The organism is Nonomuraea sp. K271 (assembly GCF_009908215.1).
Classification (GTDB): domain Bacteria; phylum Actinomycetota; class Actinomycetes; order Streptosporangiales; family Streptosporangiaceae; genus Nonomuraea; species Nonomuraea longispora.
Genome location: NZ_JAAAHR010000062.1, coordinates 1 through 46722, shown reverse-complemented (window position 1 = coordinate 46722; position 46722 = coordinate 1). Strand labels below are relative to the sequence as shown.

Below are 46722 nucleotides of genomic sequence, written 5' to 3'. Positions count from 1 at the left end.
GGTCGGGCGGGCGTTCCAGCGTTCCTTCGAGGTGGAGCTGTCGTGGCGGCCGCCGCCCGACGTGCTGGTCATCTCGGGCGGCCACAACGACCGGCGCTGGCGGACCGGCCGCGTCGAAAGGGCCGCCGAGCGGCTGCTGGACGTCGTGCGCGGCCACTGGCCGGACACCACGATCGTCATGGTCGGCCCCATCTGGCTGGACACCGCCCCGGCGAAGGCGTACGCGGTGCGCGACGCCTTGGCGCAGGTGGCCAGGCGCAACAACGTGACCTTCCTCGACCCCATGGCCACGCGCTGGCCGCCGGAGGCGGTGCTGCCCGACGGCGTGCATCCCACGGCCGCCGGGCACAAGCGCATCGCCGCCTGGCTGGCGGCGCAGTTGGTCTGACTACCAGGGGCCGTACGGGCCGCCGCCGCGCCCCCCGCCCATGCCCTTGACGGCCGGCTTCACGTCGACGATGTAGACGGTGGCCGCGATCACCGCCGCGATCGAGAAGATGCCGATGCCGATGCCGATGAACTGGGTGTCACCGACGATCAGGAACGCGTTGAAGTAGCTCCATGCGCTTCCGGCGGAGAACAGCGTGGCCAGCACGAGGATCAGCAGCCAGAGGTTCTTCTTCAGCTTGCCCGCCGAGACGAACGCGTCCGTCGGGACACGTAGCGCGTGCACCAGCGCGTAGACCGACATGCCGACAATGACGGCGGCGATCACCAGGAACAGGAGGTTGAACACACCGTTGATCAGATTCATAGTCGTTGGCTCCGCCTATACGCCGCGAGGAAATCGGCTTCAGCCTAATAGGCGCCCCTGGCGCGCGGGCACCCGGAAGCGGAAAGGCCCGCCTCTGATGGGGTCATCGCCGTGCGGCCGGCCGGAGGAGCGGCATGACGATGTCGTCGATGATCTCAGTCACCGTCTCGGCCGGCAGCGGCCCGCGTGACATCAGGTATTCATTGCGTAGCAGGTCGATGGGCAGCCTGAGGATGCGTGCGGCCGGCAGGCCGGGTTCGATCTGGCCCCGGTCGGCCGCGCGCCGCAGGATGACCCGGGTGACGTCGTGCACACCCTCTCCCATCACATAGGTCCGCACCTCGTCGAACAGGGCGGCATCGTTCCGGCTGTCGGTGATGAGGCCACTGATGAGATCGCCGGGCAGCAGGTCGAACACCTGCCGGATCCGCCCCAGCAGAGCGGCCAGATCATCACGTACGTCACCGGTGTCCGGCACGTCGGCCGTGGCGGCGAAGCGTTTCAGCGCTGCGAGGAAGAGCTCCGGTTGGTTCTTCCAGCGCCGGTACAGGACGTGCTTGCTGGTGCCCGCCCGTCTGGCGATGTTGTTCATGGTGGCCTTGGCGTATCCGGCCTCGCGCAGTTCGTCCCAGGCCGCCTCGACGATGGCCTCTTCCAGCGTGGATCCCCTGCGCCGTCTTGTCTGATCCATTGTCCCGCCTTGCTGGGAACCGTGAGTTCCTTATACTACTCGGACATGTAAGGACCCAACGGTTCCTTATCGTCTTGAGAGAGAGTGGACATGGACACGGATGCCTACACCACCATGCGCTTCGAGCGGACAGGCCAAATCCTGACAGTCTTCTTCCGCGACCCGGCCGAGGCGAACACCTCAGACCTCGCCATCCACGAGGAAGTCGGCCGCCTCTTCCACGACCTGCGTGAGGAGCGCGAAGCAAGGGCGATCGTCCTGACCGGCTCTGGGCCGGCCTTCTTCACCGGGCTGAAAGACCCGGTCGGCTCACTGCTGTGGCAACGCGAGCAGGGACTGCCGGTGATCGACGCCGGCCGGCAGGTGGCCAGGCGGATCGTCTGGGATCTGCTCGACGTCGAGATTCCACTTGTCGCCGCGCTCAACGGCGACGCGACCGGCCTCGGGGCGACGATCGCGCTGTTCTGCGACGCGATCTTCATGGCGGACACGGCGACCGTCGCGGACCCGCATGTGCGGATCGGCGTCGTCGCAGGCGACGGTGGCGCGGCCATCTGGCCGATGGTCATGGGACCCGCCCTGGCCAAGCGCTACCTGCTCACCGGCGATCCCGTCACCGCGTCAGAGGCCGCCCACCTGGGCCTCGTCACGCACGTGTGCCCCGTCGGCGAGGTGCTGCCCGCGGCGACCGCGTTCGCCCGGCGCCTGGCCGCAGGCGCTCCCCTGGCTGTGCGCTACACCAAGATGGCCGTCAACCGGCTGCTCAAGGACACCATGGCCGGGGCGATCGAGCAGGGCCTCGCCCACGAGTTGCTGACGTTCACGAGCGAAGACATGGTCGAGGCGCTCACCGCCGCACGCGACGGCCGGACGCCGGCCTTCCAGGGCAGGTAGCCGGGCGGTCGTCCTCTCAGGGCTAGAGGTGAGCGAGCGGGCGCGCGATCTCCCTTTTCCGGCACCCGGTCGGCGATGTGAATCCGCTCGTACAGGTGCCACGCACGAGCGGGGGCGCCGCCGATGTGATCGGTGGCGCCCCCATCGTTCTGGCCGCCCGTGTAGGGCGTGCCTTACGGCTGGGTCAGGACCCGGCCTTGGTGGTGCGGGTCTTCCTGGCCGGCCGGACGGGCTCGGCGGTGGCGGGCTCGGCGGCCTCCGACACCTCTTCGAGCTCCAGCGCGGCCTCGCCGGACGTCTTGCTGACGACCTTGCGGCCACGCGCGGCGAAGTCGTCGTAGACCTCGGTGGCCTTGTGGGTCAACTGGTCGGCGTAGCCGCGGGCCTTCTCGGGAAGCTCCCTGGCCAGGCCCTCGGCCTTGCCCGCGACCTCGCGGGCCCTGACGGGAAGCTCCTGCGTGAACTCGCGGGCCTTGACCGGGAGCTCCTGGGTGAACTCGAAGCGGCGCGACTGCAGCTTCTGCAGCTGCTCGGGCAGCTCGCGCAGCTTCTCGACGGCGTAGTCGCCGACACCCGCGACGGCGTAGAACGGCTTGGACTCGGTCAGCTTCTTGACCTCGGTGGTGAGCGGCATGGGTTAACCTTCCTTGGTTTCCTGGGTGACGTTGCCGTTGCCGGAGGGCGCCGCGTAGGGCTCAAGTGCGGCGAGAAACTCCTCGGGCAGCGGTTCGTCGTCCGTTTCGGGGCCGCGCTGGGGATGAGCATGCTGGGAGGTCTGCTCGTCCCCGGCGGGCGCCTCCTTGCGGAACGACTCGTAGATATCGATCAGCACTTGGCGTTGCCGTTCGGAGAGAAGCGGGTCGGCCCTGATCGCGGTGATCACGTCGCTCGGCGGCTCGCGGTCCTCGATGAGGCCCGCCTGCACGTAGAGCGCCTGCGAGGAGATGCGCAGACCTTTGGCGATCTGGTTGAGGATCTCCGCGCTCGGCTTGCGCAATCCACGCTCGATCTGGCTGAGATAGGGGTTCGAGACCCCCGCCGCCTCAGCCAGTTGGCGAAGCGAGATCTTCGCCTGCTGCCGCTGGTCGCGGATGTACTCGCCGATCGAGCCGACCTTGGGTAGTGCCATGCCTGTATTCTGCCTCGCGCTGCTTGCAATTGCAAACGCTGTGATTAACTCCAGCAAGCACTAGAGCGGGATGACCCACAGGAACGGCGTGGCGGTGAGCAGGCTCACGGAGAGCGCGATGAATCCGTAGCGGGCCGGTGCTGCCAGCTCGGGACCCGGTTTGATCAGGCGGTCGACCCGCGCCATGACGTGCTGGGCGTGCACGCCCAGCATGCCCTGAGGCGTCGGCATGGCGCCCGCCGTGCCGAACCTGAGCAGCGCCGTCGCCAGCCTGCGCGGCGAGCAGTAGCGGCGGGCCCGGTCGTCGGCGGCCATCTCGATGAGCAGCTCCACCTGTGACTGGGCGTCGGCCACCACCTTCGACCAGGGCAGCGCCCTGCGCAGCGCGGCGAACGGCAGCAGCACCAGGTCGTGCCGCTCGCGTACGTGCGCCGACTCGTGCGCCAGCACGGCGGCCAGCTCGTCCTCGGACAGCAGCTTGAGCGCGCCCTCGCTGACCACGACCTGCGAGCGCAGCCCCGGCACGCAGTAGGCGGCGGCGCCGGGATGGTCGAGCACCCGCACACCGGGCACGCCGGGATCGTCACGCGAGATCAGCGCCAGCACCATGCGGTGGCGGTGGCGGGCCCGCAGCGCCTGCACGCCCGCCATGATGAGCACGACCACCAGCACCGCCAGCGCGGTGAGGCCCGCGATCAGGGCGAGCACGTGCAGCGGGTCCCACGCCTCGGGCGGTGTCTCGCCCCGCCCGAACGCGATCAGCCCCTGCAGCACTCCTGTGGCGTAGGGCTGGACGGCGAAGGCGAGCATCGCGCCGGTCGTGGCCAGCCCCCAGGCGAGGCCGAGGGACTGCCAGACGATGACGGCCAGCCGGGGGGCGCGGGAGGTCCACCGGGCCGTGGTGAAACGCCAGGAGCCGAGAGCGCACGCCGTGGCGAGCGCCGCCAGCACCGCTGCCGTGATCACTCTTCCTCCAGCTCCGTGAGGACTCTTCGCAGGATCTCCGCCTCCGTGCCCGACACAGCCTGGGCGAAACGGGTCAGGGCGGCCGATCGGTCACCCGTCATGTCCAAGGCTTCCAGCATAAGCTCAGCGATGTACGCGTCGCGGCTTTCCGCCGGCTGATATCTCCACGCGCGGCCGTCACGGGTGCGCTCCAGGAACCCTTTGCGGGTGAGCCGGTCGAGCACCGTCATCACCGTCGTGGGGGCGAGGTCGCGGTCGGCAATGAGCCTGCCGACCTCGCGGGCGGTCAGCGCACTGCTCTGCGCCCAGAGGATGTCCATGATGCTGCGCTCAAGCTCGCCAAGACCCTTCACGCCTTTCAGGGTAGCTCTACAACCTGTCGAGCTGGCATTCGGGGCGTGTGACCTTGCTGACGCGCCGTGCCGGGCGGGGGTTCGTCAGCCGCGGGGGGCGTACATGATGACCGCCACGCCCAGCAGGCAGATCAGCGCGCCGGCGACGTCCCAGCGGTCGGGCCTGAACCCGTCGACGACCATGCCCCAGGCCAGCGAGCCCGCGACGAAGACCCCGCCGTAGGCGGCGAGCACCCTGCCGAAGTCGGCGCTCGGCTGCAGCGTGGCGACGAAGCCGTACAGGCCGAGCGCGACGATGCCCGCGCCGATCCAGACGGCACCGCGGTGCTCGCGCACCCCTTGCCAGATCAGCCACGCGCCGCCGATCTCGGCGAGCGCGGCCAGCACGAACAGCAGCACGGACTTGGCGACGGTCATAACCGCCGAGGTTAGCCAGCCCGGCGGCGGCCATCCTCGGCAGGATGGAGATCACGCTGGTTCTCGGCGACGCCACGGCAAGGGCCTGCCGACCGGGCAGACGGTCGCCACGGGGGCGGGCCGGTTGCCGGCCCGGTGGGTGATCCACACCCTGGAGGCGGTGCGGCAGCCGGAGACGTCTGTGGTGAACGTTTGTGCTGTTCGACGACCGGGCCTGCGCCGCGTTCGCGTCCCGCTCCGAACGCCCTAGCGGGGATCGACCGCCGTCCACGGCAGCGTCAGCTCGCCGAGCCGCCACCTCGCGGGCCCGCCCAGCGGCGGACTCAGGGGCACCGGCCACGACGCGGCCAGGACGCGCACGGCGGCCAGCCACCGCTGCCGCCGTCCGTGTGCCCCGTAGGGGGCGCTCACCGCCCACGCGTGGTCGAAGTCCCGCAGGAACGCATGGATGCGCTCACCCGGCACGTTGCGGTGGATAAGGGTCTTGGGCAGCCGGTCGGCCAGGTCGGACGGTCGCTCGAAGGCGTCGAACCGGGCGGAGAAGGTGATGGTGACCGGCCCCTCCCCGGACACGCCGGCCCAGACCGCCCGCCGCCCGTTCTCCGACGAGGTGCCCTCCACGAGCACGCCGTCGGGGGCGAGGCCGCCTCGGAGCACGTCCCAGTAGCGCCAGGCCTCGCCCTCCTCGTACTGCCTGAGCACGTTGAACGCCCGCACCAGCGTCGGCGGGCGGGCCACGGGCAGCTCGAAGCCGCCCAGCCGGAACGTCAGCCCCTTCCGCTCGTACGGCCTCGCCCCCGCCACCCGGGCCGGGTCGATCTCGATGCCCACCACCTCGACTCCCGGCGCCACCTGGCGTAACCGGGTGAACAGCTCGAGCGTCGTGGTGTGGGAGGCGCCGTAGCCGAGGTCCACCACCAGGGGGCGGACCGCGGCCCGCAGCCGCCCGCCGTGCACGGCCGCGAGCCAGCGGTCGGATCGCCGCAGCCGGTTGTGCCCGGTCGTCCCCCTCGTGATCGCCCCGACCGGCCTGCGGGCGGGGGACCTGCCCATCAGGCGGCCGCCACGCGGGCGGGCTCAGTCACTGACGCGGTGGATCCTGTGCTGCGCGGCCTGGGCGCGGGGGCGGATGACCAAGCGGTCGATGTTCACGTGGGCGGGGCGCGTCACGGCCCAGGCGATCGCCTCGGCCACGTCGTCGGAGGTCAGCGGGCCGGGCACGCCTTCGTACACGCGGGCGGCGGCCTCCTCGTCGCCGCGGAACCTGGTGACCGCGAAGCCCTCGCTGCGCACCATGCCTGGCGCGATCTCGACGATCCGCACCGGCTGCCCGAGGAGTTCGAGACGGAGCGTCTCGACCATCGACGTCTGGGCGTGCTTGGCCGCGCAGTAGCCGCCACCCCCCTCGTACGACACCAGCCCCGCCGTCGAGGTCAGCATGACCAGCACGCCGTCCCCCGACCCGATCAGCCGGGGCAGCAGCGCCTGGGTCATGCGCAGGGAGCCGAGCACGTTGGTGTCGTACATCCGCTGCCAGTCGTCGAGCCGGGCCTCGGCCACCGGTTCGAGGCCGAGCGCGCCGCCGGCGTTGTTGACCAGCACGTCGCAGCGGTCGAGCGCGCCCGCCAGCGCGTCGACCGACTCCTCGGAGGTCACGTCGAGCGTCACCGGCGTGATCGAGGGGACCTCGGCGGCAAGCTTGTCGAGCCGGTCGCGGCGCCTGGCGCCCGCCACCACGTCGTATCCCTCGCCGGCGAGCCGGCGCGCGGTCGCCTCCCCTATTCCGCTGCTGGCGCCCGTCACCACGGCTGTTCTCCGCATGCCCTCATCCTGCCAGCACCGCTGATCCGCGCCCGTGGGCAGGCCCGCCGGAGTTGTACCCCGACTGTGACTATCTGTCGGGAATGTCGCAAAAATTTGGAAGGTTGTCATTGGTTCGGAGGTGGTGTCGAGTGAGGCGACGACGGGTCCACCGGGTCGCGACCATCAGCATGCACACGTCCCCCCTGGACCAGCCCGGCACGGGCGACGCCGGCGGCATGAACGTGTACATCGTCGAATCCGCCAGACGGCTGGCCCAGGCAGGCGTGGAGGTGGAGATCTTCACCCGCGCCACCGCCCGCGACCTGCCCCCCGTCGCCGAGCTCGCTCCCGGCGTCCTCGTCCGCCACCTCACCGCAGGGCCGTACGAGGAGATGGACAGGAGCGACCTGCCCGGCCAGCTCTGCGCGTTCCTGTCGGAGGTGCTGCGCACCGAGGCCATGTACGAGCCCGGCCGCTACGACGTCATCCACTCCCACTACTGGCTGTCCGGCCAGGTCGGCTGGCTGGCCAAGGAACGCTGGGGCGTGCCCCTCGTGCACACCATGCACACCATGGCCAAGGTCAAGAACCTGCTGCTCGCCCGGGACGACAGGCCGGAACCCCAGGCCCGCGTCGTGGGCGAGGAACAGGTCGTCGAGATCGCCGACCGCCTGGTGGCCAACACCGCCGACGAGGCGCGCGAGCTCGTCGACCTGTACGGCGCCCCCGAGCAGCGCGTCGCCGTCGTCAACCCCGGCGTCAACCTCACCGTCTTCAGCCCCGGCTCCCAGGGCGCGGCCCGCCGCCGCCTGGGGCTGCCGCAGGACGCGCACGTGCTGCTGTTCGTCGGCAGGATCCAGCCGCTCAAGGCGCCCGACGTCCTGCTGCGCGCCGCATCCCGGATGCTCATCGACGACCCGTCGCTGCGTGAGCGCCTGGTGGTCGCCTGTGTCGGAGGCCCTTCGGGCAACGGCCTGGCCCGGCCGTCCATCCTCACCGAGCTGGCGGCCGAGCTGGGCATCGCCGACGTCGTACGCCTCGTGCCGCCGGTCGCGCAGGAGGAGCTGGCCGACTGGTACCGGGCCGCGTCCGTGACCGTGGTGCCCTCCTACAGCGAGTCGTTCGGCCTCGTCGCCCTGGAGTCCCAGGCGTGCGGCACCCCCGTGGCCGCCGCGGCCGTGGGCGGGCTGCGTACCGCCGTGCGCCACGACGTGTCCGGCGTGCTCGTCGACGGCCACGATCCGGCCGTCTGGGCGGGGGCGCTGCGCCGCCTCGTCACCGGGTCCCGCCGCCGCGACGAGCTCTCCCGGGGCGCCCGCGCGCACGCCGCCGCCTTCGGCTGGCAGGCCACCGCCTCGCGGCTCATGGAGGTGTACGCGGCCGCCGTCGCCAACCTGCACAAGACGCCCGTGGCCGTGAACCTCTAGCACCCGTACATTGTTCTGGCCCGCCTATGCTGGGCTGCATGCGCGATGTCGTCGAAGCCGCGCTCAAGGCCGCGGACGTCTCCTACGAGGAGCCCCGGCCAGGAGCGTTCCTGGTCAGACTGCCCGGGCAGCACAAGCTCGCCACCATGACCTGGCTGATCGTCGGAGAGACGGTCCTGCACGTCGAGGCGTTCTTCTGCCGCCGGCCCGACGAGAACCACGCCGAGTTCTACCGCTGGCTGCTCGGCAAGAACGGCACGATGTACGGCGTGCACTTCTCCCTCGACCCCGTCGGCGACGTCTATCTCGTCGGGCGCGTTCCCCTGGCCGCCGTGGACGAGGACGAGATCGACCGGCTGCTCGGCTGCGTGCTGACGTATGCCGACGACTGGTTCGACCGGGCCCTTGAGCTGGGCTTCGCCTCGTCGATCAGACGCGAGTGGCAGTGGCGGGCCAAGCGCGGCGAGTCGCTGGCCAACCTGCAGGCGTTCGCCCGCTTCGCCGACCCGGCCAGGGCGGAGCGCCCCTAGGATTGGGCGTATGGCGACTTTGGTGCTGCTACGGCACGGCGAGAGTGACTGGAACGCGAAGGGCCTGTTCACCGGCTGGGTGGACGTGAGCCTGTCGGCCAAGGGCGAGGACGAGGCACGCCGGGGCGGCAAGCTGCTCCAGGAAGCCGGGCTCCGGCCTGACGTCGTCCACACCAGTCTGCTGACCCGAGCCATCCAGACGGCCCAGCTGGCGTTGGGGGCGGCCGACCTGCTCTGGCTCCCCGCCAAGCGCAGCTGGCGGCTCAACGAACGCCACTACGGCGCCCTGCAGGGCAAGAACAAGGCACAGACCAGGGAGGAGTTCGGCGAGGAGCAGTTCATGCTCTGGCGCCGCTCCTACGACACGCCCCCGCCGCCGATCGCCGACGACGACGAGTTCTCCCAGGCCGGCGACCCGCGCTACGCCCTGCTGCCCTCGGAACTCATGCCCCGCACCGAGTGCCTGAAGGACGTCGTCGAGCGCATGCTGCCCTACTGGTACGACGAAATCGTCCCCGACCTCGCCGCCGGCCGCACCGTCCTGGTGGCGGCCCACGGCAACTCCCTGCGGGCCCTGGTCAAGCACCTCGACGGCATCGGCGACGAGGAGATCGCCGGCCTCAACATCCCGACGGGCATCCCGCTGGTCTACGACCTCGACGCCGACTACAACCCGGCGGTGCGCGGCGGGCGCTACCTCGACGCCGAGGCGGCCAAGGCGGCCATCGAGGCCGTCGCCAACCAGGGCCGCTGACCAGCGACGAGGCGTCGGGCCGGGCCGGTGGTCAGGGGCGCGACCCCGTCACGAGGTAGACGACGTCCGCCGCCACCCTGACGGCGTGATCGGCGTACCGCTCGTAATAGCGCCCGATCAACGTGATGTCGATCGCCGGCTCGACGCCGTGCGGCCAGTCCTTGGCCAGGATGTTCCTGAACAACCGCCGGTGCAGCCGGTCCATCGCGTCGTCGTCCTGCTCCAGCTCCAGCGCCGAGTCGACGTCCCTGGACGCCACGCAGCTGCCGGCCTTGGTGACGAGGTTCTCGGCGATCTGCCCCATCTCGACGATGGTCGAGCGGGTCTCCGCCGGGATCGCCGAGTCGGGGTGGCGAAGGCGGGCGACCTTGGCGACGTGGACGGCGAGGTCGCCCATCCGCTCCAGGTCGGTGCCCATGCGCAGCGCCGTGATGACCATCCGCAGGTCCACCGCGACCGGCTGCTGCCTGGCCATCAGCTCGAAGATCGACGCCTCGATGTCGGCGAACGTCGAGTTCACTTCCTCGTCACGGGAGATCACGCTCTCGGCGAGCGCGAGGTCGGCGTCGAGGAGCGCCGTGGTGGCACGGGAGATGGCTGAGCGGACGAGCCTGGTCATTTCGACCAGCTTGTCGGTCAACGAATCGAGTTCTTCGTGGTACGCGTCGCGCATGCCGCTCACCGTACGGGGGCGACGATGAACGAACTCCAACGCTCAGATGAACTTTCCAGGAAAGCCACGTTCATCCCCTGATGAGGGGGTCTGTCCTGCGGGAAAGGCCGCCTACCATCGAAGTCATGAGTGAGATGGCCATGAGCTTCGCGGCCCTGGCCGGGTTCGTCGTGGGCGCCCTGGCGGTCCTGTTCTACCGCAACCAGATCGAGGCCCCGAGCCGCACGGCCGCGAACGACGGCGTGGAGACGGGGGCGGCGCTGCCGCAGGGGGTGGCCTCCGTGCTCGCCGTCCTGCCGTCGTCCGCCGTGGTGCTCGACGCGCACGACCGCGTGCTGCGCGCCAGCTCGGCGGCGCGGGCGTTCGGACTGGTCAAGGGGGAGCGGCTGATGGCCGCCGAACTGCTCGCGCTGGCCAGGCAGGTGCGCCGCGACGGCGAGATCCGCGAGAGCGAGATCGACGTCGCCGGGCACAAGTTCGGCCAGGAGACCACGAGCTTCGCCGTCCGCGTGGCGCCGCTGGGCTCGCACGGGCAGGTGCTCGTGCTGGCCGAGGACCAGACCGAGCGGCGCAGGGTCGAGGCCGTGCGCCGCGACTTCGTCGCCAACGTCAGCCACGAGCTGAAGACCCCGGTGGGAGCGCTGAGCCTGCTCGCCGAGACCATCCAGGACGCGGCGGACGACCCCGAGGCGGTCACCCGCTTCGCCGGTCGCATGCAGCTGGAGACCGCCCGGCTCAACTACCTCGTCCAGGACCTGATCACGCTCAGCAGGATCCAGGGCGCCGAACCCATCCCGACCCCCGGCCAGGTCTCCATCGACGAGGCCGTCAACGACGCCGTCGACCACTGCAACACCAGGGCCGCCGCCAAGGACATCACGCTCGTCACCGGCGGCACCGAGGGCCTGCGCATCTGGGGCGACGACGAGCTGCTCGTCACCGCGCTGCGCAACCTGATCGACAACGCCGTCGCCTACAGCCCCGAGCACACTCGGGTCGTCGTGAGCGTGCGGCCCGCGGGCGACTCCGTCGAGATCAGCGTGAGCGACCAGGGCATCGGCATCCCCGAGGAGGCCCTGGAACGCATCTTCGAACGTTTCTTCCGCGTCGACGCGGCCAGGTCACGGGCGACCGGCGGCACCGGCCTCGGCCTCGCCATCGTCAAGCACGTCGCCGCCGCCCACGCGGGAGAGGTGTCCGTCTGGAGCAAGGAAGGGTCCGGCTCCACCTTCACGCTCCGCCTGCCCGCGTTCGGCGGCACGGCGGTGGCAGTACCACCCTCGATTCCCCTGGAGGCCGCCAAATGACCCGAGTGCTCGTCGTGGAGGACGAGGAGTCCTTCTCCGACGCCCTGTCCTACATGCTCCGCAAGGAGGGCTTCGAGGTGTCGGTCGCGGTGACCGGGCCCGAGGCGCTCGACACCTTCGACCGCAACGGCGCCGACCTGGTCCTGCTCGACCTGATGTTGCCGGGGCTGCCCGGCACGGAGGTGTGCCGCTCGCTGCGCCAGCGCTCCAAGGTGCCGGTCATCATGCTGACCGCCAAGGACAGCGAGATCGACAAGGTCGTCGGCCTTGAGCTGGGCGCCGACGACTACGTCACCAAGCCGTTCTCCTCACGCGAGCTGGTGGCCCGCATCCGCGCGGTTCTGCGCCGCCAGGGAGACGTCGTCGAGGAGTTGGAGACGGCCGTGCTCGCCGTCGGCCCCGTACGCATGGATGTCGACCGGCACGTCGTCGCCGTCCGCGGTGAGCAGGTGCAGCTGCCGCTCAAGGAGTTCGAGCTGCTGGAGGTGCTGCTGCGCAACGCCGGGCGCGTGCTGACCAGGGGCCAGCTCATCGACCGGGTCTGGGGCGCCGACTACGTCGGCGACACCAAGACCCTCGACGTCCACGTCAAGCGCCTACGCGCCAAGATCGAGTCCGACCCGTCCAACCCGCGCTGCATCCTGACCGTGCGCGGCCTGGGCTACAAGTTCGACGCCGTCGAAGGCTGACAACCCCTGTTCCGGTACGGCCGCCGTATCGGAACAGGGGTTCTCTGCTGCTCAGTGGGCTTCTTCCGTCGCCTCTTCGCCGGTCGCGGAGGGCGTCGGGGAGGGCGTGGGCGCCGGGGTGGCGTTGGGAGCCGGCGGATAGTCCTTGTATTCGCGGCTGCGCGTCACCACAGGCACGTGCAGCGACACGACGCCGGCGTTGGCGAACTGAAGGTCCAGCTTGATGCTCTCGCCGCCTCTAAGGCTCTTGGGGATCGACTCGAGCATGATCTGCGGGGTGGGCTTGCCGGTGTTGACGAGCCGGCCGACGGGCAGCTGGATCGGCGCGGTGATCTTGACCTCGCCCATGTTGCTCGCGGTGATCTTCTGCAGGGTGTCGGGCGTGCCCGATTTGTTGAGGATGTTGAGGTAGACGGGGGCGGAGCCGCGCCAGGCGAGCTGCGCCCCAGGGTCGGGGCCGAGGATGAACGCCTGCGGGATGTGAATGCCGCGTGTGCCGTATGCACCCTTTTCGATCAACACTTGCGCTTCGTTGGGGGCGTACGGCTGGTTGGTGGTGGCGTCGAATCCTGCCCCGCAGCCCGCGAGCACGGGGGCTGCCAAGAACGCGGCGGCTACGACAATCCAGCGACTGCTGGTCACGGGCGGGTTCTCCTTGGTCTTGCGCATGCGTGTGTGAGGCTCACCCGCATGTCTCGCGCATGCTCATGAGCCGCGCCCACCTTATCGACCCGAATGCATGGTCATATCCGCACCCCCGCAGGTCATTCGCTATGTCCGCAAATGCGATTCATACAGTTGAGCACTTGTCAAGCCCCAATATGCGGCTTTGACCTGCAGTTATGAGGATTTCACTGTTCCGGGAGGCTGTGGATGCGTGGTACCCTGGAGTACAGCGGAAGGGGTACTTGTCACATGACTTTCCAGGTCGGCGACACTGTCGTCTACCCCCACCATGGGGCTGCTCGGATCGAAGCAATCACGACGCGATCCATCAAGGGTGAGGAAAAGACCTACCTGGTGCTCAAGGTCGACAAGGGCGACCTTACCGTCCAGGTGCCAGCAGAAAACGCAGAACTCGTCGGTGTGCGCGATGTTGTCGGCCAGGAAGGCCTTGAGCGAGTTTTCGACGTCCTTCGGATGCCGCACACGGAAGAGCCGACCAACTGGTCTCGTCGCTACAAGGCCAATCTGGAGAAGCTCGCCTCCGGCGACGTGAACAAGGTTGCCGAGGTGGTTCGGGACCTGTGGCGGAGGGACCGTGAGCGCGGTCTGTCCGCGGGCGAGAAGCGCATGCTCGCCAAAGCGCGCCAGATCCTGGTCAGCGAGTTGGCCCTGGCCGAGAAGACCAATGAGGACAAGGCTGAGGCCCTTCTCGACGAGGTTCTCAACTCCTGAGCACGAATCTTCCACGGGTGGGCGTCGGAGTCGACGTCCACCCGTTCGCTTCAGGGCGCGAGCTCAACCTCGCCGGTCTGCACTGGCCGGGCGAGACCGGGCTCGACGGCCACTCCGACGGTGACGCCGCCGCGCACGCGGCCTGCGACGCGCTGCTGTCCGCCGCCGGTCTCGGCGATCTCGGCCGGCTGTTCGGCACCTCCGACCCGCGCTGGGCCGGGGCGTCGGGCGCCGCGCTGCTCGAAGAGACCGCGCGGCAGGTGCGCGCCGCCGGCTACGAGATCGGCAACGTCGCCATCCAGGTGATCGGCAACCGGCCGAAGCTCGCGCCGCGCCGCGTCGAGGCCGAGATGGCTCTCGGCGCAGCCGTTGGCGCACCGGTGAGCGTGAGCGCCACCACCACAGACGGGCTGGGGCTGACCGGCCGCGGCGAGGGCATCGCCGCGTTCGCCACCGCGCTGGTGGTCAACCTTTCCTGAGCGCCGGGCGTCTTACGCAGGGACGCGTGAGGGTGTCCCGGCGGGTCGTCGCCAAGCCCGCCGAAGTCCGAAGGCGGCGGTTCGTCACTGGCGCGGTACGGACCGCCGCCTTCTTTTTTGGGTAGTTTGCCTGTTCAACGGGTAGGTCTGCTCGGAGACATGTGAACGTCTCGGGGGGAGCTACACATGATCGGCGCGATAGTTTCGGCAGTAGTCATCGGCGCCATAATCGGGGCGCTCGGCCGGCTGCTGGTGCCCGGCAAGCAGAAGATGTCCATCGGCCTGACCCTCATCGTCGGCATCGTGGCCGCTCTGATCGGCACGCTGATCGCGCAGGCGTTCGGCTGGGCCGACACGAGGGGCATCGACTGGATCGAGCACATTCTCCAACTCGTGCTGGCGGTCGTGGGCGTCCTCCTCGTGACGCGCATGGGCGCCGGGCGCACCGGCCGTACCGGAAGAACCTAGCCTGACCTGCCCGTTCGTCATATCTGCGCATAATCGCGGTAGATCGGGTAGCGAGCACCCCGTGGGAGTGAACCGCTCACCCTCACGGGGAGGTTTGTGTCATGACAATCCAGTCCATCCTCGGCGCCATCGTGATCGGTGCCGTGATTGGCGTAGTCGGCCGCTTGCTGCTTCCCGGCAAGCAGGCCATCGGCTGGATCCTCACCATCGTCGTCGGCATCGTGGCGGCTCTCCTGGGCACCCTGCTCGCGCAGGTGCTCGGTGTCGAGACCACGTCTGGCATCGACTGGATCGAACTGGTGATGCAGGTCGTGCTCGCCGTCGTCGGCGTCGGCCTCGTCGCGGGGCTACGCCGCGGCTCGAAGGTCTAGGCGGATTCACGTGGGCCCGCCCGGGAGAGCTCCCGGGCGGGCCTCCTGTTCGTGAATCTTGGTGAGTCAGCCCTCCGGCGGGGTCGGGGTGCTGCGCAGCCGCTCCGCCGGCGCCGGGGTCTCCTCGTGGACCGCCGGGTGCGGGGCGGTGTCCTCCATGTCGCCCTCCGGCCTGGCTTCGTGCTGGTCGGCGGCCTCGGGGCCGTGGGCGGGGTCGGGGCCGTCGTCGACGATGACGGGATGCGGCTGCGTGTCGGCGTCCTTGCCGGGGTCCTCGCCGGCGTCCTTGCCGGTGGAGCGGGGGTGGACGAGGACGTCCTCCGGCTTGACCCGATCGCCCCACCGGACGGGCCGTGTCGAGGGCTCCGGCCGGGGATCTAAGTCAACGGGGTGGAGCTCCTTCTCCTCTTCCTCCTGCACGGGCCACTCCGACACCCGCGCCGAGACCGGCGCCGTCTCCGGCTCGGGTTGCGGCTCGGGTTGCGGCTTCGGCTCCGGCTCGGGTTCCGGAGCGGGCTCGGGAGCGGCGGCGGGGACCGGCGCGGTCGTCTCCGTGGCGGGCGACGGCCGGCCGAACGGCACGAGGTCCTGCTCCTGGGCTGGCCCGGTGCCGGCGTCGCCTCCAGGCCCGCGCCGGGCGTGCACGTGCTTGATCAGCAACAGCCAGAGCCACAGGGCCAGCGCCAGCATGACCCAGGGCGCCAGGGCCACGCCGATGGCCGTCTGCCGTACGTCGAAGGTGAAGCGCACCGCCGCGGCCACGTTCACCGCGGCGGCCGCCACGATGAGCAGGACCAGCACGAACGCCGCCTGCACGCGTACGAGCAGCTTGGCCGAGCGCAGCAGCAGCACGCTGATCAGCGCGACCGCCAGGAGCGCGTCGAAGGCCGCCGGATAGAGGTAGGCGAGGTCGTCGGCGGCCTGTCCGGTGACGGCCAGCGCGCGCAGGTCGTCGAAGGAGAGCGCGCACGCGGCCCCGGTGAGGGCGGCGACGGCGAGCCCGGCGAGGGCGATGCCCAGGCGGCGGAGCGCAGAAGGGGGAGTCACGTCCATGGCGGTTGTGAGCCTACAGAAGAATGGAAGGTCAGACCGATCTAGGAGGACACATGGCTGTGCTGTCGGAAGATGCCCGCAAGCTCCTGGAAGCGCCAAATTTCGCGACGGTCACCTGTATCAATCCGGACGGCGGACCCCATTCGAGCGTGGTCTGGATCCGTACGGATGGTGACGACGTGCTCTTCTCGACCGCGAAGGGACGCGTCAAGCCGCGCAACTTCGAGCGCGACCCGAGGGCGAGCCTGCTCGTCATCGACCCGGACAACCCCTACCGCTACGTCGAGGTGCGCGGGCTGGTGACCATGACGCCCGACCCCGAGGGCGCGCTCATCGAGGAGTTGTCGCAGAAGTACCGCGGCCAGCCCTGGGAGGACAAACCGGGCACCGAGCGACTCGTCGTGAGGATTTCTCCGGACAAGGTTACGTTGCGCGGCTGATTCGACGCTCGGTAGGTAGCCCGGAGGCGTTAGCCTTTCTTTCGTGAGCCTGCACATCTACGACACCAGCGCACGCGCCATCCGCGAATTCGTTCCGGTCGAAGCCGGCCGGGCGTCGATTTACCTGTGTGGGGCGACCGTGCAGGCTCCCCCGCATATCGGGCATATCCGCTCGGGTGTGAACTTCGACGTGCTGCGCCGCTGGCTCGCGCGTTCCGGATACGACGTGATGTTCTGCCGCAACGTCACCGACATCGACGACAAGATCATCAAGGTGTCCGCCGAGGAGGGCGTGCCCTGGTTCGTCGTGGCCGAGCGCAACCAGCGGGCCTTCGCCTGGGCGTACGACACGCTGGGCTGCCTTCCGCCGACCGTCGAGCCCCGCGCCACCGGGCACATCCCCGAGATGATCACGCTCATGGAGCGGCTGATCGAGCGCGGGCACGCCTACGCCTCCCGCGGCGACGTCTACTTCGACGTGCAGTCCTACGCCGACCGCTACGGCTCGCTCTCCAACCAGAAGCTGGAGAACATGCGGCCCGCGGCCGACACCGACGACGAGTCGTGCAAGCGCGACTCCCGCGACTTCGCCCTGTGGAAGGGTGAGAAGCCCGGCGAGCCGACCTGGCCGACCCCGTGGGGGCCCGGCCGCCCCGGCTGGCACCTGGAGTGCTCGGCCATGGCGACGAAATACCTCGGGCCGACGTTCGACATCCACGGGGGCGGGCTCGACCTGATCTTCCCGCACCACGAGAACGAGATCGCCCAGTCGCAGGCGGCGGGTGACGGGTTCGCCCGCCACTGGATGCACAACGGCATGGTCAAGATCGGCGCGGAGAAGATGAGCAAGTCGCTCGGCAACTCCCTGCTGATCCCCGAGATGGTGCAGAAAGTCCGGCCCGTGGAGCTGCGCTACTACCTCGCCGCCCCGCACTACCGTTCCTCGATCGACTACTCCGAGGAGGCGCTGCAGGAGGCCGCCGCGGCCTACCAGCGCATCGAGGGCTTCGTCACGCGCGCCGCCGAGGTCATCCACGACGTCGACGCCGACGCGCCGCTCCCGCAGGCGTTCGCCGACGCGCTCGACGACGACCTGGGCACCCCGCAGGCGCTGGCGGTCGTGCACGAGGTGGTGCGCGAGGGCAACGTGGCGCTGTCGCGGGGCGACAAGGAGGCGGTGGCCCGGCTGCTCGCCGAGACCCAGAACATGCTCGACGTGCTCGGCCTCGACCCGCGCTCGCCGCAGTGGCGGGGCGCGGGGTCCGACCTGTCGCCGGTGGTCGACGCGCTGGTGGCGGTGGCGCTGGAGCAGCGTAAGGCCGCTCGGGAGCGCAAGGACTACGCGGCGGCCGACGCGATCAGAGACCGGCTGAGCGCCGCGGGCATCACGGTGGAGGACACCCCGCACGGGCCGCGCTGGGAGCTGAGCCGCTAAGAGCGCGCTCAGGCGACCCTGGGCGTGGCGCGCATGCCGACGTAGACGCAGGGGGTGCCGTCGGCCAGCGTGGCGAACACCACGGGGAGATGATCCTCGCCGAAAGTGGCGCCCGAGGCGGCGAACACCATCGGCGACACCGGCGTCAGGTCCGACTCCAGCGGATCGGAGAAGCCCTCCATGCCGTCGACGAACTCGTAGCGGATGCGCCCGCCGCGCTCGTCCCCCGTGATGGTCGTGACGACGCCGGGGCGCCTGTAGGTGCCCGTCCACGGCGCCAGGTCCACCGCGGGCGGGTTCGCCGGCGGGGCGAACGGCGGCGGCATCCGCACATCCGGGAGCTCGGCCAGCAGTTCGCCGAACAGGTCGGCGTACAACCGGCTGAAGGCGCCGCCGTTGGCCAGCAGCGCGACCGCCAGGCCCGCGTGCGGGACGACTCGCAGGTACGCGCGCTGGGTGACGGCGCTGCCGTCGTGCCCGTACCCGAAGACCCCGTTCCAGTCGTGCAGCGCCCACCCGAGGCCCCAGCCGTCGGCCGACATCGACCACTTGTCCGGACTGCCCGCATGGCGGTGCTGCATGGCCGCGACCGCCTCGGCCGACAACACGCGCGTGCCGTCCGCGGCGAGGCCGCCGTCGAGGTGCATCCGAGCGAAACGGACGACGTCACCGGCGGAGACGATGACCCTGCCGTACGGGCCCGCCGAGCGCGGCAGCAGGTCCCAGACCGGCGCGGGGCCGTCCGTGTGACCCATCGCGACGCGGAACCGCAGCGCCTCCTCCGGCAGCGTCATCGAGTGCTCAAGCCCGAGCGGGACGAACAGCCGCTCCTTCAGCGCCCGGTCCCAGGTCTGCCCGGTGAGCACCTCGACGACGCGGCCCAGCACGACGTATCCGGAGCTGCCGTACGACAGCGCCGTGCCCGGCGGGCAGTCCAGCGGGACTTTCCTCAGCGCCTCGACGTACCTGGCCAGGCAGTCGTCACCCCGGCCGGAATCGTAGGTGAAGTCGTTGGTCATGCCGCCGGTGTGGGACAGCAGCAGCCGGATCGTGATCGCCCTGGTGGCCTCGGGGTCGGGGGTGCCGAACTCCGGCAGCACGTCCACCACCGGCGTGTCCAGCTCCAGGTCGCCGGAGTCGACCAGGGACATCACCAGCGTGGCGGTGTAGGGCTTGGCCAGCGAGCCGGACAGGAACACGGAGCCGGTGGTCACCTCCACCCCGGTGCCTTCGTGCAGCACGCCGGAGGCCAGCTCGTGGACGCGGCCGCCGGTCATGACCGCCAGCGACGCGCCGGGCACGCCGGGCCGCCCGCAACTCGTCGAGCCGGGTCTGCCAGCTCTCGACGTCGAAGGACATGGGTTGTTCCCCTCTTGCTCTGAGACGCCGTACGGTGTTCGGCGATTCCGCACACCGTACGTGTGTCCGTACGATGTGCGCACGCCGTACACTGTGCGGACGAAACCTTCGGAGAGGAGACACATGCCGGCCGACGAGCAGCAGGTCCCATCGGTGTGGGCCCGGCCGCGCCCGCAGCGGCGCGACCACCCGGCGCTGAGCCGGCAGCAGATCGTCTCCGCGGCCCTCCAACTCCTCGACGCCGAGGGCATCGACGCCCTGAGCATGCGCAAGCTCGGCACCCGCCTGAACGCCGGGGCCACCTCGATGTACACGCACGTGGCCAACAAGGACGAGCTGCTGGAACTCGTCGTCGACGAGGTCTACGGCGAAGTCGAGGTTCCCGCAACCGGCGATCCGGACGGCTGGCGTACGGCCATCACCGGCTGCGCCCACAGCCTCCGCGCGACCATCCTGCGCCACCCCTGGATCGTGTCCGTGCTGGGCGAGACCGGCCTGGCCTACATGGGGCCCAACGTCACGCGGCTGATGGAAAAGATGCTGGCCGTGTTCGAGGAGGGCGGATTCGGCCTGCAGGAGGCCGACCAGGCGATGAACACCGTGGTGGCGTACGTCGTCGGCATCTCCACCAGCGAGGCCGCCACCCTGACAGCCCTGGCCCGCAGCGGGCAGAGCGAGCAGGAATGGACCGAACGCCTGCTGCCCGCCGTCGAGGAGGCCGCACGCGACCATCCACGGCTGCGCCGGCTCTACGCGGGGCAGCGGGGACGGCGGGTGCGCGAGGACCGCGACGACGGCTTTCGCCTCGGGCTGGAATGCGTCCTGGAGGGGGTGACGGCCAGGCTCACGTCGACCGGCTGAACCCCCGGCACTGTGGGCTGCGAGTCGCCCGGCTTTCCGCGTGGGCGCTGTTGCCCGTTAGCTTCGCGTGGGCGCGGTTGCCTGGGCCGAGCTGCCCCGCGCCCCGAGTACCCTTGATGCCATGGCAGCAGGCGGCAGGGGCTCGGGCAGGCCCGCGAAGAAGAAGGGCCCGTCCAAAGGCGCCGGAGGGCAGCGCCGCCGGTCGCTCGAGGGCAGGGGCGCGACCCCGCCCGCGGAGATGCGGCACTGGTACAAAGACAAGGCCCGCGCCCAGCGCGTCGCCCGCGAGGAGCGAGGAGACGGCCGCCGCGCCGCTCCCACCAAGGGCAGGCGCTCGGAAGACGCACCCGAATACATCGGGGGCCGCAACCCGGTGCTGGAGGCCCTCCAGGCCGACGTGCCCGCCAACGCCCTCTACGTGGCGCAGCGCATCGACAACGACGACCGCGTACGCGACTCCATCAAGATCGCCGCAGAACGCGGCGTCGCCCTGCTCGAAGTCACCCGCGACAAGCTCGACCGCCTGACGGAAGGCGCCGTCCACCAGGGCGTCGCCCTCCAGATCCCCGCCTACGACTACGCGCACCCGTCCGAGCTGGTGGACATCGCGCACGACGCCGCCGAATCCCCGCTGATCGTCGCCCTCGACTCGGTCACCGACCCGCGCAACCTCGGCGCCATCGCCCGCTCCGCCACCGCCTTCGGCGCCCACGGCCTGCTCATCCCCTCACGCCGCTCGGCCGGCGTCACAGGAGGCGCCTGGAAGACGTCGGCGGGAACACTCGCCACCCTGCGCGTCGCCCGCGCCGCCAACCTGACGGCCGCCCTGCGCGACTACCGCGACGCGGGCCTGTTCGTGGTCGGCCTCGACGGCGCCGGCGACACCGACATCGGCGACGCTCACCTCCTGACCGAGCCGCTCGTGGTGGTCGTCGGCTCCGAGGGCAAGGGGCTCTCTCGGCTGGTACGCGAGCAGTGCGACGTGGTGACCCGCATCCCGATGCACGCATCCACGGAGTCACTCAACGCGGGGGTGGCGGCCGGGGTGGCGCTGTACGAAGTCGCTCGTCACAGGCGTCGCCAGCGTCTACACTGATAGGCCGCGCCGACGTAGCTCAATCGGCAGAGCATCTGTCTTGTAAACAGAAGGTCAGGGGTTCGATTCCCCTCGTCGGCTCTGCAAGATGAGGCCCCTGAACTGGTGTTTCCGGTTCAGGGGCTTCGCGTTTGTCAGGACAGTATCGTGATCTGCTAACAGGAGGCCACCGCCTGGGCGAAGATGTCGGCGGCTGTGGTGGCCTGCTCGACCGGTGAGACCTGCTCAGGTCGAAGTGTGGGTGGCGTCTTAGCCGCTTCAGAACTGGGTCGTCGCATCGACGTGGGCCTGGCGTTGGATGTCTTGTTCCGTCATGCCGGAGACGTTGGTCAGGTTCGCGCCGCGCAGGTTGGCGTTGGTCAGGTTCGCGTCGCCCAGATGGGCGTCGTCCAGACCGGCGCTGGTCAGGTCCGCGTCGGTCAGGTCGGCTTCGCGCATGGTCGCGCCGGAGAGGTTCGCCGCGGTCAGGTCCGCGTTGGCCAGGATCGCCTTACTCAGGTCCGCGCGGGCCAGCCTCGCGCCGGTCAGCTTGGCACCGGGTGCGCGGATCTCCATCAGATCGATGGTGTCGACGTCCAGGTGAACATTCCGGCGGCCGACTGTGGTCAGTGCGGCCTGGATGTCGGTGGCCGGTCTCGCGGGAGGCTTCGCCGTACGTGCGGGGTCGTGTTCGCGGATGAACGCCGCCAGCACGTCGTAGACGTTCTGATGGTCGCGGGCCGAATCCCTGGCGACCCGTTCGAGGGCGTAGATGCCGCCGAGCCGTACATCGAGTTTGCCGGCGCCCAGTTGGTCGACGGCCTTCGTGTACCGGTCGGTGAACTGCCCCTGGCGTGTGGTGTCGAGGGTCTGCGCGGTGTACCACAGGCCCTGTGCGGTGAACACGACGCCGCCGATCACGACCAGCCCGGTCGCGGCCTGGATGAGGGTGTGCCTGGCGGCGTTGACCGCTTCGACACGCTCATGGGCGGTCATCGCGCGCCGCTCGGCAGGGGTGAGGTCGGCGCGCTCACCGGCCAGGCGGCGGGCCGCGGGACCGAGCAGGAAGGCGATGGCCAGGCTGGACGCTCCGGCCAGGGCGACGCCGGCGAGCGTCCATCGGGCCCAGCCGGGGAGGGGCAGTAGCACGGTCCCTCCGGCGGTGGCCGCGATCAGAGCCAGGACCGGGGAGAGCCAGAGCAACCGGCGCCCCGATGGAGGGGCTTGTGGCGCCTCGGTCTCTGCCGGTGGTGGGGCCTGCTCAGATTCGGCGGCACGTGCCGCGGCGCGCGTTTCGCGGCGGGCTCTGGCGGCTACGGCCGCGGCGATGATCTCACGGGCCGGCACCTGGGGGCGCTGCGCTTCATGCCTCAATGCAGCGCTTCGCCGCGTCCGATGAGCCGCACTCGGGACGATAGTCGATCACGATTTCCCTCGAGGCGCGCTGAGCGACCAGAGGTGGTCCCCGTCGGCGTGCCTGCTGTTCACCATGGATACCGGCGCCGATCACCGAAAGCTGTACGCTGACGGCCCCCATCGGGGCGCGTCTGCGGCGGCAAGCGTGACAAGCCCTGCTCCGACCACCGCATCGTCGACGCCACCGCCACGGTCTCGACCGGAAAGTGACACGGCCGCCGCCCTGACCATCCCCTCGAAGGGCCGGAAAGGCGGGCGGGTCGTCAGGCGTTGGATCATCATGGTGCGGGAGGAGGCCCCGTGCGAATGATGATCGTGTGCCTGTCCCTGGCGCTGCTGCCGGCCTCCTGCGGCTGGGCACAACGGGCCTCGCCCGGTGCACTCGCCGGCGGGTTCGAGGCGCGTGCGCGGGACGTGGCGGAACGCTGGCAGGGTTCGGCCGACGACAGGGCCTGGCGCCAGGGGTTCGTCGCGCTGGAAGTGCTCAACCCGCGAGGGTGGAACCACGTGGGCCGCGTCCCGGCCTGGGTGAACAGGAGCTCGCACAACGGCGCCTGGCGGCTGGCCGCCGAACTGCCCACCGATCCTCCGGCCGACGCCGAGGTGCGGTGGCCGGACGGCGCGGTCTCGCAGGTGCCGCTCATCGCGGCGGCGAGCGCGTACGAGGAGTTCAGCGAACCGGCCGGCCTCGTCGAGGAGCAGTGCCCGGCCAAGGGATGCCGTCCGCTCCGGGTGACCGGTGTGAAGCTGGGCAGGGTGCCGCTGGAGACCAGTCGCGGCACGGTCCGCGTCCCTGCCTGGATGTTCACCGTCGAGGGGGTCGAGCAGAAGAAGGTCCATGTGGCGGTCGATCCCTCGGCCGTCTCCGCCCGTCCCGAGCGGGTGGAGGGAAGCACCGAAGAGGTGATGGCGTACGACCGCGTCGCGGACAAGCCGCACGAGCTGCGGCTGCGCTACGGGTACGGTGCCTGCGACAACGTTCACGGGGTGCGCGTTCACGAAACGGACCAGGTGGTGGTGGTCGGCGTGGACAAGAAGAACACCGACCCCGGCAGGCCTTGCCCGGCGATACTCGAGTCGGTGGTGACCACGGTCGCGCTGGCCCGGCCGCTGGGTGAGCGTCTCGTGCTCGACTCCGGTACGGGGGTGCCGGTGCCGCGGGGACTGGACGGGCGCTGAACCAGAGGTTTCGCTCTGCCCTTTTCGGTTTGTGAATGAGCAGGCCCTGATCGGCTGTGTCGCCGTCAGGGGCCTGCTGTTCTCCGGTTCCCCAACCGTGTCGCGCTAAGAATGCTCATTCAGGCGGACAGGGACGCCGCCGGTTGTCTCAGAGGATCGTGATGGTGTCGACGTGCGGCGGCCTGTTCGGGAAATTCATGATGGTCCAGCGCTTGATGCGGACCTTGGCGCCGTTGTAATCGAGGTATTCGATGTCGTTGTTTCCGGTGGAGATCTGGTCGGCCCACAGGCGGACGGACAGCGTCCCCTTGTTCGCGTAGCAGCGCACGCGGGTGGCCGGCCAGGCTCCGTCATGCCCCGTGAATTTCAGCAGGTCCGTACGGTTGCCGCAGTCCACGATGTTGATGGCGTGTGCGGCGCCGGCCGGCAGGCTCGCTGCGAAGACGGCGGCCAACGCGGCCACCATGAGCGAGTTGCGCAGTGTTTTGGTTCCAGGCATCCCTATGTCTCCTGGGGTTGTGGATTATGCCCCCGACGTGCGGGCTCTATCCGGGACAGCCGATTGTTTATTCATGCCTTGCCGATTGTCAATAAAGCTGTTGATTCGGTCTTTCGGGACCGTGTGTACAAGATGTCTTTCCCGATGCGCGGTTCCGGCTGTTTTCCGGTGTATTCGAGCGGCGCGCAAGGCCTGTCAGAGGGCGAAGGCTCGCTCGACGGTGCCCGAGTCCAGTTCGACGAGGTGCGCGTCGGGAAAACGGAGGTTCGTCCAGAAGCCGCCGGGGTCCTTCAGGCCCAGCCGCGCCTTCGCCCATACGGTCATCGCCATGCCGTGGGTCGCCATCACGAGCGGGCGGCCGCCGGCGCGTACGAGCTGCTCGGTGATTCCCGCGTCGAAGCGCTCGGCGACGTCGGCTCGCGGCTCCCAGTCCGGGTGATCCGCGCCCTCGACGTAGGCGCGTCGCAGCTCCCGATAGTCGCCTTCCCACGGCTCCACCCGGGTGACCTCGTTGAATCGCCGGTCACGCGTGATCGTGTCGTAGCCGCCCAAGGTCTGCCACGCCTTCCGTTCCTCACTGGAGACCAGCCGGGCGTCCCCGGGCAGCCGGGCGACCAGCCGGCGGGCCGCCTGCCATCCCTCGGCGCTGAGCGTCCACTCGTGCGCAGGCACGGCCGGGCCGTGGGCGGGCATGGCATGGCGGACCAGAAGCAACATGGAGGGAACCTATCGAGCTCGTCGGCGACTCAGGCGAATTCGATCTCGCGCAGACCGGCTATCTGGGGTCGTTCCAGGCGGAGGAGAAGGACGTGCACGTCACCATCGTCGGCGGTCTGCACCGAGCCCACTCCGGAAGCGTGGCTCTCGTGGTCAAGGCCGGATCCAGGATCCGCAGTGTGGCCGACGTCAAGGGCAGGAAGATCGGGGTCCCGACCCTCCGGGGGCTGCCGGCGCTTCTCGGCGTGGCCATGCTGAAGCGGGGCGGGCTGGAGCCTGAAGACGTCGTCTTCGTCGAGGGCCCCTACCACTACGGGGTCAAGAACCTGGACGCCGGGATCGCGTCGGCCTTCCTGGCCGAGCCCTACCTGACCGAGGGCGTGCGGCAGGGACGTGTGGGTGCTGGAAACCGGCGCGGGAGTTCCAGGGGCTGCCCACAGCAGGCTGGATGGCCGCCGACGACTGGATCAAGGACAACCCCCATACGCCTGCGTGCCTTCCAGCGTGCGCTGGCCGGGGCACACCGCCTGATCGCGGCGGGTCCCGGGCAGGCGACGCCGGTGCTTCCCTCGTACGCCAAGGTGGTGCCGAGCGACCTCGACGGGGTCGAGCTCGGGTCGTATTCCCGCCGACCTCGACGTGCCGGCCTGCAGCCGCTGGCCGATCTGGCGCGGCGCCACTCCGTGCTCCCGAGGCCTCTCGACGTGCGGAACACCGTCATCAAGTAGGCGATCGGCGGTCAGTCCGTCCGAGGCCACAGGTCGTACGGGTCGCGCCCCGGGCGGAACCCGTTGGCCTGTGCCAGGCCCGCCGCGTCCCTGAATCCGCGGGCGACGGCCGCGGGTTCGTGGGCGTCGCTGCCGAACGTGACGGCCTCCCCGCCTTCCTCGTGCCACCACCTGACGATGGCCGCGTGCAGTGGTGTGCGCGTGTTGATCTCCAGAGCCCTGCCCGAACGGGCGGTCGTCCGCAGCGCGTGCCGGAAGTCCTCCTCGAACGCGGTCGGGTCGAACGGGCCCGCCTCCCGCTCCGGCCAGTAACGGATCGGATAGTCGATGTGGGCCAGCACGGAGAACGCCTCGCTTCCGGCGACGAGCCTGGCGACCTCGGCCAGGTAGTCGCGTACGACGTCGGCCGCGGGCCGGTGCCCGTACAGGCCGGGGGGTTCGGTGAAACCGTCACGGTGGGGGAGGCAGTGCAGGGACCCGAGCACCCGATCGAAGCGCCCGGCGGCGAGCACCTCGGCGACGGCGGCGGCGTGCCAGTGAGGTTCGCCCAGCTCCAGGCCGCTCAGGATGCGAAGGGCCGGGAAACGTTCGCGGCAGCGCTCGATCTCCTCCAGGTAGGAAGCCGGGTCGAACGCCGGCGGGGTGAGCAGCCCGTCCGGCGCGGCCAGGGTCGCGAGGTGGTCTCCGGGGGCGAGGGCGTCGAGGGCCACCGTCCAGACCGTGTGGTCGACGTGCTCGGTGAAGGCGATCGCCGTCAGCCCCAGCTCGGCCGCCCGCGCGCACGAGCGCTCCATCGACCCCCGCGGGGCGTCCCAGGACCATTCGCTGTGCACGTGGCTGTCCGCCGGCACCGTCATGCGTCACCACCCCGCAGGTGGTGCTCGGCGGTGATCGCCTTCAGGGCCTGCCGCAGGTGCGCGTAGGCGGGCTCGCCGATGGTCTCGGCGTGCCTGCGCTCGATGCCGGCGATGATCTCGTCGGCCTGGCGCTGCTGGTCGAGGCCGCGTTCGGTCGGCACCACGAGTTTGGCGCGGCGGTCGGCCGGATCTGGCCGGCGCTCCACGTAGCCGAGCGCTTCGAGCTCGTCGACCAGCCGGCCGACGATCTGCTTGTGCCGGCCCGAGAGCCGTGCGAGCTCGGTCGCGCGGACGCCGCCCGCGTCGAGGTAGGCCAGGATCGCGCCGTGGCGCGGGCTCACGTCGCCGTGCCCTCTCTCCGCGAGCCGGGCGAAGACCTCCCGCTGCAACGAGAACAACAACCGTGCGACGAGGATGCCCAGGTCGGGATCCTGCGTGATCATCCGGATGCGGTCGCCGGCTGGAGGATGCGTCACCCCGACATGGTAACCCTTCATAACAGTCATATTTTGTGATAGTCACATATTAAGACTATTTTCATGGGAAGGACGGACGATGAGCCGCACAGTCCTCATCACCGGGGCGACCGGAAGCGTGTCGAGCGCCCTGCTCGACGCCCTCGACGGCTCCGCTCTCACCCTCAGAGCGCTGGTCCGCGACCGAGCCAGGGCCGGCGCGCTGGAACGGCGCGGCATCGAGGTCGTCACCGGCGACCTGGGCGACCCGGGCACGCTGCCGCGCGCCTTCAAGGAGGTGGACGACCTGTGGTTGCTGACCGCCATGGATCCGCGAGCACCCGAGAACAGCATGAACGCGCTCTGGGCCGCCCGCCGGGCCGAAGTGCGGCGCGTCGTGCGCCTGTCGGCGATCGGCGCCGCCCACGACGCCCCGACCCGCAACGGGCGATTGCACGCCCTGTCCGACCACGAACTGCAGTCCTCCGGCCTGTGCTGGACCATCCTGCGTCCGCACGCCTTCATGCAGAACCTGCTGTGGCAGGCCGAGCGCATCGCCCACGACGGGGTCTTCTCCCTCAACATGGGGCAGGGCCGGCTCGGGATGATCGACCTGCGCGACGTCGCCGACGTCGCGGCCCACATCCTGCGCGCGGAACCGGAACGCCACCATGGCAGGATCTACACGCCGTCCGGGCCGCAGACGCTGACCTACGGCGAGGCGGCCGAACAACTCGGGCAGGTGCTCGGCAGGACGATCCGGTACGTCGCCGCCGGCGCGGAGGACGCCCGCGCGGCCATGGTCGGCAGCGGCATCTCCCCATGGCTCGCCGGGATGCTCGTCGAGTACGGGCAGGCCCTCGGCGCCGGCTTCGGCGACTACACGACGACCGACGTCGAGGACGTCACCGGCCGCCCGCCCCGCCGCTTCGCCGACTTCGCCCGCGACCACAGGGCGGCGTTCAGGTGAGCTCCGCCAGGACGGCCGCCACGGCGTCGTACGAGTCGCCGACCGCGCCGCCGAGCCGGTGGCGCTCCAGCCGCACGGCGCCGAGGTGGCGAATCTCATAGATCAGCGACCGCCACACCGCCGCGGGGCTTTCGTCCCGCTCGCCGTACGCCTCCCAGAACGCCACCCGCTCGTCCCGCTTGGACGCGGCCATCCGGATCGGCCAGTCGGCTGCCGGATCGCCCCACAACGTGCGGTCCAGGTCGAACACCCCGGAGATGACGGGCTCGGGGGCGTCCGCGGCGATCATGATGTTGACGGTCCACAGGTCCCCGCTGAGCAGACGGGGCTCGGTGATCCCGTCCAGCACGGCGGCGTGCTCGACGGCCAGCGCCGCGGCCTTACGCAGGTCGGCCGCGTCCAGGCCTAGCCCGTCCAGGTCGGCCGCGATGTCGTGCAACGACGCGGTCACCGCCTGGCTCCACGTGTCGTACGCCGGGCCCGCCACGGGGCCGAACCGGGTGCCTCGTACCGCGTGCACGGTTCTGGCGATCTTTCCGACCTGCCGGAAGAACCCCGTACGTGACCGGCGCGGATACGTCGACAGCCCTTCGGCGGCGGGAACGCCGTCGAGCAGGGTCTGCACCATGTAGTCCCGGTCGACCAGTTCGTGAGACCAGTCGGCCGCGATGACGCGGGGCATCAGCGGGGCGATCTTCGCGAGGTGCGGCAGGGTGGCGTACTCGTTGCGCATGAGCTCACGTTCGGAGACGAACTGGCGGTCGGGGGCGGGAGCGAAGCGCACGATCACCGGGCGGGTCACGCCCTCGACGGTGACGCGGTAGGTGGTGTTGTACATCCCCAGGCCCATCTCGACCGCCGACACCACGCGCGTGTCCGGGCCGAGCGCGCGGCGGCAGACCGCCTGGATCCGGTCGGCGCTCACCGACTGCTGGAACGATCCTGCGGGACGCTCGATCGGCTGGACATCCATCCGTTCATCCTGGTGTATGGGGGTGGCGGGGAGGTGTGGTGCCTCGTGGTCCGGTGGCCCGGGGTGAAAACCGCGTGACATTTGATGGCGATTGTCGGAATGTTGAGCGCGGTCGATGAGTTTTGTCGGTGGCACAGGTCAATCTGTGCATGACAACGACTTCTTGCGAGACCCCCGAGACCCGGGGCCGGGATGCCGGCCGCGACGACGTCTCGTCCCACAACCCTGATCGAGGTGCCGTGCCCAGCCCATTGCTCGACTCGCCTGCCAGACCCGCGACCGCCGTCAAGGGTCGCACCCCGCCCGTGATCCGGTTGCTGGTGCTGGCCACGTTCGTGGTCATCCTCAACGAGACGATCATGATCAACGCGATCCCGCAGTTGATGAGCGCGTTGCACATCACCGAGCAGACCGCGCAGTGGCTCTCGACCGCCTTCATGCTGACCATGGCCGCGGTGATCCCGATCACCGGTTGGTTCCTGCAGCGGGTGTCCACCCGCACCGCCTACACCGTCGCCATGGGGTTGTTCCTGGCCGGCACGGCGCTGGCCGCCGTGGCGCCGTCGTTCACCGTGCTGCTGGCCGCCCGCATCGTCCAGGCGTCGGGGACGGCCGTGATGATGCCGCTGCTGATGACCACGTTGATGCAGGTGGTGCCCGAGGAGGACCGCGGCCGGGTGATGGGCAACGTCAGCCTGGCCATCTCGGTGGCGCCCGCGATGGGCCCGACGGTCTCCGGCGTGATCCTGCAGTTCGGATCGTGGCGGCTGCTGTTCGCCGTGGTGCTGCCCATCGCCGCCGCGGTGACCTGGGGCGGGCTGAGGCAGCTCAAGAACGTCGGAGAGCCCCGCTACAGCACCGTCGACTGGTTGAGCGTGGTGACCGCGGCCGCGGGCTTCGGCGGCCTGGTCTACGGGCTCAGCCGGTTCGAGGGCGGCGACGCCCGCGTCGCGGGCGCCATCGTGGCCGCTGGCGTGGTGTCCATCGCCGTGTTCGTCGTCCGTCAGCTGTCGCTGCAGAAGCGCGGCGTGCCGCTGCTGGACCTGCGCACCCTGCGCCACCGCACCTACACGGCCGCGCTGATCATGATGTCGGTGGCGTTCATGGCGATGCTCGGCTCCATGATCCTGCTGCCGCTCTACCTGCAGAACGTCCGTGAGCTCAGCGCCCTGGAGACCGGGCTGCTCGTCATGCCGGGCGGGCTCGCGATGGGGCTGCTCGGCCCGACCGTGGGCCGGCTGTTCGACCGGTTCGGCGGCCGTGTGCTGGTCATCCCCGGCTCCATCGGCATCATGCTCGCGCTCATCGGCTTCACCCAGGTCACGATGACCACGCCGATCTGGCAGCTCCTCGGCATGCACGCGCTGCTGATGGTGAGCCTGGCCGCGACGTTCACCCCGGTGTTCACCCTCGCGCTCGGAGCGGTTCCGTCGTCGCTCTACTCCCACGCCAGCTCGATCCTGAGCACGTTGCAGCAGGTCGCCGCCGCCATGGGCACCGCGCTCGTGATCACCGTGATGAGCGCGCGGGCCGACGCCCTGCGCTCGGAGGGGGTCACGGAGGCGCTCGCCAACCTCGGCGGCATGCAACTGGCCTTCATCATCGGCGCGGTGTTGTCCGTGGTCGTGGTCGGCACCGCCCTGCTCCTGCCGGCCCGGGCGGGCAACAGCGTCCCGTCCGGCGCGCCGGACGGGGCGGAGAGCTGAGCCCGGCCGCCGGCCGCAACGTTGCCGTCGACGTCACACGGGGAATGGTCGAGACATGGAATCGGCTGATGGCGGAAAGCTGCAGGATCTCCTCGACGAACAGTCCGTCTACTACCGGGCGGTCGCCACGGAGTACGAACTCCACGCCCTTCCCTTCCCCGGGGGCTCCGAGCTGTCGGAGGCGCTCGACACGTTCCGGCCGGCCGGCAGCGTGCTCGAACTCGCCTGCGGCCCCGGCATCTGGACCACCCGCCTGCTCCGGCACGCCACCGACGTCACCGCCCTCGACGCCTCCCCGGAGATGCTCGCCCTCGCCAGGCAACGGGTGGGTGAGGACGAGCGGGTGCGGTTCGAGCGGGTCGACCTGTTCCGCTGGCGGCCGGAGCGCTGTTACGACGTCGTCTTCTTCGGGTTCTGGTTGTCGCACGTCCCGCCGGAGCACTTCGTGTCGTTCTGGTCGATGGTGGGCGACTGCCTGAGGCCGGACGGGCGGGTGTTCTTCGTCGACGACTTCTACCGGACCGGCGACGAGCTCATCGAGGGCGAGCAGTCCGTGACCGTGCGACGCCGGCTCATCGACGGCACCGCCTACCGCATCGTCAAGGTCCCGCACCGCCCGGCAGACCTCCAACGACAGCTCGAACGCATCGGATGGCGCATTGCCGTCCACACGACGGCGGGGCCGTTCTACTGGGGAGCGGGGACGCGGGCCTGACGGCGGCTTCGGCCGCGGCGATCACGGCCGGCGCCAGGCGTACCCATCGCAGGACGACATCCGCATGGTCGCAGCGGGCGACGGCCTACAGTGAGGCCATCACGTCCCCGACCCGGCGGGAGTCCCATGAACATCCGCGTGTACCGCAACGCCGCCATCCACCCCGGAACCGGCACGACCCCGCCGGCCCGGGCCATGGCCGTCCGAGGCGAGACGCTGCTGGCCGTCGGCAGCGAGGCGGACGTGCGCGAGGCCGCGGGGCCGGGCGCGGAGCTGATCGACCTGGAGGGCGCCGCCGTCCTGCCCGGCCTCTACGACGCCCACATCCACACCGCCCAGTACGCCCAGAGCCTGGACGCGGTCGACCTGCGCGAGGTGCGCACCCTCGACGAGGCCCTGACCAGGGTGGCCGCGCACGCCGCCAGGCTGCGACCGGGCGCCTGGCTGTTCGGCGGCCGGTGGGACAGCAACACCTGGGACCCGCCCGCCCAGCCGGACAGGTACGCCCTGGACTCGGTCTGCCCCGACTTGCCGGTGGCGCTGCCCAGCGCCGACGGCCACACGGTCTGGGCCAACTCCGCGGCCCTGCGTCTGGTCGGCATCGACGCGGGCACCCCTGACCCGGTGGGCGGCGAGATCGTCAGGGACGCGGACGGGGAGCCCACCGGCATCCTGCGGGAGGCGGCGTCGTATCCGCTGCGCGACCTCATGGTCTCCGCCGACCTGACCGACCTGCTCCGCGCCGCCCAGGAGGACCTGCTCTCGCTCGGCCTGACCAGTGTGCACGACATAGACGGCGAGGACTGCCGGGCCGCCTACCTGGAGCTGCGCGAAAAGGGCGAGCTGAAGCTGCGCGTGCACAAGGCGATCCCGGCGACCCACCTGGAGGCAGCCATCGACGAGGGCCGCCGCACCGGGCAGGGCGACGACTGGTTCCGCACGGGGCCGGTGAAGATCTTCAGTGACGGCGCGCTCGGCTCGCACACCTGCCACATGAGCGAGCCGTTCGCCGGCGACCAGGGCAACGCCGGCATCGCGGTCACGCCGTACGACGAGCTGGTCAAGTTGTTCGGCAGGGCCGCGGGCGCCGGCATCGCGGTGGCCACGCACGCCATCGGCGACCGCGCCAACCGCCTGGTCATCGACGCCTACGAGGCCATCGGCCGCACGCCCCTTCTGCGGCACCGCATCGAGCACGCCCAGCACCTGCGGCCCGGGGACCTGGCGAGGATGGCCGGGCTGGGCGTCGCCGCCTCCATGCAGCCCGTGCACTGCACCAGCGACATCGACCTGGTCGACGCGCTGCTGGCCGGCCACGGAGTGGCGTCCTACGCCTGGCGCGGGATGCTGGACAACGGTGTCGCCCTGGCCTTCGGCTCCGACGCCCCCGTGGAGCACCCCAACCCGTTCGCCGCGCTTCACGCCGCGGTCACGCGTACCCGCCCCGACGGCACGCCCTCCGGCGGCTGGCAGCCCGAGCAGCGGCTGAGCATGGCCGAGGCCATCACCGCGCACACGCTGGGCGCGGCCTACGCGGCGGGCGAGGAGGAGCGCAAGGGCACCCTCGCGCCCGGCATGCTGGCCGACTTCATCGCGGTGGACACCGACCCCTACCGGGAGTCGCCGGACGCGGTGCTGCGCACCAAGGTCATGACCACCGTCGTCGGCGGCGAGGTCCGCTGGCAGCGAAGCTGAGGCAGGACCGGAGAGCTGATGGCGTTCGGCGAGCCCACCCCATCCGTGGGAATGACCCGGTCGCCCGGCGGAACGGCCGCCTGACCACGGCGTATATCGGGTCCCGTATCGCCGGATGATCGGTATCGCTATTAGACATCGTGTCGCCGCATCTGCTTGGCTCCTTGCTCGCCGACAGCCGACAAGCAGAGGATCCGACATGCGACACGCCCGCACCCGTACGATCGCGTCCGCCCTGGCGGCCTCCCTCCTGGTCGGGGGGGCCACGACCCCGGCGGCGCAGGCGGCGGTGCCCCACGCCGGCCAGGTCAAGAAGGACCTGCGCAGCCTGGAGGTGTCGTTCAAGGGCAGGATCGGGGCGTACGCGCTGGACACGGCCACCGGTAAGACCGTGACGTACCGGGCGGGCGAGCGCTTCCCGATGTTGTCGACCTTCAAGGCGCCCCTCTGCGCGGCGGTGTTGCGGAAGGCCCGCACCTCCAAGCCGGGCCTGATGAACCGGCTCATCAGGTGGACGGCCGCCGACATGAAGCCCAATTCGCCGGTCACCGAGAAGCATGTCAAGGACGGGCTGACCGTCTCCCAGCTGTGCGAGGCGGCCGTCACCATGAGCGACGGCACGGCGTCCAACCTGCTGCTCAAGCAGGTCGGCGGGCCGAAGGGGTTGACGAGGTACTTCCGTACGCTGAAGGACGCGACGTCCCGGATGGACCGCTGGCACCCCGAGCTGAACGACTGGACGCCCAAGGACAAGCGCGACACCACCACGCCCGCCGCCATCGGCCGGGACCTGCGCGTGCTCACGGTGGGCCGGGCGCTGCACGCCAAGGACCGCAGGCAGTTGCTGGCCTGGCTGCTGGCGAACAAGACAGGCGGTGAGCGCATCCGCGCCGGCCTGCCCAAATCCTGGACGGTGGCCGACAAGACCGGCACCAACTCCGACGGCTTCGGCGGCGGGAACGACATCGCGGTCGTCTGGCCCAAGAAGGGCGCCGCGCCGGTCATCATGTCGATCTACACCAACCGCACCAAGGGCCTGCCCACCGACAACAAGACCATCGCGAAGACCGCCACCATCCTGGCGCGGGCGCTCGGCAAGCTTTAGCGTTCGTCAACGCTCTCCCGGCCGTCCTGCGGGACGGCCATTTTTCTGCATAAAAGGTGTATTGAAATGCTTTTTCGTTCGGGTACGACCCCCGCATGCACCTTGACAGGGCGAATTGTCCGGAGGTTGTCTTGATATATGGGGCATAACGCCGCATGCGGTGTCGTGCCGTGAAAAGAATCCCGATCAGCAACGGGGAAGTCCATGGCAACGTACGCGTACCGCTGTCTGGATTGCGGGCAATTCGAGGTGCGCCTGCCGATAGGGACCGCCGAGGCGGTCCGTGACTGCCCGGTGTGCCGTTCCCCGGCCCGCCGCCTGTTCACCGCGCCCCACCTCGCCCGGCTCGCTCCGGCGGTGTCCGCCGCGCTGACCCGGGAGGAGCAGAGCAGAGAAGCACCCGAGGTGGTCACGCACACGCCCGCGGGACAGCGGCGGCCGCCGCCGTCGCACCCGGCGTTGTCGCGCCTGCCCCGGCCCTGAAACAGCCAGCGATGTTGCGTTCGCCGGCGTCGTGACGTGCGGCGAGCGCACCGCCCGTACTGACACGAGGAGGTGTCGGTGATGGGAGCCGTCGGACTACTCTATGTGGGGGCGGTACTGTTCCTCAACGGCCTGATGCTCCTCGGGAAGGTCGAACCGCGAGCGGCCGGCGTGTTCAACCTGTTCGTCGGAGCGCTGCAGGTCATCACGCCCACCGTGCTGATCGTCCTCAACCCCGCCGACGCCGCCGTGGTGCTCGGCGCGTCGGGGATCTACCTGTTCGGCTTCACCTATCTCTACGTGGGCATCAACCTGCTCGGCGGCTTCGACACGACAGGTGTCGGCTATTTCTCGCTCTTCGTGGCGATCATGGCGCTCGGATACTCCTTCGCCAACTTCCGCATCCTCGGTGACCCCGCCTTCGGCGTCATCTGGCTCTACTGGTCGTTCCTGTGGGCGCTGTTCTTCGTGCTGCTCGGCCTGAAACGTACGCGGATCACCAGGTACACCGGCTGGGTCACGGCGATCCAGGGCTGGGTGACGGCGGCGATCCCCGCCTTCCTGACACTGGCCGGCTACTGGCGCGACACCAGGCTCTACGCGATCGTGCTGGCCGTGTTCGGCGTGGTGGTGTTCGCCGTGTTGTGGCCGCTGACCCGGCACGGGGAGCCGGCCGGCGCGACGTCCGGAGAGGCGGACGACGTCGCGAGGCCCGAGGGGGAGCGCCGGCACCGCCCGCGATGGACCTGACCGAGCCCGCCGAGGCGGAAGAGAGGTGAGGCGCACGCTCAGCCAGGAAGGAGTCATCACGAGAGAAGGGCATGCATCATGCCGAAGGTAATTTTCTCGATCGACCAGTCGAAGTCGATGCGCGACCAGGACGTCCCGGGCCACAACCGCTGGCACCCGGATGTCCCGGTGGCGGAGATGGTACGGCCCGGCGACGAGTTCCGAATGGAATGCCGGGAATGGACCGACTCTCAGATCGGCAACAACGACTCGGCGAACGACGTACGCGACGTCGACCTGAGCGTAGCCCACGTGCTGAGCGGGCCCATCGGCGTCGAGGGCGCCGAACCAGGGGACCTGCTCGTCGTCGACATTCTCGACCTCGGCCCGGTTCCTCAGCAGGTCGGAGAGGTGCCAGGACAGGGATGGGGCTACACCGGCGTCTTCGCGAAGGCGAACGGCGGCGGATTCCTGACCGACTACTTCCCCGACGCCTACAAGGCGATCTGGGATTTCCACGGCCAGGTCGCGACCTCCCGTCACCTGCCGGGAGTGCGCTTCACCGGCATCACCCACCCGGGGCTCTTCGGCACCGCGCCGTCGGCCGAGCTGCTCAGCAGCTGGAACCGCCGCGAGCAGCACCTCATCGACACCGACCCGCAGCGGGTCCCGCCGCTCGGCCTGCCGCCGCTGACCGACAACGCCATCACCGGCACGGCGACCGGCGAGGTGGCCCAGCGGATCGCCGCCGAAGGAGCGCGTACGGTGCCCGCCAGGGAGAACGGCGGCAACCACGACATCAAGAACTTCACCCGCGGCGCCCGGGTCTTCTACCCGGTCCACGTGCGCGACGCCAAACTGTCCGGAGGTGACCTGCACTTCAGCCAGGGTGACGGAGAGATCACCTTCTGCGGCGCGATCGAGATGGGAGGCTACATCGACTTCCACGTCGACCTCATCAAGGGCGGCATGGAGAAGTACGGTGTCACGACCAACCCGGTCTTCATGCCGGGGAACGTGGAGCCGAGATATTCGGAGTTCCTGTCGTTCATCGGGATCTCGGTGGACCACGACACCGACACCAACTATTACCTCGACGCGACGGTGGCCTACCGCAGGGCCTGCCTGAACGCCGTCGAGTATCTCAAGAGGTGGGGCTACAGCGGCGAACAGGCCTATCTGCTCCTCGGCGCGGCGCCGATCGAGGGACGGGTCAGCGGGATCGTCGACATCCCCAACGCCTGCTGCTCGCTCTACCTGCCCACCGCGATCTTCGACTTCGACGTGCGGCCGGGCGCGGAAGGGCCCGCGAGTCAGGACCGCGGCAGGTGCGCCGTGTCGAGCTGACCGGGAGGTGGCCCCGCGAGACTGCTCGCGGGGCCATTTCCCTAATATTCTGGCAAAGAATGAGCGGCGGCGCGCAGGCCCGTTCCCGTCGGGATTTCGCGGGCGCAGGCCACTTTCGCGGCAGTGCGGGAAGGTCAACCCGGTCACTTCGCTCGGAAAAGCCCGGTAAAAGCCGCATTATCCTTCGGCGTATCCCCCTGAGTCGTTGTTGAAGGGTTGATCGATGCAAGACGACGCCGTGTGGGTCCGAGGCGTTACCGGAATCCAGTTGCACCACACCACCGATCTTCAGGACGCCACACGATTCCTGAGCAATGCCGCGATGGCGCTGCGGGCCGCGCACGTACGCACCGGGGACGAGCAGTACTCCGCCATCGCCGCCCAGCTCACCACCGTGGTCGAGGAGACGCGGACGCTGGAGGGCCAGGCCCGCGCACGCATGCAGGGCCTGCACGCGTCCGACCCCGAGCGGTTCGTACGCTGCCGCGAAGGCCACGAGCCGTGGCCCGACGAGATCCAGGCGGGCTTCGTGCCGCGGCACACCTGCAAGGATCAGTGCCTCTACCACGACCACGACGTTCTGGACGCCATCATGCAGTGCACCTGCGGCAGGCCCGCGTGCCGCGCCTGCGCCATCGGCGGGAGGCCGTAACACCTGGGCGTGGTGCGGACGAGCGCTAACGTGACGGCGAGGGACGGTTGAGTCGCCTCGCGGTTTGCTGAATATCGCTGCCGCCGGGGGCGGGCGTCCTGGTAGGGGTGGAGACATGATCTCCTTGACCCGGCTGGGCAGAGTCGTCGTGCTGACTCTGCTGGCCGTCCCGATGACCGCTGTCGTCGCGACCTCGCAGGCAGCCGCGGACACACGCAAACGGTCACAGGCCGAGGCCGGCGCGATGGCCCGTCGCATGCTCGGGCAGTTGAAGGTGTCGAGGCCGTTATCGATCCGCGGCTACAGCCACCGCCGTTTCCAGCCCCGATGGGCGCCGCACAAGGGTAAGTGCAGCGTTCGCGAGGTGGTGCTGGCGCGTGACGGCCGGCGCGTGCGCAAGAACGCGGCCTGCCATCCGGTCAAGGGCGTCTGGTACAGCCCGTACGACGGCAAGAAGCTCAAGAGCGAGAGGCTGGTCGACGTCGACCATGTCGTGCCGCTGGCGTACGCGTGGCGTTCGGGGGCCAGCAGGTGGAGCCCGGCGCGCAGACGGGCGTTCGCCAACGACCTGACCCGGCCCGAGCTGATCACGGTGAGTCACTCCACCAACATCGCGAAGGGCGCCAAGGGCCCGCAGAGCTGGCGCCCGCCGCGCCGCGCCCACTGGTGCCGCTATGCCGTCTCCTGGATCACCGTGAAACGCCACTACCGGCTCTTCGTGACGCGGAACGAGAAGATCGCCCTGCTCAACATGCTGCGCAAGTGCTGAGGTGACACGAGAGCGGATTGCGGCGAGGGTGCAATCGCCAACGGGTGTAGGCCGCACACCGGCATCGCCGCAATCCGCGGCTCTCGTTGACCGGGTTACCACCAGTCCCAGTCGTCGCCCCACCAGGAGCCGCCCCAGCCGCCCCACCAGCGCCTGCGACGGCAACGACGGCGACGCCAGCGGCGCCTGCGGCCGCAGCCTCCTCCGTGCTGGAAGTCGAACGTCATTGTTCCTCCCCCGTTGATCGCATCTTCCAATTCGGACGCTAGCACCCATATCGGCATATTCCAGGACATATCCGGCAATTTCAGGGATGCTTGACGGCGAATTCACCACGCAAAGGCCGCAGTCCCGCCCGTCCTGGAACCGAGACGATCTCACGGGGCTGCGCGCCGCATGATCTCCTGTTCGGTGAGCGGGTCGGCGGGGTGATGGCTCAGGCACTGCGGAGTGCGGACCAGCGTCTCGGGGATGCCGTCGCTCACCGTGTAGAACTGGCCGACCTCCAGCCGCCCGACCCGGTCCGCCCGTCCGCCCCGGGCCCTGGCCAGGCTCTGGACCACGTCGATCTGCGTGGGGCTGTTCATCCTGCCGATGAACTGGGTGGTGGCGTTGCCGGCGATCTGGTTGTGCAGGCCGCGCGGCGCCTGGGTCGCGAAGACCAGGCCGAGGCCGTACTTACGGGCCTGCGACGCCAGGGTCAGCGTGCTGGCCAGCGCCTCCGTCCTGGGTGTGGCCGGTACGAGCGACTGCGCCTCGTCCATCACGTACAGGCCGTTCAGGGGCCGGCCGCGCGCCGGGTTCCGCTTGATCCAGGAGAACAGGGCCATCTGGAGCTGGCTGACGAAACCGGGCCGCGCGTCCTCGCCGAGCCCGACGAAGCTGATGACCGACACGCGGGCCCGTTTGCCCGCCGACGGGGTCAGCAACTGCTCGGGGTCGGCCGGCTCGCCGTGGCCGGCGAACAGCGGATCGTTGATCGTCGCGGCGGTCAGGAGCTGCCCCAGCTCGGAGGCGATCTGGTCCGCCCGGTCGATCTGGCTCACCCCGAGCGGAAGGTCCGCGAGCATGCCCAGGAACGACGTGAAGTCGCCGCCACCCGCACGTGCGAAGTATTCCAGCGCCTGCCGGAGCACGGCTTTGCCCTTGCGCGCCTTGGCACTGGCGCCGTTGACGTTCGCCCGTGGGGCCAGCGCCGCGACCGCCAGGCCGAGCGCCGAGTCCAGCTCGTCCCGGTCGCCCAGTACGGCCGCGAAGTCGGGCAGCGGCTGGAAGGTCAGCGGGCGCCCGCGCGAGCGGCCCGGAGTCCAGACCACCACCTCCGTCTCGGCGAAATAGCGGTCCGCCTTCTCCGCGTCGCCGTCCCCCCATCCCGGGGGCGGGGCGGGCCACGGATCGCCCAGCCGGGCCAGGTCGTTGTTCGAGTCGAGCACGATCGAGGACACGCCGTGCAGCGCGCACTCCTCCACGAGCCGGCGCAAGAACACGGTCTTGCCCGACCCGGACCCCGCGAAGACGGCGGTGTGGCGGGCCAGCGCCTCCACCTTCAGCTCCAGGTCCGCACCGGTGTCGAACCGCCTGCCGACCGGGATGACGGCACCGCCGCCACGACCCGGGAGCGCATCGGCCTGTTCCTGCGTATCGGGGGTGGCCTCCGGCGTGAGCGCGTCCAGGAGGCCGCCGAGGAGTTCGGTGCCGCTCGCCGGGCGCCGGGCCCGCAACCACGTGTCGAACTCCGGATCCTGCTCGGCCGCCATCCGGCGCAGCGCGTCGAACACGCGCAGGTCGTCCGCGCGCAGCGTGAGCGCCCTGCCACCGCAGTCCTTCAGGTGGGTCACCCGGGCCTGCGTCGCCGGACCGTCCGACCACGCCTGGTTGCGCAGGACGACGAAACACCGGTCGGGTTTCTCAGGACCGAGTCCCGACTCCTTGATGCCGTCGTTCAGCCGTTTGAGCGCCGCGATCGGATGCGGTGCCCCGATCATCCGGAACGTCCAGTGCCGCTGCTCTTCCGAGTCGGGGTCGAGTTCCTGGCGCAACCGCGCGTGAAGGCTGGGCCTTCGGCCCGGCGGCGGATCGACGGAGAAGGCGCGGCCGGCGTCGCCCTGCTCGGTGATCCAGGCGCTGAGGCCGGCGGCGAGCAGCGGCGGAGCGAGCTCGTCCTCGTGGGCGGGGTCGAACGCGTCCGACGGATCGGCCTGCGCGCGCAGGCCGGCGAAGCGGGCGTCGAGCCGGGCGAGGTCCGCCTCGGACACGGCGGGGGCGCCGCCGGTGAGCGGCGGGGCCGGAGGGTCCTGATGGAACCTCTCCAGGAGGGTCGCCCTGCCCTCCACGCGGCACGTCTCGACGTGCGCGCTGATGCGCCGCAGGAGGGTCCTCGGCGTGAGACCGGGCGCGGTCGCGAACGCATCCGGCGCGATCGGCCAGAGCGGGCCGGGCGGCGTGCAGCCCGCGTTCTCGAAGGCCACGGCGAAGCGCCGTTCGACCAGGCTCCGGGCGATGTCGGCGCTCGCGAGCGTGGTGAGGATCAGTGACGTCCTGAACCTGTCCTGCACCGTACCGATGGCTCGTTCCTTGATCAGGCTCCAGGACGCGGGCAGGCAGGCGACCAGGCAGAGCGAACGCTGGGTGGCGTGGCGCAGGGCCATGAGGCCGGCCGCGATCTCGTCGATCACGTCCTTACGCGGCTCGTCGCCGGCCTGCGCGCCGGACGCCGTACCGGCTCGGGAGTGCCCGAGTATGGCGTCGATCTGGTCCACCGCGATGACGCTGGGGCCGGTCAGCGCGAGGATCGTCGACAACTCGACCGCGATGTCGTGGTGGTCCTTGACGCCCTTGCCCATGCCCCACGCCTGGCGGTCGCCGTCCTCCGCCTCCTCCGTCGACATCAGGTGGTCATGGGCGACGTCGAGGGCGTGGCCGGAGGCGGTGGCGTACAGAGCCAGCGCCCGGATGGTGTCGCGGCACCGCAGCAGCCGCCGGTCCCTGGCCAGCAGGCCGTCCACCAGCGCGTCGAGATCCTTGCGGGTCAGGCCGGCGCCGCGTTCGGCCGCCGCCTCGATCCGGTCGCCGGTCCCCGCGAGCTCGGCGAGGGAGCGCAGCGCCACCAGCGCCTGGACGGGGGAGCCAGGTCCGCCGGCGGAACGGCCCAGGTCCTCGACCATCGCGCCCGTCGTCCGGCGCCAGAAGTTCTCGCCCGCGCTGAAGTCGACCATGAAAAAGTAGCCGCCGGCCTGGGCGATCCGGCCCCTTACCCAGCCGAGAAGATGGGTCTTGCCCGCGCCGCCCTCACCCTGGATCACGACCCCGAGCGGGCTCGTGCGGGAGGCGAGCGACGCCTCCTCGATGCCGTCGAGGACGAGCCGCTCGGCCCGTGGGTGCATGCCGTCGACGTGGAAGGGCGGCGGGTTCCACGCGTGTTCGGAGGTCGTCGCCCAGTCGAGCACCCTGGAGACGGCCCGTAGGGCACGTTCTTCCTGCTCGTTCACCGGGCCTCGATCGCCAGAAGGTGCTTGCTCACTCCGTTCACCAGCACGGCCGCTTTCCTGTCGTCGTCGGTCAGCGTCTTCTGGTCGGCCTGCGGCACCAGATGCACGTCCGGGAGAAGCTCCATCCGCCGCAGCGTCTCGTCGACCTCGTCGGTGGGGGCGTCGCCGAGCAGCGGGCGCAGCCTGGTCAGGAGCACCCAGTCCTGGGGTTCGCGCGCCAGCCGCCAGTACGCCTCCCGGATCGTTCCGGCGAGATCGTCCCCGCCCGTGACGGCGGGCTCGCGGGCCGTGACGACGAAGTCGGCCAGGCTGAGATCCGCCGCGTCGAGATAGCCCTTGATCAGGCCGAGGACCCCGTAGAGGGTGCGGCCGATCGACCCCGAGCGGGCCGGGGCGGTGCCCGTGAGCTCGGCCACGCACCAGGCCCAGCCCTTGTCGGTGAGCGTGTGGTGGTACGCCCTGTCCTGCTTGCCGCTCGTGACGAGGCCGCGCTGGTTCAGCAGCAGCCGGGCCTTCCCGTTGAGCGTCGTGCCGACATGCTCCTTGAGCTCGGGGTTGGACGCCGCCCCGCCGAGCGTCATCAAGCCGAGCAGCGAAGCCCGCTCCGGGGCCCCGAAGGTGGTGTCGTCCATGGTCAGTTCTCCTCGGATCGATGGTCCATGACTGTGCCGAAGGTGGTCGCCGTGAGCTCGCGGCGGCCGGAAACCTCCCGCAGCGTGCCGCGAGCGCGTACGGGAGTCCTGCTCCTGTGCGCCTCGACGGCCACGTCGTAGGCCGCCTCGTCGGGCAGTCGCACCCAGATCGAGCCGCGCGACCCGGCGCCGCCGACCGCCACGTCGCCGCGGACCTGGACGCGGAAGCGGTCCTCGCCGCCGATGTCGACGAGCATGGCGATGAGGCCGGTGACGGAGGCGCGGTCGCTGTGGAGGCGGCGCAGCCGGTGCGCGACGCGGCGTAACAGCCGTCCCGTCTCGGGCTCGAAGACGAGCCGGCGCGCGGGAACGCCCGAGGGCAGCGCCCGCGCCCAGCGGAAGCCGACCTCGAACCGGGTGCCGGGGTCGGAGCCGGCGAAGCGGGCGAGCGCCTGGCAGAGCTCGGCCGACACGCCGTCCCGCACGATGCCGTCGAAGGTGCTGATGTCTCCGGTCCTGTGCACCTCGGCGCCGGCTTCGAGCAGCAGCTCCGCGGCGCGCTGGAGCAGGATCAGGGCGCGGCGGGCCAGCGGTGGATCACCTGGCGTGGCACGTTCCAGCGGCACGCGGACCGTGAGGAGGTCGCCCGTGGGCACGATCGGCCCGACCCAGACGCGGTCGAGCAGGTCACGCACCTCCTTGGGCGCCACGCCGTCGTACACGGGCCGGGGGCCGGTGAGCACGGCGCGGGCCGCCGCGCCGAGGGCGGCCTGCGCGCTGGTGAGTGCCGTGACCGCGTCGAGGAGTTTGACCTGCCCGTCGACGGGGGCGATGGAGGCTCTGTACCACTGCACGTCGGCCATGGGCGTGCCGATGTCGGAGGCGATGTCCTCCCGGGAGCGGCCCTCCAGCCGCGCCAGCAGGGCGAGGATCTCCCTGATCCGCCGGGGTCCGTCGCCGAGGTCGTCGGTGCCCGGCACCAGGATCTCGTGGTCGCCCTCGTGCACCCACACGGAGGCGCCCCGCCACTCGCCGGGCTGGCGGGACCAGCCGGTCATGGCGAGGTAGCTGCTGATGTCGGCGACCGACAGGCGCCTGGTCACGCGGGCGCGCCGACGAGCTCGCGCAGGGCGCGCACGGTGAGGACGTTGCCCAGCGGCACGCGTACGGGCGCGTGGCGCTTGCTGCTCGGGGAGGCGATGGCCTGCTCACCCTCGAAGCCCCGGTAGTAGCAGAGCCGGCTGAGCGTCAGCCCTTCGGTCTCCACCCGCGCGTAATGGTCTCTCTCACGCGGCACCACGACGACGAACAGGTAACGCGGGACGAGGAAAGGGCCCGCGACGAGCTTGTTGTACTGCACCTCGTTCAGCCCGTGGAAGTACAGGTCGGGCCCTTTGCACGACGGCGCGGACCACGACTTGACCTGCACCTCGATCGCGGGCGACGAGATGTGCCCCGCCCGGCCCGGATAGCGGAAGCCGAGGTCTATCCCGTCGTGGTCGAGGTCGTCCTTGTAGACGAGCAGCCCGGCGGCCGAGGCGAGGGCACGCACATAGTCCTCGGCGAACTTGCCCTGATGATTTCGCTGGTCAAGCATGCAGGCTCCCTCGCCACCGCCCCACCCCAATGCCGCGCGGGTCAAAGAGTATCTACGGAGCCGTGGGCAGGAGCGGGTTTTTCTCTTCAGTGCTGCGCGAAAACTCCCCCTTTATGACTGATTTCCGGCCATTACGAAGAATGACGCCCACTGGTGCGGCATAACACTTGTGTTACGTCAGTGGCATTTCTTCGGAAGGTACGGGCCGAAATGGTCGGCGACGATTTCGGCGACCCCGTCGGCGTCAAGAGAACCGTCGACTTCGAGCACGCGCACGCCGAGCCGGCGGGCGCCGCGTACGGCGTCATCCGCGACCAGCCGGTCCCTGGCCAGGCGGTTGGCCTGCGCGCGGGCCGGGTCGCGGACGGCGTGGTCGAGCGCGCCGGCGCGCGGCAGCGTACTCGCCTGGTGCCGGCGGAACTCGGGCGAGGGCACCATGACGATCATGCGGCGAGGAGAGTCGAGGAGCGGCGCGACCAGTTCGGGACGCAGCCCCCAGCCTTCGGCGATGATCGGGTGACCCGAGACCAGCCCGCGCAGGTCGTCGAGCGCCCACCCGAACCGGTCGGGAAATCCGGCCAGGGTCGAGGCGGCCATCTCCTCCGGCGTCGTGTCGACCCACTCGGCGTCGAGGTCGGGTGGGGTGACGGGTTCGCCGAGAGCGACCCGGCGGGCGATCCGGCGATCGTTGTGGCCGCGGGCGTCGTGGTAGTCGTAGTGGTAGGCGGTGACGCCGTGCCGCGCGGCCAGGAGCCGGGCCACGGTCGACTTGCCGGCCCACTGGCCGCCGCCGATCCACAACGCCCGGCTCAACGTGCCGAAGGGGTCCCACACAGCTGTCCTCCCGATGTTCGATCCGCGTCCTCTTCGAGTCTCCATCAGGTCGTTCCGAGGGACCGTCGCCTTCAAGCGACGGGTCAATCGGGAGCGGGAGGGCCGCCAGGGCCCGAGGACAACCGCGAGTACGTGTTCGTCGCCCGCCGGCCGGGGTGACGGCACACGTCACAGGTCGGCGGCGATGATCTGCTCGATGTTGCGTTCGGCGAGTGCCGTGATGGTGACGAACGGGTTGACCGTCGTGTTGCCCGGGATCAGCGCGCCGTCGATGACGTACAGACCGGGATGCCCGTGCAGGCGGCCGTAGTTGTCCGTGGCCCTGTTCAGCACCGCGCCCCCGAGCGGGTGGTAGGTGAGGTGATCGCCCCAGATCTTGTAGACGCCGAACAGGTCGGTACGGTAGATCGTCCCCTCCCTGGCGTTGATCGTGTCGAAGATCGTCTTGGCCATGTCGATGGAGGGCTGCTTCCACGCGGTCTGCCAGTCGAGCTCCACCTTGCCCGCCGCCGCGTTCCAGCTGAACCGTGCCCTGTGCGGGTTGTTGGTGATCGACAGGTAGAACGAGGCCCACGTCTCGATGCCGGTGGGCAGCGGCGCGACCTCCGCGAAAGCGCCCCCGGCCGTCCAGTTGTCGATGCCGCAGCAGGGGATGGCCGACTGGAGGCCGCCCGTCGGGTCCCAGAGGTGGTTGGCCCGGCCGCACATGACGTTGCCGTTGTCGCCCCAGCCCTTGCCGATCTCGCCGTTCAGGCCGGGCAGGACGCCGGTGGCCTTCAGGCGTACCAGGAGCTTGCTGGTGCCGACGCTGCCGGCCGCGAAGAACACCTTGCCGGCGGTGACCGTCTTGGTCGCGGTGACGCCGCCTGAGGTGTCGAGCTGCTCGACGACGACGGTGTACGCGCCGCCGGACCCCGGGGCGACCGAGGTGACCCGGTGCAGCGGGGAGATCGACACCCTGCCCGTGGCCCTGGCCTGGGCGAGGTAGGTCCTCTGCAGGGACTTCTTGCCGTGGTTGTTGCCGTAGAGGATCTCGCCGGCCAGCGCCGACTTGGGGACGGTACCGGCCGCCTCCTGCTCCATGTAGTCCCAGTCGTACACGTCGGGCACGAACACGAACGGGAACGACGAGCGCTGGGCGTGCTTGCGGCCCACGCGGGAGTACTGGTAGCAGCCGGCCGACTCGAACCAGCCGGGATCGATGGTGGAGACCCCGAGCCCGGCGTTCGCCCTCGGATAGTAGGTGGCGTACATCTCGTCGGGGTTGACCGAGGGAAGCACGGCGGCGAAGTTGGCACGCTGGGGCACGACGGCCATGCCGCCGTTGACGAGCGAGCCCCCGCCGACGCCGCGGCCCTGATAGACCGTGATGCCGCCGAACTCCTCGGCGTCCAGAATGCCGGTGTAGCGGGGGATGTCCCGATCGAGGGGGAAGCCGAGGAAGTTGCTGAGCGGCGCCTTGGTTCTCGTACGCAGCCAGTACGAGCGGTAGTCGGGCTCCCGCGTGTTGCAGAAGACCTTGCCGTCGGTGCCCGGGGTGTCCCAGGCCATGCCCATCTCGACCATGTGCACGTCCACGCCGGCCTGGGCGAGGCGCAGGGCCGCCACCGACCCGCCGTAGCCGGTGCCGATCACCAGGACGTCGACGTGGGTCCCGTCGGCGATCGGGGCGCTCGCGGCGGCCGGGCGGGCGTGGACGTTCAGGGCGGCCAACCCCAGTGCCGAGCCGGTCCCGGCGATGAATCCACGGCGGGAGACGCTGGTGCGGGCAGACGGATGGTCGCTCATGTGCCGTTTCCTCGCTGCTGGTGGGGGGTGCGGGGATGTGCGGGCTCGCGTGGGTGCCGGGG

At 70.1% G+C, this 46722-nt stretch carries 53 protein-coding genes, 1 tRNA gene and 1 pseudogene; 29 read left to right on the top strand and 26 right to left on the bottom strand.

Going from position 1 to position 46722, the window contains the following annotated elements; genetic code table 11:
- On the top strand, positions 1–388 hold a 388-nt coding region (locus tag GUY59_RS22140; RefSeq protein WP_171055405.1), incomplete at its 5' end, for an SGNH/GDSL hydrolase family protein.
- On the opposite strand, the gene GUY59_RS22135 is transcribed toward GUY59_RS22140, so the two are convergent.
- Both GUY59_RS22135 and GUY59_RS22130 read right to left on the bottom strand, forming a co-directional pair.
- On the bottom strand, positions 389–754 hold the full coding sequence (locus tag GUY59_RS22135; protein ID WP_132337151.1) for a DUF2516 family protein: 366 nt from the start codon (positions 752–754) through the stop codon (positions 389–391).
- A 103-nt stretch (positions 755–857) separates the two neighbouring features.
- Positions 858–1445 carry a TetR/AcrR family transcriptional regulator gene (locus GUY59_RS22130; RefSeq protein WP_138201482.1) on the bottom strand — a complete coding sequence of 196 codons (588 nt, stop codon included), beginning with the start codon at positions 1443–1445 and terminating at the stop codon, positions 858–860.
- Positions 1446–1535: 90 nt separating this feature from the next.
- On the opposite strand from GUY59_RS22130, the gene GUY59_RS22125 reads away from it, so the two are divergent.
- Positions 1536–2339 carry an enoyl-CoA hydratase/isomerase family protein gene (locus GUY59_RS22125; RefSeq protein ID WP_138201481.1) on the top strand — a complete coding sequence of 268 codons (804 nt, stop codon included), beginning with the start codon at positions 1536–1538 and terminating at the stop codon, positions 2337–2339.
- A gap of 184 nt (positions 2340–2523) precedes the next feature.
- On the opposite strand, the gene GUY59_RS22120 is transcribed toward GUY59_RS22125, so the two are convergent.
- The 5 genes from GUY59_RS22120 to GUY59_RS22100 all read right to left on the bottom strand — a co-directional run bounded on the left by GUY59_RS22120 (position 2524) and on the right by GUY59_RS22100 (position 5204).
- On the bottom strand, positions 2524–2973 hold the full coding sequence (locus tag GUY59_RS22120; RefSeq protein ID WP_132337146.1) for a hypothetical protein: 450 nt from the start codon (positions 2971–2973) through the stop codon (positions 2524–2526).
- Positions 2974–2976: 3 nt separating this feature from the next.
- Positions 2977–3468, bottom strand: a complete 492-nt coding sequence (locus GUY59_RS22115) for a helix-turn-helix domain-containing protein (protein WP_132337144.1) — start codon at positions 3466–3468, stop codon at positions 2977–2979.
- A gap of 60 nt (positions 3469–3528) precedes the next feature.
- Positions 3529–4434, bottom strand: a complete 906-nt coding sequence (locus GUY59_RS22110; protein ID WP_138201480.1) for a M56 family metallopeptidase — start codon at positions 4432–4434, stop codon at positions 3529–3531.
- A complete protein-coding gene (locus GUY59_RS22105; RefSeq protein WP_132337141.1) occupies positions 4431–4787 on the bottom strand; it encodes a BlaI/MecI/CopY family transcriptional regulator in 357 nt (118 codons plus the stop codon). Before GUY59_RS22105 ends, GUY59_RS22110 begins: the two co-directional genes overlap by 4 nt.
- Before the next feature lie 84 nt (positions 4788–4871).
- A complete protein-coding gene (locus tag GUY59_RS22100; protein ID WP_132337139.1) occupies positions 4872–5204 on the bottom strand; it encodes a YnfA family protein in 333 nt (110 codons plus the stop codon).
- A gap of 70 nt (positions 5205–5274) precedes the next feature.
- On the opposite strand from GUY59_RS22100, the pseudogene GUY59_RS48880 reads away from it, so the two are divergent.
- Positions 5275–5367: pseudogene (locus GUY59_RS48880) on the top strand (macro domain-containing protein); the annotation flags it as partial.
- 83 nt (positions 5368–5450) lie between these two features.
- On the opposite strand, the gene GUY59_RS22090 reads toward GUY59_RS48880, so the two are convergent.
- Complete coding sequence (locus GUY59_RS22090) at positions 5451–6257, bottom strand: class I SAM-dependent methyltransferase (RefSeq protein WP_138201479.1); 807 nt, start codon at positions 6255–6257, stop codon at positions 5451–5453.
- Between the two features lie 24 nt (positions 6258–6281).
- Positions 6282–7025, bottom strand: coding sequence for an SDR family NAD(P)-dependent oxidoreductase (locus GUY59_RS22085; protein WP_138201478.1), 744 nt, complete (start codon positions 7023–7025; stop codon positions 6282–6284).
- Between the two features lie 131 nt (positions 7026–7156).
- Between GUY59_RS22085 and mshA the strand changes: the two genes are divergently transcribed.
- From mshA to GUY59_RS22070, 3 genes are read left to right on the top strand one after another with little or no spacing between them, the layout of a single operon-like run.
- Positions 7157–8434: a D-inositol-3-phosphate glycosyltransferase gene (gene mshA / locus GUY59_RS22080; protein ID WP_442939003.1), complete on the top strand. Its 1278-nt coding sequence runs from the start codon at positions 7157–7159 to the stop codon at positions 8432–8434.
- 38 nt (positions 8435–8472) lie between these two features.
- Entirely contained in the window at positions 8473–8964 is a 492-nt protein-coding gene (locus tag GUY59_RS22075) for a YbjN domain-containing protein (RefSeq protein WP_138201476.1), read from the top strand.
- Positions 8965–8974: 10 nt separating this feature from the next.
- Positions 8975–9718 (top strand): phosphoglyceromutase, encoded by a 744-nt coding sequence (locus tag GUY59_RS22070; RefSeq protein WP_132337131.1) that lies wholly within the window; start codon positions 8975–8977, stop codon positions 9716–9718.
- A gap of 31 nt (positions 9719–9749) precedes the next feature.
- On the opposite strand, the gene phoU is transcribed toward GUY59_RS22070, so the two are convergent.
- Positions 9750–10391, bottom strand: a complete 642-nt coding sequence (gene phoU, locus GUY59_RS22065; RefSeq protein ID WP_138201475.1) for a phosphate signaling complex protein PhoU — start codon at positions 10389–10391, stop codon at positions 9750–9752.
- A 134-nt stretch (positions 10392–10525) separates the two neighbouring features.
- On the opposite strand from phoU, the gene GUY59_RS22060 reads away from it, so the two are divergent.
- Complete coding sequence (locus GUY59_RS22060; protein ID WP_132337158.1) at positions 10526–11698, top strand: sensor histidine kinase; 1173 nt, start codon at positions 10526–10528, stop codon at positions 11696–11698.
- Positions 11695–12387: a response regulator transcription factor gene (locus GUY59_RS22055; RefSeq protein ID WP_132337127.1), complete on the top strand. Its 693-nt coding sequence runs from the start codon at positions 11695–11697 to the stop codon at positions 12385–12387. Before GUY59_RS22060 ends, GUY59_RS22055 begins: the two co-directional genes overlap by 4 nt.
- 51 nt (positions 12388–12438) lie before the next feature.
- On the opposite strand, the gene GUY59_RS22050 is transcribed toward GUY59_RS22055, so the two are convergent.
- Positions 12439–13056 carry a copper chaperone PCu(A)C gene (locus tag GUY59_RS22050; RefSeq protein ID WP_236667392.1) on the bottom strand — a complete coding sequence of 206 codons (618 nt, stop codon included), beginning with the start codon at positions 13054–13056 and terminating at the stop codon, positions 12439–12441.
- A 246-nt stretch (positions 13057–13302) separates the two neighbouring features.
- Between GUY59_RS22050 and GUY59_RS22045 the strand changes: the two genes are divergently transcribed.
- The 4 genes from GUY59_RS22045 to GUY59_RS22030 all read left to right on the top strand — a co-directional run bounded on the left by GUY59_RS22045 (position 13303) and on the right by GUY59_RS22030 (position 15103).
- Positions 13303–13785: a CarD family transcriptional regulator gene (locus GUY59_RS22045; protein ID WP_020544658.1), complete on the top strand. Its 483-nt coding sequence runs from the start codon at positions 13303–13305 to the stop codon at positions 13783–13785.
- A 17-nt stretch (positions 13786–13802) separates the two neighbouring features.
- On the top strand, positions 13803–14264 hold the full coding sequence (ispF, locus tag GUY59_RS22040) for a 2-C-methyl-D-erythritol 2,4-cyclodiphosphate synthase (RefSeq protein ID WP_138201474.1): 462 nt from the start codon (positions 13803–13805) through the stop codon (positions 14262–14264).
- 186 nt (positions 14265–14450) lie between these two features.
- The gene (locus GUY59_RS22035; protein WP_132337124.1) at positions 14451–14732 is read left to right on the top strand and encodes a GlsB/YeaQ/YmgE family stress response membrane protein; all 282 of its coding nucleotides are present in this window, start codon (positions 14451–14453) and stop codon (positions 14730–14732) included.
- 101 nt (positions 14733–14833) lie between these two features.
- The gene (locus GUY59_RS22030) at positions 14834–15103 is read left to right on the top strand and encodes a GlsB/YeaQ/YmgE family stress response membrane protein (RefSeq protein WP_132337123.1); all 270 of its coding nucleotides are present in this window, start codon (positions 14834–14836) and stop codon (positions 15101–15103) included.
- A gap of 66 nt (positions 15104–15169) precedes the next feature.
- Here GUY59_RS22030 and GUY59_RS22025 read toward each other — a convergent pair whose 3' ends face one another.
- Positions 15170–16156, bottom strand: a complete 987-nt coding sequence (locus GUY59_RS22025) for a DUF2637 domain-containing protein (protein WP_138201473.1) — start codon at positions 16154–16156, stop codon at positions 15170–15172.
- 53 nt (positions 16157–16209) lie between these two features.
- Between GUY59_RS22025 and GUY59_RS22020 the strand changes: the two genes are divergently transcribed.
- Together GUY59_RS22020 and cysS are read left to right on the top strand one after the other, a co-directional pair.
- Positions 16210–16596: a PPOX class F420-dependent oxidoreductase gene (locus GUY59_RS22020; protein WP_138201472.1), complete on the top strand. Its 387-nt coding sequence runs from the start codon at positions 16210–16212 to the stop codon at positions 16594–16596.
- Between the two features lie 43 nt (positions 16597–16639).
- Positions 16640–18031, top strand: a complete 1392-nt coding sequence (gene cysS, locus GUY59_RS22015; RefSeq protein WP_138201471.1) for a cysteine--tRNA ligase — start codon at positions 16640–16642, stop codon at positions 18029–18031.
- A gap of 8 nt (positions 18032–18039) precedes the next feature.
- On the opposite strand, the gene GUY59_RS22010 is transcribed toward cysS, so the two are convergent.
- Positions 18040–19332 (bottom strand): serine hydrolase domain-containing protein, encoded by a 1293-nt coding sequence (locus GUY59_RS22010; RefSeq protein WP_252374966.1) that lies wholly within the window; start codon positions 19330–19332, stop codon positions 18040–18042.
- 181 nt (positions 19333–19513) lie between these two features.
- On the opposite strand from GUY59_RS22010, the gene GUY59_RS22005 reads away from it, so the two are divergent.
- From GUY59_RS22005 to GUY59_RS21995, 3 genes are all read left to right on the top strand, one after another.
- Positions 19514–20251, top strand: coding sequence for a TetR/AcrR family transcriptional regulator (locus GUY59_RS22005; protein ID WP_138201470.1), 738 nt, complete (start codon positions 19514–19516; stop codon positions 20249–20251).
- A 121-nt stretch (positions 20252–20372) separates the two neighbouring features.
- Positions 20373–21347 carry a 23S rRNA (guanosine(2251)-2'-O)-methyltransferase RlmB gene (gene rlmB / locus GUY59_RS22000; protein ID WP_138201469.1) on the top strand — a complete coding sequence of 325 codons (975 nt, stop codon included), beginning with the start codon at positions 20373–20375 and terminating at the stop codon, positions 21345–21347.
- A gap of 8 nt (positions 21348–21355) precedes the next feature.
- A tRNA-Thr gene (locus GUY59_RS21995) sits at positions 21356–21428 on the top strand.
- Between the two features lie 177 nt (positions 21429–21605).
- Here GUY59_RS21995 and GUY59_RS21990 read toward each other — a convergent pair.
- Positions 21606–22475, bottom strand: a complete 870-nt coding sequence (locus GUY59_RS21990) for a pentapeptide repeat-containing protein (RefSeq protein WP_138201468.1) — start codon at positions 22473–22475, stop codon at positions 21606–21608.
- 567 nt (positions 22476–23042) lie between these two features.
- On the opposite strand from GUY59_RS21990, the gene GUY59_RS21985 reads away from it, so the two are divergent.
- Positions 23043–23921, top strand: coding sequence for a hypothetical protein (locus GUY59_RS21985; protein WP_138201467.1), 879 nt, complete (start codon positions 23043–23045; stop codon positions 23919–23921).
- 148 nt (positions 23922–24069) lie between these two features.
- Here GUY59_RS21985 and GUY59_RS21980 read toward each other — a convergent pair whose 3' ends face one another.
- Together GUY59_RS21980 and GUY59_RS21975 are read right to left on the bottom strand one after the other, a co-directional pair.
- Positions 24070–24420, bottom strand: a complete 351-nt coding sequence (locus GUY59_RS21980) for a beta/gamma crystallin domain-containing protein (protein ID WP_138201466.1) — start codon at positions 24418–24420, stop codon at positions 24070–24072.
- Positions 24421–24615: 195 nt separating this feature from the next.
- Positions 24616–25137: a histidine phosphatase family protein gene (locus GUY59_RS21975; protein ID WP_138201465.1), complete on the bottom strand. Its 522-nt coding sequence runs from the start codon at positions 25135–25137 to the stop codon at positions 24616–24618.
- 11 nt (positions 25138–25148) lie between these two features.
- Here GUY59_RS21975 and GUY59_RS21970 point away from each other — a divergent pair, with 11 nt between their 5' ends.
- The gene (locus GUY59_RS21970; protein ID WP_138201464.1) at positions 25149–25865 is read left to right on the top strand and encodes an ABC transporter substrate-binding protein; all 717 of its coding nucleotides are present in this window, start codon (positions 25149–25151) and stop codon (positions 25863–25865) included.
- Between the two features lie 11 nt (positions 25866–25876).
- Here GUY59_RS21970 and GUY59_RS21965 read toward each other — a convergent pair whose 3' ends face one another.
- Positions 25877–26722 carry a PHP domain-containing protein gene (locus GUY59_RS21965; protein WP_138201463.1) on the bottom strand — a complete coding sequence of 282 codons (846 nt, stop codon included), beginning with the start codon at positions 26720–26722 and terminating at the stop codon, positions 25877–25879.
- Positions 26719–27198 carry a MarR family winged helix-turn-helix transcriptional regulator gene (locus tag GUY59_RS50055; RefSeq protein ID WP_289513991.1) on the bottom strand — a complete coding sequence of 160 codons (480 nt, stop codon included), beginning with the start codon at positions 27196–27198 and terminating at the stop codon, positions 26719–26721. The genes GUY59_RS21965 and GUY59_RS50055 overlap by 4 nt, the downstream gene beginning before the upstream one ends.
- A gap of 79 nt (positions 27199–27277) precedes the next feature.
- Between GUY59_RS50055 and GUY59_RS21955 the strand changes: the two genes are divergently transcribed.
- On the top strand, positions 27278–28147 hold the full coding sequence (locus tag GUY59_RS21955; protein ID WP_138201462.1) for an NAD(P)H-binding protein: 870 nt from the start codon (positions 27278–27280) through the stop codon (positions 28145–28147).
- On the opposite strand, the gene GUY59_RS21950 is transcribed toward GUY59_RS21955, so the two are convergent.
- Entirely contained in the window at positions 28140–29120 is a 981-nt protein-coding gene (locus tag GUY59_RS21950; protein ID WP_138201461.1) for a phosphotransferase family protein, read from the bottom strand. The genes GUY59_RS21955 and GUY59_RS21950 overlap by 8 nt on opposite strands.
- A gap of 239 nt (positions 29121–29359) precedes the next feature.
- Between GUY59_RS21950 and GUY59_RS21945 the strand changes: the two genes are divergently transcribed.
- The 9 genes from GUY59_RS21945 to GUY59_RS21905 all read left to right on the top strand — a co-directional run bounded on the left by GUY59_RS21945 (position 29360) and on the right by GUY59_RS21905 (position 38321).
- Positions 29360–30826, top strand: a complete 1467-nt coding sequence (locus tag GUY59_RS21945) for an MDR family MFS transporter (protein ID WP_252374965.1) — start codon at positions 29360–29362, stop codon at positions 30824–30826.
- A 55-nt stretch (positions 30827–30881) separates the two neighbouring features.
- Positions 30882–31541: a class I SAM-dependent methyltransferase gene (locus GUY59_RS21940; RefSeq protein ID WP_138201459.1), complete on the top strand. Its 660-nt coding sequence runs from the start codon at positions 30882–30884 to the stop codon at positions 31539–31541.
- A 126-nt stretch (positions 31542–31667) separates the two neighbouring features.
- Positions 31668–33236: an amidohydrolase gene (locus GUY59_RS21935; protein WP_138201458.1), complete on the top strand. Its 1569-nt coding sequence runs from the start codon at positions 31668–31670 to the stop codon at positions 33234–33236.
- Positions 33237–33435: 199 nt separating this feature from the next.
- Positions 33436–34341, top strand: coding sequence for a class A beta-lactamase (gene bla / locus GUY59_RS21930; RefSeq protein ID WP_138201457.1), 906 nt, complete (start codon positions 33436–33438; stop codon positions 34339–34341).
- Between the two features lie 204 nt (positions 34342–34545).
- Positions 34546–34824 (top strand): FmdB family zinc ribbon protein, encoded by a 279-nt coding sequence (locus tag GUY59_RS21925; RefSeq protein WP_138201456.1) that lies wholly within the window; start codon positions 34546–34548, stop codon positions 34822–34824.
- Between the two features lie 81 nt (positions 34825–34905).
- A complete protein-coding gene (locus GUY59_RS21920) occupies positions 34906–35574 on the top strand; it encodes an AmiS/UreI family transporter (protein WP_132333191.1) in 669 nt (222 codons plus the stop codon).
- A gap of 78 nt (positions 35575–35652) precedes the next feature.
- A complete protein-coding gene (fmdA, locus tag GUY59_RS21915; RefSeq protein ID WP_138201455.1) occupies positions 35653–36900 on the top strand; it encodes a formamidase in 1248 nt (415 codons plus the stop codon).
- Positions 36901–37123: 223 nt separating this feature from the next.
- Positions 37124–37552, top strand: a complete 429-nt coding sequence (locus GUY59_RS21910) for a hypothetical protein (RefSeq protein WP_138201454.1) — start codon at positions 37124–37126, stop codon at positions 37550–37552.
- Between the two features lie 115 nt (positions 37553–37667).
- Positions 37668–38321, top strand: coding sequence for an HNH endonuclease family protein (locus GUY59_RS21905; protein WP_138201453.1), 654 nt, complete (start codon positions 37668–37670; stop codon positions 38319–38321).
- A gap of 95 nt (positions 38322–38416) precedes the next feature.
- On the opposite strand, the gene GUY59_RS50050 is transcribed toward GUY59_RS21905, so the two are convergent.
- From GUY59_RS50050 to GUY59_RS21875, 7 genes are all read right to left on the bottom strand, one after another.
- Complete coding sequence (locus GUY59_RS50050; protein ID WP_269128862.1) at positions 38417–38548, bottom strand: hypothetical protein; 132 nt, start codon at positions 38546–38548, stop codon at positions 38417–38419.
- Between the two features lie 150 nt (positions 38549–38698).
- The gene (locus GUY59_RS50795; RefSeq protein ID WP_138201452.1) at positions 38699–41809 is read right to left on the bottom strand and encodes an ATP-binding protein; all 3111 of its coding nucleotides are present in this window, start codon (positions 41807–41809) and stop codon (positions 38699–38701) included.
- Positions 41806–42441, bottom strand: a complete 636-nt coding sequence (locus tag GUY59_RS21895) for a hypothetical protein (protein WP_138201451.1) — start codon at positions 42439–42441, stop codon at positions 41806–41808. Before GUY59_RS21895 ends, GUY59_RS50795 begins: the two co-directional genes overlap by 4 nt.
- A 2-nt stretch (positions 42442–42443) precedes the next feature.
- On the bottom strand, positions 42444–43544 hold the full coding sequence (locus tag GUY59_RS21890; protein WP_252374964.1) for a hypothetical protein: 1101 nt from the start codon (positions 43542–43544) through the stop codon (positions 42444–42446).
- Positions 43541–44038, bottom strand: coding sequence for a DUF4365 domain-containing protein (locus tag GUY59_RS21885; protein ID WP_138201450.1), 498 nt, complete (start codon positions 44036–44038; stop codon positions 43541–43543). The genes GUY59_RS21890 and GUY59_RS21885 overlap by 4 nt, the downstream gene beginning before the upstream one ends.
- 177 nt (positions 44039–44215) lie before the next feature.
- Entirely contained in the window at positions 44216–44872 is a 657-nt protein-coding gene (locus GUY59_RS21880) for a hypothetical protein (RefSeq protein ID WP_252374963.1), read from the bottom strand.
- Positions 44873–45040: 168 nt separating this feature from the next.
- Positions 45041–46660, bottom strand: coding sequence for a GMC oxidoreductase (locus tag GUY59_RS21875; protein ID WP_138201448.1), 1620 nt, complete (start codon positions 46658–46660; stop codon positions 45041–45043).
- Positions 46661–46722: the final 62 nt, after the last annotated feature.

Coding starts and splice junctions, on each gene's coding strand:
- GUY59_RS21920 (WP_132333191.1), top strand. CDS start 34,906: ATGGGAGCCGTCGGACTACTCTATGTGGGGGCGGTACTGTTCCTCAAC.
- GUY59_RS22050 (WP_236667392.1), bottom strand. CDS start 13,056: ATGCGCAAGACCAAGGAGAACCCGCCCGTGACCAGCAGTCGCTGGATT.
- GUY59_RS21885 (WP_138201450.1), bottom strand. CDS start 44,038: ATGCTTGACCAGCGAAATCATCAGGGCAAGTTCGCCGAGGACTATGTG.
- GUY59_RS22085 (WP_138201478.1), bottom strand. CDS start 7,025: ATGCGGAGAACAGCCGTGGTGACGGGCGCCAGCAGCGGAATAGGGGAG.
- GUY59_RS22125 (WP_138201481.1), top strand. CDS start 1,536: ATGGACACGGATGCCTACACCACCATGCGCTTCGAGCGGACAGGCCAA.
- GUY59_RS22055 (WP_132337127.1), top strand. CDS start 11,695: ATGACCCGAGTGCTCGTCGTGGAGGACGAGGAGTCCTTCTCCGACGCC.
- GUY59_RS22060 (WP_132337158.1), top strand. CDS start 10,526: ATGGCCATGAGCTTCGCGGCCCTGGCCGGGTTCGTCGTGGGCGCCCTG.
- GUY59_RS22005 (WP_138201470.1), top strand. CDS start 19,514: ATGCCGGCCGACGAGCAGCAGGTCCCATCGGTGTGGGCCCGGCCGCGC.
- GUY59_RS21940 (WP_138201459.1), top strand. CDS start 30,882: ATGGAATCGGCTGATGGCGGAAAGCTGCAGGATCTCCTCGACGAACAG.
- fmdA (WP_138201455.1), top strand. CDS start 35,653: ATGCCGAAGGTAATTTTCTCGATCGACCAGTCGAAGTCGATGCGCGAC.
- rlmB (WP_138201469.1), top strand. CDS start 20,373: ATGGCAGCAGGCGGCAGGGGCTCGGGCAGGCCCGCGAAGAAGAAGGGC.
- GUY59_RS50050 (WP_269128862.1), bottom strand. CDS start 38,548: ATGACGTTCGACTTCCAGCACGGAGGAGGCTGCGGCCGCAGGCGCCGC.
- GUY59_RS21910 (WP_138201454.1), top strand. CDS start 37,124: ATGCAAGACGACGCCGTGTGGGTCCGAGGCGTTACCGGAATCCAGTTG.
- GUY59_RS21925 (WP_138201456.1), top strand. CDS start 34,546: ATGGCAACGTACGCGTACCGCTGTCTGGATTGCGGGCAATTCGAGGTG.
- GUY59_RS21980 (WP_138201466.1), bottom strand. CDS start 24,420: ATGCCTGGAACCAAAACACTGCGCAACTCGCTCATGGTGGCCGCGTTG.
- GUY59_RS22070 (WP_132337131.1), top strand. CDS start 8,975: ATGGCGACTTTGGTGCTGCTACGGCACGGCGAGAGTGACTGGAACGCG.
- GUY59_RS21935 (WP_138201458.1), top strand. CDS start 31,668: ATGAACATCCGCGTGTACCGCAACGCCGCCATCCACCCCGGAACCGGC.
- GUY59_RS21955 (WP_138201462.1), top strand. CDS start 27,278: ATGAGCCGCACAGTCCTCATCACCGGGGCGACCGGAAGCGTGTCGAGC.
- GUY59_RS21905 (WP_138201453.1), top strand. CDS start 37,668: ATGATCTCCTTGACCCGGCTGGGCAGAGTCGTCGTGCTGACTCTGCTG.
- GUY59_RS22090 (WP_138201479.1), bottom strand. CDS start 6,257: ATGGGCAGGTCCCCCGCCCGCAGGCCGGTCGGGGCGATCACGAGGGGG.
- GUY59_RS21965 (WP_138201463.1), bottom strand. CDS start 26,722: ATGACGGTGCCGGCGGACAGCCACGTGCACAGCGAATGGTCCTGGGAC.
- GUY59_RS22030 (WP_132337123.1), top strand. CDS start 14,834: ATGACAATCCAGTCCATCCTCGGCGCCATCGTGATCGGTGCCGTGATT.
- GUY59_RS21950 (WP_138201461.1), bottom strand. CDS start 29,120: ATGGATGTCCAGCCGATCGAGCGTCCCGCAGGATCGTTCCAGCAGTCG.
- GUY59_RS21895 (WP_138201451.1), bottom strand. CDS start 42,441: ATGGACGACACCACCTTCGGGGCCCCGGAGCGGGCTTCGCTGCTCGGC.
- GUY59_RS22120 (WP_132337146.1), bottom strand. CDS start 2,973: ATGCCGCTCACCACCGAGGTCAAGAAGCTGACCGAGTCCAAGCCGTTC.
- GUY59_RS22075 (WP_138201476.1), top strand. CDS start 8,473: ATGCGCGATGTCGTCGAAGCCGCGCTCAAGGCCGCGGACGTCTCCTAC.
- GUY59_RS22115 (WP_132337144.1), bottom strand. CDS start 3,468: ATGGCACTACCCAAGGTCGGCTCGATCGGCGAGTACATCCGCGACCAG.
- GUY59_RS21875 (WP_138201448.1), bottom strand. CDS start 46,660: ATGAGCGACCATCCGTCTGCCCGCACCAGCGTCTCCCGCCGTGGATTC.
- GUY59_RS22130 (WP_138201482.1), bottom strand. CDS start 1,445: ATGGATCAGACAAGACGGCGCAGGGGATCCACGCTGGAAGAGGCCATC.
- bla (WP_138201457.1), top strand. CDS start 33,436: ATGCGACACGCCCGCACCCGTACGATCGCGTCCGCCCTGGCGGCCTCC.
- GUY59_RS22020 (WP_138201472.1), top strand. CDS start 16,210: ATGGCTGTGCTGTCGGAAGATGCCCGCAAGCTCCTGGAAGCGCCAAAT.
- GUY59_RS22135 (WP_132337151.1), bottom strand. CDS start 754: ATGAATCTGATCAACGGTGTGTTCAACCTCCTGTTCCTGGTGATCGCC.
- GUY59_RS22100 (WP_132337139.1), bottom strand. CDS start 5,204: ATGACCGTCGCCAAGTCCGTGCTGCTGTTCGTGCTGGCCGCGCTCGCC.
- phoU (WP_138201475.1), bottom strand. CDS start 10,391: ATGCGCGACGCGTACCACGAAGAACTCGATTCGTTGACCGACAAGCTG.
- GUY59_RS21975 (WP_138201465.1), bottom strand. CDS start 25,137: ATGTTGCTTCTGGTCCGCCATGCCATGCCCGCCCACGGCCCGGCCGTG.
- GUY59_RS22035 (WP_132337124.1), top strand. CDS start 14,451: ATGATCGGCGCGATAGTTTCGGCAGTAGTCATCGGCGCCATAATCGGG.
- GUY59_RS22025 (WP_138201473.1), bottom strand. CDS start 16,156: ATGGACGTGACTCCCCCTTCTGCGCTCCGCCGCCTGGGCATCGCCCTC.
- GUY59_RS22045 (WP_020544658.1), top strand. CDS start 13,303: ATGACTTTCCAGGTCGGCGACACTGTCGTCTACCCCCACCATGGGGCT.